Here is a 49775-nt window from a genome sequence, read left to right as displayed (position 1 = left end):
GGCACTTCCTTGGGCGGGCGGGCCGCATTGAAATGCCTCCACCTGACCGTGCGTTCGCTCGACCCCACAGGCAAGGGCCAGGTACGATGGGTGACACGATGGAAGCCCGCGTTGAACGCGTTCGCCATCACCTTCGCCGACCGCTGGCCGGACGGCAAGGAACAGCAACGAAAACCGCCAGTCACACACTTAATGAGATAGACCCCGCTTGTTCTGTACTAGTCCCCGATTCACACATGCTGAACCACGATTGCCGCAGAAAATGGACGATGGGTTGACGAGGATCGGAGATTCGGTCATACAAGTCGACGATTGGGTGACAAGGATCGACGGTTCAGTGGCACAAGTCGACGATTGCCGCACAAGAGTCGCCGATTCACTAAGACAAGTCGGGTGATACAAAAAACGAGGGGCCATATTCCGCGGTTGTTTTTCGCTATCCCCCGACTTGTCTTACGGATACGAGATGCAACGTTCCATTTTCCGACCACGCCCATCATGTCCAACCCCGAACTCCACGAACACCGACCTCACCAACCACACCGACCGGGCAGGGCAAGTCGGTTAGTCCGGTCGGGCCGATTGGTCCGGTTAGTCCGGTTAGTCCAATTGTCCGATCGGTCCGTTTGCCCTATTGGGTCGACCTCAGACTGGACTGACTGGTCCGAGCGGTCCGAGCGGGATGACCGCGGTCCACACCGAGCAGGCCGGCCTCGGTCCACACCGAGCAGGCGGCCACACCGACCACAGGCCTTACCGACCACCAACCGATCAACAACCGACACACCCAAACGACCGGCAACCCACCAACCAACGACCGGCCACACGTCACGACCCGACACACACATCATGACCGTCAACCCGCCACAACCGGTCACCTACCGACTAACAACCAGCCACACGTCACGACCGATCATACGTCACGACCGACATACCCACACCCACGCATACGCATACGCATACGAATACGAATATGCCGTCCGTACCGGATATCGGTATGGACGGCATATCAACAATCACACTCGGCTCATGCATCATACGGTGCACTCACCGAACCACGACCGTGGGGCCCCGCCCCTGCACTAGCTCATGGGAGAAACAGAAACCCGACGACCCGCGGTTATCACGGCGATCACCACGGCGATCACCACGACAACAACATGACAATCATCACGACAATCACCACAGTGATTACGCGACGATCACCACCGCGGTCACCGCAACACAGTGGCTATCAGAAGCCGAACTTCGCGGCGGTTTCCTTGAGGGTCTCGGCGGAACGCTTGAGCGCCGCGAGCTCCTTGTCGGACACCGGCGTGGCCAGACGGGAGTTGACGCCCGAACGGTTGAGCAGGGTCGGCACCGACATGCACACGCCGGAGATGCCGTGGAAGTCCTCGAGGTAGGACGACACCGGCAACACCCTGTTGGTGTCACTCAGGATGGCCTCGACGATGTCCACGCCGGACATGGCGATGGCGTAGTTCGTCGCGCCCTTGCCGTTGATGATGCGGTAGGCGGCGTTCTTGACTTCCTGGTGAATCTCCTCGCGCTTCGCGGCGTCGAGGGGCTCATGACCCGGCAGTTCCTTCCAGTCGCACATGGGGACGCCGCCGATCGTGGCGGAAGCCCACAGCGGGACCTCGGAATCGCCGTGTTCGCCGGCGATGTAGGCGTGCACGTTCTTGACGTTCACACCGGTCTGCTTGCCGATCAGGTAGCGCAGACGGGCGGAATCAAGGTTCGTGCCGGAGCCGAACATCTGGTTGGCCGGCATGCCCGAGATCTGCATCGACACGCGCGTGACGACGTCGACCGGGTTGGTGATGAGCATGTACGTGGCGTTGGGGGCCACCTTGGTGACGTTCGGAATGATCGAGTTGATGATCTTCAGCGTGGCGCCGGCGAGATCCAGACGGGACTGTCCGGGCTTCTGCCGGGCTCCGGCGGTGATGACGACCATATCGGCGTCGCGGCAGATCTCAACATCGTCGGATCCATCGATGGTGACCTCGGGATAGAAGCTGGAGCCGTGCTGCATATCGAGCACCTCGGCCTCCACGCGCTCCTTGGCGATGTCCTGGAGCACGATTTCACGTGCGACGCCGCGCTGGGCAGCCGCGAAAGCAAGGGTCGAACCTACCGCGCCGGCACCAATAATCGCAAGTTTCGTAGGTTTGTTCTTGGAATCCACCATAAAATAGGGCCTCTCTTCTTATGTGCCCGCACACACGGGCACCACTCAGGTGTGCTTTCATTCTAGGCACAGAGCGTGACGTCAGCGAGGCTCCGGGGGCGTCAGCGAGAGTTCAGCGAAGCACCGGTCGTCATCGACAGATCGGTGAAGGATTAGCAAGACACCAGGGCACCGGTATGACGCCGTGATGCCAGCGTGACGTCACCGAGACGACAGGGATGTCGACAAGAGCCGGCGGGAACGTCAGTCGATCGAGTGCTCCACCACCGCCGCCGCGAGACGATCGTCGACCTGCGCGACGATGTGGATGCCGTCCTCGCGGTATTCGATCGACTCGGGACGGCCGTATTCCCTGATTCGCGAGATCAACGAGCCCTGGTCATAGGGCAGCGTCGCCTCCACCTTGACGCGCGGCGCCGGCAGCCGCGCCTCGATGTCTGCACGCAGGGCGTCGATGCCCTCGCCGCTGCGCGAGGAGACGAGCATGGCTTGTGGTTTGAGCGAGGCCAGACGCGCCCGACGGTCGTCATCGATACGGTCGACCTTGTTGAGCACCAGCAGACGCGGTATGTCGTCGGTGCCGTCGATGCCGGCGAGCACCTCATTGACCGCATCGATCTGGGCCAACGGTTCGGCATGCGACGCATCGACGACATGGACGATCAGATCGGCCTCCACGACCTCTTCCAAGGTCGACTTGAACGCCTCGATGAGCTGCGTGGGCAGCCGCCGCACGAAGCCGACGGTGTCGACGTAGGCATAGAGCCTGCCCTGCGAGGTCTTCGCCGAACGCACCGCCGTGTCCAGCGTGGCGAACAGCGCGTTCTCGACCAGTTCGCTCGACCCGGTCAGACGGTTGATCAACGAGGATTTGCCCGCATTCGTGTACCCCACGACGGCGACCGTCGGCAGACCGTACCGATGCCTCGACCCGCGTTTGACCTCGCGTGCCGCAGCCATGCGCGCGATCTGGCGACGCAGGCGGGCGATGCGGGTGCGGATGACGCGCCGGTCCATTTCGATCTTGGTCTCGCCGGGGCCACGGGAGCCGATGCCCGCGTCGGCCCCGGCGGCACGTCCTCCAGCCTGTCGGGACAGGGAGGCTCCCCATCCACGAAGCCTTGGCAGCATGTACTGCAGCTGCGCCAGTTCGACCTGCGCCTTGCCTTCCCGGCTCGTGGCGTGCTGGGCGAAGATGTCGAGGATGACGGCGGTGCGATCCACCACCTTGACCTTGGTCAGGTCCTCGAGGGCACGGCGCTGGCTCGGGGCCAGGTCGTCGTCGACCACGATGGTGTCCGCGCTCTGCTGGGCCACGATGCCCGCGATCTCCCTGGCTTTGCCGGATCCGACATACGTGGCGGCATCAGGCTTGTACCGCTGCTGCAGCACCCCGTCGCACACGTCCGCACCGGCGGTCTGCGCTAGGGCGGCGAGCTCGCGCAACGACTCCTCGGTCTGGGCCAGGCTGCCGGTCGCGCTCGACCAGACGCCGACCAGAACGACGCGTTCAAGCCTGACTTTGCGGTATTCGACCTCGCTGACGTCCTGCATCTCGCCAAGCCCGACGACATGGCGCAACGCGTTGCGCGATTCGCGCTCAGCCCAATCCTCTTGGGAACGCTCTCCCGCGGCCGCGCCTTGGGACTGGTCGAGCAGCACCTCGGATCGGTCGGCGAGCACGCCTTGGTTGGCTTCTTCGTCATGGGAATGATCGGTATCGAACTCTTGGGTCAAGTGCACCTCTTCAGATAGAACTATGGTTATCCATTATCATCGTTTTGTACGACAAGACGCCGCCACTACGCGGCGGGGAGAAGGAATGACCAGATGACGACGAACCAGGACCGCCGAGGGCAGCAGGACGAGCCGAAGCGAGCCGAACAGTATTTCGCCGCCCACCCTTCCTCCCCGGACCGGCGCAGGACCATGCATGTGCGGCTGCGCGGCCACGAGGCCGACGTCGAGGTGTCGAACGGCGTGTTCTCGGGCAACCGCGTCGACCTGGGCACCTCCGTGCTCCTGCGTCATGCCCCCGACCCCAGCTCGCAGGGTGAACTGCTCGACCTCGGCTGCGGCTGGGGCCCGATCGCCCTCGCCATGGGCTTCGCCTCACCGCAAGCCCGCGTCTGGGCGTTGGACACCAATGAGAGAGCCTTGGAGCTGACGCAATCGAACGCCCGGACGAACGGTCTCGGGGGCGTCAAGGCCGTCACCGCCGATCAGATCCCTGACGATCTGCGTTTCGACACCATCTGGTCGAATCCCCCCATCCGCGTAGGCAAGCAGGTACTGCACGACCTGCTGCTCACCTGGCTGCCCCGGCTGCGCACCGGCGGGTCGGCGTATCTGGTCGTCCAACGCAATCTCGGCGCCGACTCCCTGCTCCCCTGGCTCGCCGAGCACTTGGGTGACGCCTTCGCCATCGGCAAATACGCCAGCTCGAAAGGCTACCGCGTGATCGAGGTCCGTCGCACCGCATGAAATTCGATTATCCTTCCCAACTCCCCGTCAGCGCGGCGCGCGACGATATCGCCCACGCCGTGGCCTCAAGCCAGGTCGTCATCGTCTCCGGACAGACCGGCTCGGGCAAGACCACCCAGATCCCCAAGATCCTGCTGCAGATGGGACGCGGCTCGCACGGCCACCAGATCGTGCATACGCAACCCCGGCGGATCGCCGCCCGAACCGTGGCGGAGCGCATCGCCGAGGAGATGGGTGTGCGGCTGGGCGACGAGGTCGGTTTCCAGGTGCGGTTCACCGACACCAGCTCGGCGGCCACCCGTCTGCGCATCGTGACCGACGGCATCCTGCTCGCCCAGATCCAGCGCGACCCGGTGCTCAGCCGCTACGACACCATCATCATCGACGAGGCGCACGAACGCAGCCTCAACATCGACTTCCTGCTCGGCTACCTGACCGCCCTGCTGCCCAAACGCCACGACCTCAAACTCATCGTCACCTCGGCCACCATCGACTCCGAGAAGTTCAGGGATCATTTCCAGCATGCCCTGCACACCCATGTCCCAGTGATCGAGGTCTCGGGCAGGACCTTCCCCGTCCAGGTCGTGTACGAACCGCTGGGCTCGGCACCGGCGCTCATGCGCCACGTCCCCGGCTTCGACGACGGCCGCAGCCCCGAGGACCAGGAGGAGCTCGCGGAACACGCCACCCAGGAGGACGTCGCCACGGCGGTGGCCAGGGCCTGCGCCGAACTGGTGGTCCACGCCAGCCATGAACGCGGGGCGCGGGACATTCTCGTCTTCGCGGCGGGCGAACGCGACATCCACGAGTTCGAGCACGCCCTGCTGCGCCACTTCGGCCCCCGGGCCTCGGACATGCGCCGCCCCGACGCCATCGAGATCCTCCCCCTGTTCGCCCGGCTCTCCTCGAAGGAGCAGCACCGGGTCTTCGAACATCACACCCACCAGCGCATCGTGATCGCCACGAACGTCGCCGAGACCTCCCTGACCGTGCCGGGCATTCGATACGTGGTCGACCCCGGGACGGCGAGGATCTCCCGGTATTCGAAATCGGCCAAGGTCCAACGTCTGCCCATCGAACCGATCTCGCAGGCGAGCGCCGACCAGCGTTCGGGCCGTTGCGGCCGTGTCGCGGACGGCATCGCCATCCGCTTGTACGCCTACGACGACTACGAGACCCGCCCGCGGTTCACGGAACCCGAGATCCTGCGCACCTCACTCGGCGCGGTGGTGCTGCACATGCTGTCCGTCGGCGTGGCCCGCACGAGCGAGGACGTGACCGAGTTCGGGTTCATCGACCCACCGGACATCCGCTCCGTGTCGGACGGCGTCAACGAGCTCATCGAACTCAAGGCAGTGTCGCGTCAGCATGGCGAGATGCGGCTGACGACCGTGGGCCGCCAGCTCTCGAAGATCCCCATTGACATCCGGCTGGGCCGCATGATCATCGAGGCGGCGCGCTCGACCACGCCGGACACGCTCGCCTGCGTCATCGTCGTGGTCGCATTCCTCAGCCTGCAGGACCCGCGCGAACGACCTGACGAGAAGCGCGAGGAGGCCGACCGCATCCACAACCGCTACGCCGACCCGACCAGCGACTTCCTCACCGCCCTGAACATGTGGGACCGCATCTTCCAGGCCTCGGGCCCAGCGGGCAACGCGGCGCTGCGGCGCGTGTGCAAAAGCGAGTACTTCAGCTGGATCAGGCTGCGCCAATGGCGCGATCTGGTCACGCAACTCACCGAGATGTGCCACGGGCTGCACTACACCCCCGGCAAGCCGGAGCCGGTCTCCAGGCCGGGTGACGACGTGACGAACCTGCCGATGAACCAGCAGGCGGCGCACAGCCTGTGCTGCTCGTGGGACGCGCAGGGCATCCACACCTCGATGATGGCCGGACTGCTCTCGATGCTCGGCATGCAGGCGCCGCACGACCCCAAGGCCTCGGCCTTCGCCGGACTCAAGGGTGCCGCGAAGGCGCGCGCCATCAAACGTGCGGCGCGGACCTTGAAGAACGATTACCAGGGCGCCCGCGGCATGCGTTTCGCGATCTTCCCGGCCTCCGGGGTGGCCAAGACGACCCCGCCGTGGGTGATGGCGACCGAATTGGTGGAGACCTCTCGGCTGTGGGCGCGGTACTGCGCGCAGATCGACCCGAGCTGGGCCGAACCGCTCGCGGGCTCGCTCACGCGCACGACCTACGCGGCCCCGCACTGGTCAGGGTCCCGAGGATCGGCCGTCGCCTCGTCGAAGGTCCTGCTATACGGTCTGCCGATCGTGACGGACCGCATGGTCCAGTGGGGTCGGATCAACCCCTTGGAGGCCCGCGACTTCCTCATCCGTCAGGGCCTGGTCGAAGGCGACGTCCAGCAACGCTTCTCCTACGACGATTTCCTGGAGCGCAACCGCGCGATCCTCGAATCCGCCGGCGAGGACGCCAGCCGTACGCGCTTGGTCGCCGAAACCGTGGGCGACGAGGACCTGTACGACTTCTACAACGCCGTCATACCCACCGACGTCACCTCCCTAGCCGGTCTGGCCCAGTGGTGGAAGCACGAGCACGAGAGCAACCCGACGCTGTTGGATTTCGACCCGGACAAGGTCGAACGCCTGCAGAGCTCCCAAAGCGTGAGCCTCGACGACTACCCCGACCACTGGTATGCCCTGGGCACCGACGGCTCGACCCTGCGGCTACGCCTGAGCTACATCTACGACACGCACGACCCGATGGACGGGGTGACCGTGCATATCCCGCTGGAAGCGCTCTCCCGGCTCACCCCGGAGCAGTTCAGCTGGAACGTGCCCGGGCTGCTCGACGAACTCATCATCGCCGTCATCAAATCACTGCCCAAGGCGTTGCGTGTCCAGTTCGTGCCAGCCCCTGACACGGCGCGGGCCATGCTCGAGGATCTGCGGGCGCACGTGCCACGTCTGCCGGGTTCCGCCGACGGCGACCGTGCCGTACTTCCGCCGGTCAATGAAGCCACCGGTGCCGCGGCCTGGCCTTCGTTCGCCCACGTGTTCACCCAAGTGGCGATTCGGGTCGTGGACGCCCAGATCCACCCCGAGGTGTTCACCGACGAGCAGTGGGAGAAGCTCCCGCCGTATCTGCGGATGAACTTCAGTGTGGAACGGGCCGGCAATGGACACCGCGGCCGCGGACGGCACGGCGGATCCAATGCGCGCCACGGCCACGGCCCGGGCAACCATGTCGAAGTGCTGGCCACGGGCAAGTCCCTCACCGCGTTGCAGCGCCAACTGGCCGACGAGGCCCAGGCCTCGGCTCGACGCGTCGTGAACCGCAAGGCCGAACAGGCGAATGCGCGTGGCGACATCGTGCGCCAGACCAATCTGCTGCACAAGGCCGGCGCCACGACCCTGCCCCGGGCCGACATGCTGTGGAAGGGTGCGCTGGAGCGGTTGCGCCTGCCCGACGAACGCATCTCCTCGCGCTGGCTGGGCCCCGAGGCGCTGCGCCTCGCCGCAGCCCCGTATCCGTCGACCAAGGCGCTAACAGCCGATCTGCAGATCGCCGCGGTCAAGCGCCTGCTGCCGCACATCGACACCCTGCCCGACGACGCGGCACTGGCCCAGGCGGTGTCGGACGTGCAGGAGGTCTATGAGGACACGGTGTACGCCGTGAGCCGTGACGTCATCGCCATCCTCACCCGGTACGCGCAGGTCGACAAGGCGATCTCGGGGCCGGCCGACCTGCCGATGCTCTCGGTGCTGCAATCCATCCGCGCCCATATCGACACGCTCGTACACCCCGGTTTCATCGGCGCGGCGCCCCCCGAGGCGCTGCAATCCATGGAACGCTATCTGCACGCCGATCTCATGCGGTTGCACAAGGCCAAGGCCGACAAGGACCGCGACGTGCGCTGGGCATGGCAGGCCGACGAGGCGAAGCAGCTGGTCGATCGTTTCCATGCCAAGGCCGAAGCGGAACCCGCCGGGCCACGTCACGAGCGCGCGCACGGCATCGACGTCCAACTGCGCTGGATGCTCGAGGAGTTCTACGTCTCCCTGTGGGCCCAGGAACTGGGCACGGCCCATCCGGTGAGCCTGCAGCGCATGCGCAAGACGATGGCCGCATGATCAGCACACGGCGCATGTCGCGCGACCGCGAACATAGGTCGATATCGCTAGCATGGGAACGATGAAGCAGACACGACGCCGCCGACGCACGACGGGTATCGTTCGGCGCTGGCAACGATGGTGGCGCCGGGCCAAGACCCCCGCACGCCTCGTCGCCTGCATGACCGGACTCATCGGCGTGATCGCCGTCATGGCTCTGATCATGGGGGCGATACGGTTGGCGCAATGGCAGGTCCGCGTCAACGCGGCCAGGACCGAGCAACAGCAGCTGCAACGCACCTATGACTTCAATCCCGGCAACATCATCGCGGACGGGCAGTTCTTCAACGCCAATGCGATGAGCGCCGCGGAAGTGCAGGCGTTCCTCGACGATCAGGGCGCTTCGTGCTCCGGCTCGCGATGCCTGAAGTCCATGCGTTTCCCGACGGAGCACCGGGACGCCGATCAGTCGTGCCGCGAATATCGTTCGACGGGCGAGGAAAGCGCCGCGGATATCATCGACAAATCCGCCAAGGCGTGCGGGATCAGCCAGAAAGTGCTGCTGACCATGCTGCAGAAGGAGCAGCATCTGGTGAGTGCGGACTGGATATCGGATTTTCAGATCAAGGCGGCCATGGGGCTGAGCTGCCCCGACGACGCCAGCTGCGATCCACGCTACGCCGGCTTCTTCCGCCAGGTGTTCGGCGCGGCGCAACGCTTGCGCTATTACGAGAACCACGAACAGGACTACGCCTACCACGCGGGCACCCTCAACCGCATCGCCTATCACCCGAACGCGGCCTGCTCGGCCTCCGATGTGTATATCGAGAACAAGGCCACGGCCCTGTTGTACATCTACACGCCCTACCAGCCGAATGCGGCGGCGCTGCAGGCCAACGGCGGCGAGGGCGACTCGTGCTCGAGCTACGGCAACCGCAACTTCTCGATCATCTACCAGCAGTGGTTCGGCAGCCCGCGACGGTAATTCCGGGATAGTAAGCCCAAGTACACGAAAGGCCGCCGGATCATGAAATCCGGCGGCCCGCGTGTAACGGCGATCCGTATACCTAGAGACGAGGCAGGAACTTCTCCAACTCATACGCCGTGACCTGACGGCGATAGTCGTCCCACTCCTGACGCTTGTTGCGCAGGAAATACTCGAAGGCGTGCTCGCCGAGCACCCCGGCGACGAAATCGGACTGCTCCATTGCGGTCAGCGCCTCGTCGAGGGATTCCGGCAGGGGCTGGATGCCCATGGCCTGACGCTCCTCATCGGTGAGCTCCCAGACGTCGTCGCTTGTGGGCTCACCCAACGTGAGCTGACGCTCGATGCCGTCGAGTCCCGCGGCGAGCAACACGGAGTAAGCGAGATACGGATTCGCGACGGAATCGAGGGCACGGAACTCCATACGGGCCGAGTTGCCCTTGCCGGGCTTGTACTGCGGGATGCGCAGCAGGGCGGACCGGTTGTTGTGACCCCAGCAGATGTAGCTCGGGGCTTCGTTGCCGCCCCAGAGCCGCTTATAGGAGTTGACGTACTGGTCCGTGACGGCCGAGATCTCCGCGGCATGGTACAGGATGCCGGCGGCGAACTGCCGGGCAATCAGGGACATGTTGAATTCCTGACCGGCCTCGTAGAACGCGTTCTCATCGCCCTCGAACAGGCTCAGATGCGTGTGCATGCCGGAACCGGGCTGGTCGGTCAGGGGCTTGGGCATGAAGCTGGCGTGGACGCCGCGTTCGAGCCCGATCTCCTTGATGACCGTACGGAAGGTCATGATGTTGTCGGCGGTGGTGAGCGCGTCGGCGTACCGCAGGTCGATCTCGTTCTGCCCCGGGCCGCTTTCGTGGTGCGAATACTCGACCGAGATGCCCATCTGTTCGAGCATGTTGACCGCGGCGCGGCGGAAGTCCATGCCCGGGCTGCGCGGGACGTGATCGAAGTAGCCGCCCTCGTCGATCGGCGTGGGGACCTTCGACCAGTCATCCTGCTGCTCGAACAGGTAGAACTCGATCTCGGGGTGGACGTAGAACGTGAAACCCTTCTCCTTGGCCTTCGACAGCGTGTTCTTGAGCACATGCCGAGGGTCGCCCAACGACGGCTCGCCGTCCGGGGTGAGGATGTCACAGAACATGCGGGCCGTCCCGTGGGGGCCGTCCCGCCAAGGAAGGATCTGGAAGGTCGAAGGATCGGGTTGGACGATCATGTCATCCTCGGAGACGCGTGTCATGCCCTCGATGGCAGACCCGTCGAACCCGAGACCCTCTTCGAACGCGGACTCCAATTCCGCCGGCGCGATGGCGACGGATTTGAGCGTCCCCAGCACATCGGTGAACCACAGGCGGATGAAGCGAACGTCTCGTTCTTCGACCGCGCGCAGGGCATACTCTTGCTGTTTATCCATACTGCCCATGCTCCCACGGGAATATTACATGGCGTTAACATAGCGCGGGCGTGTTGCCCTTCGGACGACAAGACGCGGGGCCAGGCTCCGGCCCCGATGCCCGGCGTCAGACCGCGCGGGCGACCTCGAGTGCCTGCTCGAGGGTGAAGGCCTTGGCATACAGCGACTTGCCGAGGATGGCGCTGTCGACCCCCAGGGGCGCCAACTTCGCGATGGCCCGCAGGTCGTCGAGCGAGCTGATGCCGCCCGAGGCCGTGACCTTGGCGTCGGTGCGTTCGGCGACCTCGCGCAGCAGGGCGATGTTGGGTCCGCTCATCATGCCGTCACGGGCCACGTCGGTGACCACGTACCGCGAGCACCCCGCCCGGTCGAGCACCGCCATGGTGTCGAAGAGGTCGCCTCCCTCGCGCACCCATCCGCGGGCGGCGAGCGTGTGGCCGCGCACGTCGAGACCCACCGCGACCCGGTCGCCGTAGCGTGCGATGGCCGCGGCGGTCCATTCGGGGTTCTCGAGCGCCGCGGTGCCGATGTTCACGCGAGCCGCGCCGGCCTGCAGCGCGGCATCGAGGCTGGCGTCATCACGCACTCCCCCACTCATCTCGATATGCACGCGATCGCCGAGCTCCCCGACGATGCGCGTCAGCTCGGCCCGGTTGTTCCCGGTGCCGAAGGCCGCGTCGAGATCCACGAGGTGAATCCACGATGCGCCAGCCTCCACCCAGGTCCGGGCGGCCTCAAGGGGGCTGCCGTAATCGGTTTCGGAGCCCGAGGCCCCCTGACGCAGCCGTACGGCCTTACCGTCTCGCACATCCACGGCGGGAAGCAATGTCAACATGATGTCTCCTCTTTCTCGATGATGTGGGTCGCTCAGACCCGCTCGCCCTTCAGCGTTCCAAAGCCCGCGACCCAGTTGCGCAGCACCGCCACGCCGGCCTGGGCGGATTTTTCGGGATGGAATTGGGTGGCGCTCAACGGACCGTGCTCGTAGGCCGCCACGAACCGCGACCCGCCGTAGGAGCACCAGGTGACACGCTCGGGGCTGGAACCGTAGTCGATGGCAGGAGCACCGGCCCCGGGAGCCGTCGCATTGTGGGCCGCGTAGGAATGCACGAAATAGAACCGCTCCCGCTCCACGCCGGCGAACAAGGAGCTGTCGGCCGGCGCTTCGACGGTGTTCCATCCCATATGGGGCACGACGTCGGCTTCAAGCTTGGTGACCTCGCCGCCTATCAGCCCAAGTCCCGCCGCGGATTCGTCATGCTCGCACCCCCGCTCGAACATGATCTGCTCCCCCACGCACACACCGAGCACCGGCAGTCCGGCGCTGAGGCGGTTGACGATGACCTCGTCACCGCCGACCTGACGCAGGCCTCGCATGCAGGCGGCGAACGCGCCCACACCCGGCACGACCAGTCCGTCGGCCGCCATGGCCTGACGATGGTCGGAGGTCAGCGTGGCGTCCACGCCGATGTTGATCAGTGCGCGCATCATGGACCGCACGTTGCCGAAACCGTAATCGAATACCACCACGGAAGTCATTGTTCGCTCCTCACGGATTGCATGGCCGGCGATTGGTTGCGCCACGCCGGCGTCGGGACGGATGGGTTGTTCGGACTGATTATTGGATGCTGGACTTGCCGCGGCCAAACCGCGTGTGCTTCGCGATCACGGCCATGGCCTGATCGTGATCCATGGCGGCGGTGTCGAAGATGCGAGCACCGTCACCAGCGAGATCGTCGAGACTCACGATACCCAGCATGAGGTCCTCGACGAAGGATGGCGCCGAGGCGAAGAATATCGGCGGGGCGAACTGCTCGCCGGCCTCGCCCTGCAGATACAGCGTCGCTTCGAGTTTGTCCGCGCGATTCACGGCGAGGATCACCGCCATGCCGGAGACCACGGTCGTCAAATCGCGGGCCGCGGCCTCGGGGGCGTCACCGTTCTTCGACTTGAGCACGGCGACGGCTCCGTTGTCGGAACCGATGCACCGCGCGGCGATATCGGAGATCTGACAGAAGGCCGCCAGCAATTCTGCGGAGGCCAGCCTGGTGACCAGCGCCACCGATTTCGCCTTATTGCCGATCAGTTCCTGCAGTTCGTCATCGAAACCCCCCTGTGCCTCGGCCGAGTCCGCGGTTCCATGGGCGTCATCGCCATGCTCATCAGTGTGCTGGTGATCAGCGGTGTGTCCATCGGCGTCGGCCCCGTCGGCTTCCTTCCCGGTGTCACCTGGCGTGGCGGAGCCGTCACCCGACCCCGATCCTTTGCCTTCGAACTCCTTCTCGAAGCCGTCCAACGCGGCCTGAAGTTCGTCGTCGCTGAAATGCAGATCGTCGTCCGCCATCACAGGGCTCCTTTGGTGCTCGGGATGCCGGTGACGCGAGGATCGGGCTCCACCGCGAACCGCAGGGCGCGTGCCAACGCCTTGAACTCGGCCTCGGCAATATGGTGGGGGTCCCGGCCGGCGAGCAACTGCAGGTGCAGGCAGATGTCGGCGTGCAAGGCGATCGACTCCATGACGTGACGCACCAGGGAACCCGTGAAATGCCCGCCGATCATGGCGTACTGGAAGCCCTCCGGTTCACCGGAGCACACGACGTACGGACGACCGGAGATGTCGACGACCGCCTTGGCGAGCGCCTCGTCGAGGGGCACGGTCGCGTCGGCGAAGCGACGGATGCCCCGCTTGTCGCCCAGCGCCTGCTTGAGTGCCTCACCGAAGACGATGGCGACGTCCTCGACGGTGTGGTGGGCGTCGATGTCGGTGTCCCCGCTTGCCTTGATCTTCAGATCGATGAGTGAATGCTTGCCCAACGCGGTCATCATATGGTTATAGAACGGCACCGAAGTGTCGATTTCGGTCTTCCCCGTGCCGTCGAGATCGAGACTGAGCTCGACATGCGATTCGCTGGTGGAACGGACGATCGCCGCTGTACGTGCCATTACTGCTCCTTCATGGGCCGAGTTGATGGGCCCAGGCCCATCCGGCGGCGGGCGCACGGCCGCACCACCTTCCGTGTCTTACTGTAACCGCAACGGGTCACCATGCGGTGTCACCGCGACCCCATCGTGGACGATCTCGCCTGACGGCACCGCCATCCAGACGACACCGCCATCCAGACGACACCGCCGCCATGACAGTATCGTCACGACGGCGGCGTAGACGTTCCGGTCACCGAACCAACGGCAACACTTCGGCGAGGGACCTGCGGAATGTCGCCATCTCCTCTTCGGTGCCCATGCACACGCGCAGCCAGCCTTCCGGGCCCACGACGCGTATCAGCACCCCGCGCTTGAGCAGTTCGTCGAAGATCTGGGTCCGATCGGCGAAACTGCCGCCGAACAACAGGAAATTCGACTGCGACTCGGCCACCTGCAACGGCTTGCCGTGATAGGTCTGCTCGCGCAACCATGCCGCGGTCTCCTGACGGGTGCGGCGCAGGTGACCGACCTGTTCGAGCTGCTCATCGGTGTGTTCGAGGGCGGCGAGCGCCGCCGCCTGGGTGAGGGCCGAGAGGTGGTAGGGCATGCGCACGATGCGCAGGCAGTCGATCACCGAGGGATTGGCGGCGATGTAGCCCACCCGGGCACCGGCGAAGGCGAAGGCCTTGCTCATGGTGCGGCTGACGGCGAGATGCGGGAACCGGTCGATCAGCGACACCGCCGAGGGTGTGCCCGGATCGCGGAACTCCACGTAGGCCTCGTCGACCACCACGATGGGATGGGTGGGACGTGAACTTCCGGCCACTTCGACCCTCTCGGCCTCGGCCAACACCCGTTCGAGGGCGTCCATGGGCAGCACGGTCCCGGTGGGGTTGTTCGGGCTCGTGAGCATCACGATGGCCGGACGCACCTCGTGCATGGCCCGCACCAGATGGTCGACGTCGAGCGTGAAATCGTCGTTGCGCGGGGTCGTGGTCCACGTCGTGAAGGTGTCCCTGGCGTATTCGGGATACATCGAATAGGTGGGATCGGCACCCAGGGCGGTGCGCCCGGGCCCGCCGAAGGCCTGGAACAGCTGGAGCATGATCTCGTTGGAACCGTTTGCGGCCCACAGCTGTCCGACGCTCAGGCTGGTGTGCGACTCGCGTTCGAGATAGTCGCAGAACGCCTGGCGCAGCGTCTCATGGTCACGATCGGGGTAGCGGTTGAGTGTGGGGGCCACCTGAGCGATGCGCCGGGTGATGGCCTGGACCACCGCGTCTGCGAGCGGATAGGGGTTCTCGTTGACGTTGAGGCACACCGGCACGTCGAGCTGCGGGGCGCCGTAAGGCTCCTCCCCGATCAGATCGTCGCGCAGCGGCAGGGAGGGGTCGATGCCCGCCGCACCGGTATCGGAGACGGGGGCATCGTTCGGCGTGGGGATCGCGGTCGCGTTCGACGTGGTCATCACAGACCGGCCTTTCGTTCCTGATCGGCCAGGGTGGCCTTGTCGTAGGGGTCGTCGATGAACCGGCTGAGCACGCATTCGCCGTGGGCGGGCAGGTCCTCGCTGACGGCGAAGGCGTTGATGCGTGCGGCGAGCGTCTTGAGGCCGCGCTTGTCGTATTCGATGACCTCCACGGGCTTCATGAAGGTGTGCACGCCGAGCCCTACGGCGAAGCGGGCCGTGCCTCCGGTGGGCAGGACGTGGTTCGAGCCCGACATGTAGTCGCCGAGCGGAACGGGTGAATACGGACCGCGGAAGATCGCACCGGCGTTCTTGATCCTCGGCACGACCGCATACGGATCGGCCGTCTGGATCTCGAGGTGCTCGGCGGCGTAGGCGTTGGCGGCGGCAACGGACTGATCGAGGTCATCGGTGAGGATGATGCCCGACTGACGACCGGTCACCGACGTGGCGACGCGCTCGGCGTGTTCCGTGCGCGGCACGCGCTTGTCCAGTTCGGCCTGCACCGCGGCGGCGAGTTCCTCGCTGTCTGTGATGAGGACGGAACCGGCGAGCTCATCGTGTTCGGCCTGGCCGATGAGGTCGGCGGCGACCCAGCCCGGCTTGGCGGTCTTGTCGGCCAGGATGGCTATTTCGGTGGGGCCTGCGACGGCGTCGATGCCCACCATGCCCGAGACCATGCTCTTGGCGGTGGCGACGAAGATGTTGCCCGGCCCGGTGATCTTGTCGACCGGGTCGCACAGGACCTCGCCGTCCTGGGGCTCGCTGCCGCGGGCGCCGTAGGCGAACATGGCGATGGCCTGGGCTCCGCCGACGGCGTAGACCTCATCGACGCCGAGGATCGCGCAGGTCGCGAGTATGGTCGCGTCCGGCAGACCCTGGTCGTTCTTACGGCTCGGGGGCGTCGCGATGGCGACGGATTCGACGCCGGCGGTCTGCGCCGGCACGACGTTCATGATCACCGAGCTCGGATAGACGGCCTTGCCGCCGGGCACATAGAGTCCCACGCGTTCGATGGGAATCCACCGCTGGCTGACACGAGCATCCTCGGCCAGGTCGGTGTGGAAGTCCTCGGGGACCTGCGACGAACACACGGCGCGGATGCGGCGTACGGACTCCTCGATCGCCGCCCTCACCCCGTCATCGAGGTTGTTCAGCGCCTCGCGCATCGCCTCCACGGGCACACGCAGGTGCTCGGGACGGATGTGATCGAATTTCTCGCCGAAGTCACGCAGTGCCGCGGCGCCGCGAGACTTGACGTCCTCGAGGATCGGAGCCACGAGGTCATGCGCCTCCCTGGTTCCCATCTCGGCCCGCGGCATGGCCTCCAACATCGCCGCACGAGTAAGGCGCTTTCCGCGCAGATCAATGATTCTCATAGTATTGTTGCCCATATTGACCATGATAACGACGGCGTTCACCGAATCGGCCATAGGCGGTGTAACGCGCCACATCGTGAGACGGCATGGTCGTGCAGCCGGGTGCGTCGCACCTCGTTGCGGGTCGCGGCAACGGAAGGGAACGGGACCATGACCGAGCACCATCGCCATATCGTCATCGCCGGGGGTTCGGGCCTCATCGGTTCCGCCCTGACCGCATCGCTGCTCGCCGACGGCCACCAGGTCACCCAATTGGTACGCGCCACCTGGACATCGCCCCGCACCGATGGCAGGCCGCGACCCGACCGTCGTACTTGGGACACCACCGTTGCACCGCCGCCGAGCCTCCTGGCCCAGGCCGACGCCGCGATCTGCCTCAACGGCGCATCGATCGGCCGATTGCCATGGACCCGTGAGCGCCGCAGGGCGCTGTACGACTCCCGCATCACACCGGCGGGCACACTGGCGCGGGCGCTGTCGCGATTCGGCGCGACCGGGCCGCTGTTCATATGCGCTTCGGCGACGGGCTACTACGGCTCCGCACCCGGCGTCATCATCGACGAATCCGCGCCGGCGGGCGACACGTTCCTCGCAGGACTGTGCGCGGCGTGGGAACAGGCGGCGCGCAGCGGCGGTGAACAGGCCCCGGTGACCAGCATCCGCACCGCGCCCATCATGCACCCGCGGGCGCTGCTCAGGCCGCTCATGCCCATCATGCGCATGGGCCTGGCCGGCCCCATGGGACGCGGCACGCAGATGTGGCCATGGATCGGTCTCTACGACGAGGTACGCGCCATCCGGCATATCATCGAACACCGCATGACGGGTGCCATCAACCTCGTCTCACCGCAGCCGGCCAGCGCCGACGACATCATCCGATCCGCGGCCCATGCCCTGGGGCGCCCGTTCTGGCTGCCCGCACCCGAACCGGTGCTTGCGACGGTCCTGGGGCGCGACGCCGCCGCATCGCTCATCATGGCCGACGCCCACGTCGTGCCCCGGAGGCTCATGGCATCCGGATTCGCCTTCCGCTCCCCCGACCTGGACGATGCGTTGGCGACACTGCATCGGTGACCGTCCTGCGGCGTGACCATGTGTCGAAGCCACGCAGCCACGGTGACCCGATCAGGAGGCCGGCAGACAGCTGGGACCGAAGAGGATCTTGATTTCGGCGAACAACGACGTGTCCCGCTTGACGCGGAAGCCGTCGCCGAACGTGAGAACGCGGGCGTTGCCCTGACCGTCCAGCACGGCGAGCTTGACCTCGCAATACCCGGGATGTTCACCGAGCACCTTGCCCAGATCCGCCATACGTTCGCGGTTCAGGGCCACCAACGGCAGGGCGATGACGACGGGACGCTCGTCCGCGTCCTCCAAGGTGGGCACCTGCAGTTCCGTGGCGCGCAGGCTCACGTCCTCCTCACGCAGCTCGACCTGCCCGCGGATCTGCACGATCTCATCGACGGCCAGATTCTCCGCGGCGGCGGTGTAGACCTTGCCGAAGAACATGCACTGCACCGAGCTCTCCATGTCCTCGATGGTGACGATCGCCCAGGGGTTGCCCTTGCGCGACACCCGTCGGTCCACGTTGGTGATGAGGCCGGCGAGCGTGACCTGCTGTCGGTCGTCCATCGTTTTGGCGCGGTCGAGCAGCTGGGCGATCGACATTTCGCGCAGCCCCGCGAGCACGGAGGTCATGCCGCTGAGCGGGTGGTCGGAGACATAGAGCCCCAGCATCTCCCGTTCGAAGTTCAGTTTGGTTTTCTTGTCCCATTCATCGATGTCGGGCACGCTTACGGAAGCATCCCCCATCTGGTCGTCATCAGGATCCTCAACGTCGGCGAACAGATCGAACTGGCCCTCGGCCTGCTTGCGTTTGAGGCTGACGACCGAATCGATGGCCGCCTCGTGGATCTGGTACAGCGCGCGGCGGTTCGGGTCGATGGAATCGAAGGCGCCCGATTTGATGAGCGACTCGACCAGGCGACGGTTGAGTGCAGTCAGGGGCACGCGCCGGATGAAGTCCATGAAGTTCACGAACTTGCCGTGTTCGCCCGAGCGTTCCTTGACGATATCGGCCACGGCCTTGTCTCCGACGTTGCGCACCGCCCCCAGACCGAAGCGGACGACGTCGCCGACAGCCGAGTATTCCAGCACCGATTCGTTGACGTCGGGCTGCAGGACCTGGATGCCCATGCGCCGCGCCTCGCCGAGGTAGAGCGCGGTCTTGTCCTTGTTGCTGCGCTCGTTCTGCAGCAGGGCGGCCATGAACTCGACCGGGTAATGGGTCTTGAGATAGCCCGTCCAATACGAGATGAGGCCGTAGGCGGCGGAATGCGCCTTGTTGAACGCGTAGCCGGAGAACGGCACGAGGATGTCCCACACCGACTGGGCCGCCTCGTGCGAGTACCCGTGCGCCTTCATGCCCTCGAAGAACGGGACCTGCTCCTTGGCCAGCACCTCGGGCTTCTTCTTGCCCATGGCTCGACGCAGCACGTCGGCCCGGCCGAGCGAGTAGCCGGCCAGGATGCGCGCAGCGGACTGCACCTGCTCCTGGTAGACGATGAGGCCGTAGGTCTCGTTGAGGACGGGGGCCAGGGGCTCGGCGACCTCGGGATGGATCGGCGTCATCTCCTGCAGGCCGTTCTTGCGCTTCGCATAGTTGATATGCGAGTCCATATCCATGGGGCCGGGCCGGTACAGGGCGATGAGCGCCGAGATGTCGTTGAAGTTATCGGGCCTGAGCTGCCGGAGCAGCGAGCGCATGCCATCGGAATCGAGCTGGAAGACGCCCAGGGTGTCGCCGCGCGACAGCATCTGGTAGGTCTCCTTGTCGTCCAGCGGGATCTTCGTGTAGTCGATGGGCTTCTTGCCGTTGCGCTCGATGTTGTGCAGCGTGTCCCGGATCACCGTGAGGTTGGCCAGGCCGAGGAAATCCATCTTGACCAGACCCAGGGTTTCGCAGGTGTGGTACTCGAGGGTGGTGGTGATCGTGCCGTCGGTGCGTTCCAGCAGCGGCGAGGTGTCGGTGATGGGCTCCGAACCCATGATCGTGGCGCAGGCGTGGACACCCGTCTGCCGGATCAGCCCCTCGATGCCCTTGGCCTCCTCGGTGATGCGCTTGGCGTCGGGATCGGAGTCGTACAGCTCGCGGAACTCCCGGGCCTCGGCGTACCGCTTGGAATTGGGGTCGAACATGTCCTTGAGGCTGGCGTCCTTGCCGTTCTTGCTCGGCGGCAGCGCCTTGGTGATCTTCTCGCCCACCGAGAATTCGTAGCCCATGATGCGGGCGGAATCCTTGAGGGCCTGCTTGGTCTTGATGGTGCCGTAGACGACGCATTGCGCGACCTTGTCGTGCCCGTACTTGTCGCCGACGTATTCCAGGACCTTCGCACGGCCCTCCGGATCGAAGTCGACGTCGATATCGGGCAGCGAGACGCGCTCGGGGTTGAGGAAGCGCTCGAAGATGAGCCCGTGCTTGATCGGGTCGAGTTCGGTGATGCCCATGGCGTAGGCGACCATGGAGCCTGCGGCCGAGCCTCGACCCGGTCCGACCATCACGCCGTGGGTCTTGGCCCAGTTGATGTAGTCGGCGACGACGAGGAAGTAGCCGCAGAACTGCATCTGGCAGATCACGCCGCATTCGTAGTCGGCCTGCTTGAGCACATAGTCCGGCACCGTGCCCTCGTAGCGCCGCTCGAGGCCCTCCTCCACCTTCTTGAGGAACAGGGAGGTCTCGTCCCAGCCGTCGGGGCAGGCGAACTGGGGCATGAAGGCGCCGTCCTCGCCGTCGTCGAACATGACGTTGCACCGTCTGGCGATCTCCAGCGTGTTATCGCAGGCTTCCGGATGCTCCTTGAACAGCGCGCGCATCTCCTCGGCGGATTTGATGTAGTATCCCGAGCCGTCGAACCGGAAGCGATCGGGGTCGTCCAGTCTCGAGCCGGAGTTGATGCAGAGCATGGCGTCCTGCGAGCCGCGATCCTCCTCGTGCACGTAGTGCGAGTCGTTGGTGGCCAACAGCGGCGCGTTGAGTTGCTCGGCGATCCGCAGCAGGTCCGCGGTGACGCGCTTCTCGATGGACAGCCCGTGATCCATGAGCTCTACGAAGAAATTGTCTTTGCCGAAGATGTCCTGCAACTGTCCGGCCGCGCGCAGCGCTTCGTCGAACTGGCCGAGCCTGAGCCTGGTCTGGATGATGCCCGAGGGGCATCCGGACGAGCAGATGACGCCCTTCGCATAGGTGGAGAGCACGTCGTAATCCATACGGGGGTATCGGGCCACGCGGCCTTCGAGGTTGGCCACGGACGAGGCCTTCATGAGATTCACCAGGCCGGTGTCGTTCTCGGCCCACATGGTCAGGTGGGTGATGAGGCCACCGCCCGACACGTCGTCGGAACGCTGCGATTCGTTGCCCCAGTGCACGCGGGTCTTGTCCTGACGCGCGGTTTCGGGGGTCACATAGGCTTCGATGCCGATGATCGGTTTGATGTCGGCCTTGACGGCGGCGCTCCACAGCTCGTAGACGCCGTGCATGTTGCCGTGATCCGTGATGGCCACGGCAGGCATGTTGAGTTCATTGACGCGCGCCACGAGTTCGGGGATCTTCGAGGCGCCGTCGAGCAGCGAATAATGCGTGTGGTTATGCAGATGTACGAAGTTTCCCGAAGAAGCCATGGGGACCACGATAGCGCCGGAATCTGACTTCGAGGCGTCATCGCCGCCGCTCATGGGCGGGCCCGGCGTGCCGTTGGCGGACGGTTGCCGACACGCCCGGGCCTATCGCATCACCCCCATGCCTTCGACCACAACGGCCGGAAATGACACCGTGGCGACGACACATCGGCGACGATATCCCCACGGCCAGGGAAGGGAGGTTCGCCATGCCATCACAATCGAGAGAAGACCGACCAGGCAGATCGCACATGTGGCGTGCGCTGCCTGCCGTCTCCCTGGCGATCGCCGTGTGTTCGGCTCTCATCGCCATGGGCGTCTGGTGGGCGGATCTCCATCTGGTGCGTGGGGCATACCATCCGAGTGACGCCCTGGTGCTCATCGCGATGCTCGTGGGATTGCCGATCCAGGCGATTGGTGGCGTGACGGCACTGGTGCTGGGGTCAGTGGGGATCGCCCGGGTCACGAGCGCCGATACGTCTTCGGTGAAGCGCACCGAACATTTGATCAGCCTGGTGACGTCGGTCCTGCTGGCGTTGGCCACGATCGTCGCCCTCATGCTGAGGCTGTGGCCGGGCTGAGCACACGGGTCCGTGCGCGAAAGTTCGGGCTCAGTCGCCGACGCGTCGATCGGCGTGCTGCCGCATGACCGTGAGCGCCGCGGCGAGGTCGGCGGGATAGGAGGATGACACGGTCGTCCAGACGTGTGTGCCGGGATGACGGAATTCAAGGCGCATCGCATGCAGCCATTGCCTGGTCAACCCGCACTGCGCGGTGAGTACGGGATTGGCGCCGTACATGCCGTCGCCGACGAGCGGATGGCCGATGGAGGAGAAATGCACGCGTATCTGGTGGGTGCGCCCGGTCTCGAGGTTCACGGAGACCAGGGTGGCCTCGCCGAACCGCTCAAGCACATCCCAGTGGGTGACCGCGGGCTTGCCGTCGGGGGTGATGGTGAACCGGAAATCGGAGACCTTCGCGCGTCCGATCGGGGCGTCGATCGTGGCCCGGTCCTCATGCAGGTTCCCCTGCACCAACGCGTGATAGGTCTTCACGACCTCGTGCTGGGCGAACTGCCGACGCATCTCGGTATACGCGCGCTCCGACTTGCACACCAGCATGAGACCGCTGGTCCCGACGTCGAGCCGGCTGACGATGCCCTGTCGGCCCGGAGCGCCGTAGGAGGTGATGTGCACACCGCGGTCAAGCAGGCTGCCGAGCACCGTGGGGCCGGTCCATCCCACCGAGGCGTGCGCCGCCACGCCGACCGGTTTGTCGACGACCACGATGTCGTCGTCCTCGTACACCACCGCCATATCCTCGGCGATGGGCTCGGGGACGAGGTGTTGGCGGACCAGATCGAATTCGACCGTGTCCCCGGCGCACAACGTGGATGCTTTATGCGTGGGCCGGCCCAGTATCGATGCCTGCCTGGTCTCGATCAGTTCCGTCGCATGGGCGCGTGAGACGCCAAGCATCTTCGCCACGGCGACATCGAAACGACGACCGACGAGCGCGTCGGGAGCGGGAACGACATGGCTCATGCCTGATCCACGTCCTTCGCCGGGGTATCGCCGTCCACTGACCCATGGCCGGCGGCGGGATGACGCAACGGCTCCCCCGCCATGACGAGCAGCACGATTGCGATGCCCGCGATGGCCAGCCAGATGTCGGCGACATTCCCGATCGACCATCCGTAGTTGAGGAAGTCGACGACGCGACCATCGAGCAGACCATGGGCGTAGATGATCCGATCGATGAGGTTACCCACCGCGCCGGCGAACGCAAGGGCGAAGGCCATCGTCCACCGCATCGAGTCGGTGCGCCAGACCAGGCCGACCAGAACCACGGCGGCGGCGATGGCCAAGACCGATATCAGCCAGGTCATGGACGATCCGAAACCGAGCGATGCTCCCGGATTGTGGATCAGTGTCAGCGACAGCAACCCCGGAATGATCCGGATCGTTCTGGCGTCGGCGAGGGCGCCGAGCGCCCAGATCTTGGTGATGCGGTCGAGTGCCAAGGCCAACGCCGCAAGACATACGAAGACGGCCACGCGAATGCGCGGCCGTCCTGAAATCATGGTGTTCATACGCTGCAGATTCGGTCGTCAGTCCTTCGACTGATGATCCATCTTGCCGTAGTTGTCGGAGTCGGAGACCTGGTTGACCAGCTGACCGAGGAAGTCGGTGAGCTTCGAACGGTACTCGTTCTCGAACTGCTTGAGCCCCTTGATGTTGCCCTCGATCACCTTCGACTGCTTCTCCAGGTTGTCGCGGACCTGCTGTGCATAGGTCTCGGCGGCGGTGCGGGTCTTGGTGTCGTACTCGCTGGCGCGCTTCTGCACCTCGGCCTCGTAGGCATCGCCCTCGGTGTGCTTGGTCTTCAGGTAATCGTCGGCATCCTGATGCGTGTTCACCGAATACTGATCGGCGTCCGCATGCGTCTTCTGCATGTAGGCATCGGCGTCCGAACGGGTCTTGTCGGAGTAGGCGTCGGCCTGGGCGCGCGTCTTGTCGGAATAGGCGTCGGCCTCGCTGCGGGTCTGCTTGGAGTAGTCATCGGATTCGGTGCGGGTGCGCTTGGAATACTCGTTGGCCTGGGAGACGAGCTCCTCGTACTTGTTCTGGCTGGCTTCGGTGATCTCGCGGGCCTTGGCCTTGCCCTTGTCGACATACTGGTCGTGCAGCTGCATGGCCAACGTGAGCATCGCCGTGGCGCGCTCGGGTTCGCTGTTACCGCTCGCCGCTGCTCCGGCGATCTTCTGCAAGCTGCCGGTCTCGGTGTTCGGCTCGACCTTGGCCACCTGGGCGCGCAGCTGCTCTTCGCGCTGCTGCGACTCCTTGAGCTGACGGGTCGTCTCCTGCAACTGCTGCGACGCCTGCTGGGCATTGCCGACCTGCTGCTGGAGGGAAGCCACCTGCTGCTGCGTGGCGGCGATCTGCTGCTTGGACTTGGCCAGCTGATCCTTGTAGGCGGCGACCTCACGGTTCAGCGCATCGTTGTTGCTGCGGAATTCATCACGCTCATGCTGCGCGGCGGTGAGCTTCTGGCCCAGCTCCTCGCTACCTGCCGCGGAAGCGGCCTGTGCGGTGAGCTCGTCGATCTGCTTGGACAGGCGATCGATCTGATCCTTGAGCTGCTGGTTCTGCGAGGAGAGCGCACGGTTGCTTTCCTCGGCCTCGCTGAGCTTGGAGGCGGCGACCTGCGCGGCCTGGCCTTCCTTGGTGGAGGCGGCGGAACGCAACGTCTCGTTCTCACCCTGCAGCGTCTGGACCTGCTTGCTCAAATCCGAAATCTTGGTGTTGAGGTTGGCGACATCGGGCCCGAGGGACTGGGTGGCCTGGCCACCGCCCTGCACGGCCTGCTTGCCGAGAGCTTCGACGGTTTCGGTTACCTGGTCGAGGAAATCGTCGACCTCATCGACGTCATACCCCTCTTTGAAACGGACCGTCTGGAAGGTATGCTCCCTGATATCCTTAGGCGTCAACAGAGCCATAAATCTTACACCTCGCTTTGGGCATCAAGCCACAATGTGTACATATCAGCTTCGATGCTAGCACGGACCCGCCGCATTCATGCATCAGGGAACGCCTGAGACACATGTCAAGTCCGCGGCGGAGCGGATTTCAGATGATGACCTGGAGCATGATCAGGGCGAAATACAGCACGATGAAACTCAGGTCGAAGGCGACCGGCCCCATGCGCAGCGGGGGGATGAACCGTCGCAGCCAACGCAGCGGCGGATCGGTGATCCGGTAGACGACGTTGATCAGGGCGACGACGATGCCGCGGGGATACCAACGCGGAGCCAGCACGGCGACCCAATCCAGAATCATACGGATGAACAGCACGGTGATATAGACGTTGATCGCCCAATCGAGGACGCGCATGAGAATCAGAAGCAGCATGGGACCAGAGTATCAGCCGTGCGGGCGATGGGCTTTAGGAGAACAAGTCGCGGGCGCTGTCGGCGGCCGGCGGCTCCTCGATCTTGATGTTGACCTGTGCGGGGCTCAGGAGGAACACCCGGGGCGTGACGCGCTCGATCGACCCACGTACGCCGAAGACCACGCCGGCGGAGAAGTCGACGATTCGATAGGCGACGGCCTCCGAGACCCCGGTGAGGTTCAGCACGACGGGAACGCCGTCACGTATCGCCCGCCCGACGAGTTGGGCGTCCTCATAGGACTTGGGATGAATGGTGGTGATCCGGCTGATGCGATTCGGGAACGGCGTCGATTCCCGAGGCGCGCTCGACGACGGGGTGCTGCCCGAAGCGGCGGCCATCGGGGTGACCGTGTGGTCGGAGTCGAACGAGGTCGACGTCTCGCCCGCCTCATCGCCCATCTCCGCGTCCTCGTCGACGACATCGGACATGCCCAGATAGGACATCGCGTTCTTCATAAACCCTGCCATAGGAGTTCCTTTCGCTCAGCGACGCATCAACGCAGGAAATCGGGAATGTCGAGATCCCCTGGATCGTTGGGCGGCAGCACTTCGTGCTCGCCGGTCTCATCGAGCGACTGCGAGGCCGCATCATCGGCGCCCGGCGTGAAGTCGGGGGCCGGCTGGACCAACGGGGCCACCTCGGGGGCGTCCTCCTTGGCTTCGGGGGCAGCCGTCGCAGGAGCGGCATCGGCGACGGGGGCGTCCGCAGCACCGGTCTTCTTCGAATTGGCGTCGAATCCTGCCGCGATGACGGTGACCCGCACTTCGTCGCCGTAGGCATCGTCGAGAGCCAGACCCCAAATGATCTGGGCTTCGGGATGGATGGCCTTGCGCACCAGCTCGGTGGCCGCCGAAGCCTCCTGCAATTTGAGGTCGGTCGGTCCGGCGATGTTGATCAGCGCGCCATGGGCCCCCTCGATGCTCTCCTCGAGCAACGGCGAGCTGATGGCGATCTCGGCGGCCTGGGTCGCACGATCCTCGCCCCGGGCGGAGCCGATGCCGAACAGCGCGGTGCCCGCGCCGCGCAACACGGCGGTGATGTCCTGGAAGTCGACGTGGATATACGAGTTCATCGTGATGAGGTCGGTGATGCCCTGCACGCCGGCGAGCAATGCGGTGTCGGCGGTCTTGAAGGCATCGACGATGCCGATCGTGCGATCGGAGAGCTCAAGCAGGCGATCGTTCGGAATGACGATGAGCGCATCGACTTCCTTGCGCAGGTTCTCGATGCCGAGCTTCGCCGACGAGGCACGCTGGGGCCCCTCGAAGGAGAACGGCCGGGTGACCACGGCGATGGTCAGGGCGCCCTGCTGATGAGCGGCCCGAGCCACGATGGGGCTCGCACCCGTTCCGGTGCCGCCACCCTGGCCGCAGGTGACGAACACCATGTCCGCGCCCTTGACGGCCTCCTCGATGTCGGACTGATGGTCCTGCGCCGCCTTGGCGCCCTTTTCGGGGTCGGCTCCGGCGCCCAGACCACGGCTCGACTGGTCGTTGAGGGAGATCTTGACGTCCGCATCGGATCTCAGCAAATCCTTCGCATCGGTATTGACCGCTACGAATTCAACGTTCTGCAGACCTTCGGCAATCATGCGATTGACGGCATTGCCGCCGGCTCCACCGACACCGACTACCTTGATATTGGTCTTGTCGTTGAAATTGTCAGTCTGGGCAATCTCGCTCACCATAGTCTCCTGTCATTTCACGGTTACGGCTTACTCTATCGCAGAATTACGGCCTGATGGTCGTTTTCGTCCGGCGTGTATCACGCCTTCGTCGTGTTTTCCCGACATCACGGTCCCGTACCGACACGATCAGTACCCGGCATCCATCGGGTCATCGCCGAACAACGTCTCACGCTGTTCGTGCGTCGTGGAACGCGAATCGAGCCATCCGTAAGGCAGATGAACTTTTTTCGCATAGCGAACACGACCACGCGGCGCATCGTGCAGTCGTTCGGGCAAACGCAGTTCGGGATCGAGCCGGTTGAGCTCGCGCTGCATGTCATCGAGCCCCTCGCATTCCATGAAGGCCTTGCGGGTCGACCCGCCGACCGGGAATCCCTTGAGATACCAGGCGATGTGCTTGCGCATGTCATGCACGGCCATCCGCTCGTCGCCGTCGAAGAACTCGACCAGCATCCTCGCATGCCGCATGATGATCTGAGAGACCTGTCCCAAATCGGGGTCCAGCCTCGTGTCGTCCCCGGCGAAGGCGTGCTTGATGTCGGAGAAGAGCCACGGACGACCCTGGCACCCGCGGCCGATGGCGACGCCGGCGCAATGCGTCTCGCGCACCATCTCCAGGGCATCCTGCGCCCCCCAGATGTCGCCGTTGCCGATCACGGGGATATCGAGTTCGTCCACCAGTTGCGCGATGCGTTCCCAGTCGGAATGCCCACCGTAATACTCCGCGGTGGTCCTGGCGTGCAGCGTCACCGCCGCGCAGCCTGCATCCTGCGCAATGCGGCCCGCATCGAGGAAGGTCTCATGGTCGTGGTCGATGCCCACGCGGATCTTAGCGGTCACCGGTATGCCCGCCGGGCGGCACACACCAACCACGCGGGAGACGAGATCGCGGAAAAGATCGAGTTTCCACGGCATGGCCGATCCACCGCCGCGGCGGGTCACCTTGGGCACCGGGCAACCGAAGTTCAGATCGACGTGATCGGCCATATGACCGTCGACGACCATCTGCGCGGCCTGCTCGACGATGGCGGGGTTCACCCCGTACAACTGCAGGGAACGCACCCGCTCCCCCGGCGCGAACCGACACAGACGGAACGCCTTGGGATTGCGGCCGACCAAGGCGCGTGCGGTGATCATCTCGGCCACGTACAGCCCGTCGGGACCGTACGATTCGCACAGCACGCGGAACGGCCAGTTCGTGACGCCCGCCATCGGCGAGAGCACGACCGGCGTGGCCACATGCACGGGACCCAGATCGATCGGCGCGATCGCGGGAACAGGTCGAACCGCACCCGGCTCCTCGCGCCGTACCTCCGCGGCCTGCGACCGGGGATCCAAGCCCCGCCCCTCGGGCACCGCGGCGTCCGGCCTATCCACCGACCGAATCGTCTGCGTCTGCATGGTGGTCATCGTAAAACTCCTCGGCGTCCCTCAGTACAGTCCGCCGGCCTGGGCGACCTTGACCGGGGCGCTCTCGTCCACGCCGGACTCCTTCGCCACATCGACGCCGCCATCGGCCGCCGCGGTGCCGACCAGTTCGATCGGCCCCTCCGGGTAGCGCACACGACGCTCCTGGATGCGTTCGGCCACATAGTCCGCGACCTTGTCGAGCGCCACGCGCTCCTGCTGCATGGTGTCGCGCGAACGGATGGTCACCGCATGGTCGTCGATGGTGTCGAAATCGACGGTCACGCACAGTGGCGTGCCGATCTCATCCTCACGACGGTAGCGACGTCCGATGGCGCCGGACTCGTCGTAGTCGATCATCCAGTCGTGCTGACGCAGCTCGGCGGCCAGATCATGGGCGATGCCCTGCAGCGCGGGCTTCTTGCTCAGCGGCAGGACGGCGGCCTTGACGGGGGCCAGGCGCGGATCGAGACGCAGGACGGTGCGCTTGTCGACGCCGCCCTTCGTGTTCGGAGCCTCGTCGACGTCGTACGCGTCCACGAGGAAGGCCATGAGCGACCTGGTCAGACCAGCGGCCGGCTCGATGACGTAGGGAACATACTTCTCGCCGGTTCCCTGGTTGAAGTAGCTCAAATCCTCGCCGGAATGCTCGGCGTGGGCCGACAGATCGTAATCCGTACGGTTCGCGACGCCCTCGAGCTCGCCCCAATCGGAGCCCTGGAAGCCGAATTTGTACTCGATGTCGACCGTGCGCTTGGAATAGTGCGAGAGCTTCTCCTTGGGATGCTCGTAGTGGCGCAGGTTCTGCGGATCGATGCCCAGATCGGTGTACCAGCGGGTGCGCGTGTCGATCCAGTACTGATGCCAGGCCTCGTCGGTGCCGGGCGTGACGAAGAACTCCATCTCCATCTGCTCGAACTCTCGGGTGCGGAAGATGAAGTTGCCGGGCGTGATCTCATTGCGGAAGGACTTGCCCATGTTCGCGATGCCGAACGGCGGCTTGGACCGCGAGGAGGTCATGACGTTCTTGAAGTCCACGAAGATGCCCTGGGCGGTCTCCGGGCGCAGGTAGTGCAGCGAATGCTCGTCCTCGACCGGGCCGAGCGAGGTCTTGAGCATCATGTTGAAGTCGCGGGGCTCGGTCCAGTTGCCGCGCGTGCCACAGAACGGGCAGACGATGTCCTTGAGCCCGTTCGCGGGCATGACGTCGCCGTGCTTCTCGGCGTAGGACTCCTCGAGTTTGTCCGAGCGCTGGCGCTTATGGCAGTTGAGGCATTCGATCAGAGGATCGTTGAAGACGTTGACATGACCGGAGGCCACCCACACTTCGGACGGCAGGATGATGGAGGTGTCCACCCCCACGACGTCGCCGCGGGTGACGACCATGGAGCGCCACCATTCGCGCTTGATGTTGTCCTTCAGCGCGACACCCAGCGGACCGTAGTCCCATGCGGAACGGGTTCCTCCGTAAATCTCGCCGGCGGGGAACACGAATCCGCGGCGTTTGGCGAGAGAGACGACTTCATCAAGTTTGGACACAGCCACAATGCACCTTCTGGTTTGACGGTTTTGGGGACTTCAATAACCCGTGCGAGTCTAGTGCCACACGGTGACAGCGCCAACCCCGTTGCCATGGGCCCCGGCGTGCGCAGCAGCTTGCGTCCCATCATGCATCCCGCCGTGTGCCGCAGCGTGCGTGGCACCACGATCATCGTCATGCGCCCGGACCCCTGAGCAGGGCCGGCCGTCGAACGCGATGCACGGTCTTGGCCGTGGTTGTCCATGGCCGTTTTTATCGTGTGTCGCGTAAGTGCAGGGGTGCTCCGCCGGAGCTGAGATAGGCAATTCGCCTGACCCTTCGAACCTGTTGGCCAACACCAGCGTAGGGAGCGCATCATGGACGATCCATCGATACACGGTCACCACATCACCAGGCCCGCGTCGCGGCGGGCGAATCCGCATGATTCGTATGCCGGTTCCCATGATCCCGCGCCGGGAGGCGCATTGCGAGCCCGGATCGGCCAGGCGGTAGACGACACACGCCACGACAAACCACTCGCCCCGTCCCTAACCAATTACGTCACCATCAATCTGGTGGCCAACGCGCAGCTCGCCGTGGGCGGCAGCGCGGCCATGAGTTACATCCCCGAAGAACTGCGCACGATGATGACGCTCTCGCACGCCGGCTATGTGAACATGGGCACCCTGCAGCGTCATTCCCCCGGGGACATCGCCGAGGTCGCCAAGGACTTCCACGACGCCTCATACCGCTGGGTGCTCGACCCGGTGGCTGCCGGCATCGGCGAGACGCGGAACACCACCCTGCGCTCATTGCGCGCCACACCGCCGACGGTGGTGCGGGCCAACGCCTCGGAGGTACTGGCACTGTGCGACCTGTGGGAGCTGGGAGCCGGAATCACCGGCACCCCGGACGGCGTCGAGTCGAACGACGATGTGGATTCGGCCGCAGGGGCCGCGACGCTGTTGGCGCGTTTCCTCTCGCAGGCCTCCCCCGACGGCCGGGCCGCCGTCGCCGTGTCGGGCGAGGTTGACCTCGTGACCGACGGAACGCACACCTACCGCCTGGCCGGCGGCAGCCCCATGATGACGAGAATCACCGGCGCCGGTTGCTCACTGGGCGGCGTGCTGGCCTGTTATCTGGCGGTCAGCGACCCGTTGACGGCCGCCCTCACGGCCAGCCTGATCTACAACCGGGCATCCGAACGCGCCGAAGCGATATGCCACGGGCCCGGAACATTCCAGAGCGCCTTCCTCGACGCCCTGTGGTCGATCGACACCGACGCGGTCGCCTCCTCGCCCATCACCCTCATCTGATCGAACCTCACCCCCGCGGTGCGGTTCGATATGCGCAGCCACCGCTCGATTCGACTCGGCAGATATACGCCCGAGGCACACCAGACCGCAGCGCACCCAGAGCGGCACGGCAACACCGGCGCATCATCGCACACCGCCGCCCACCAGCGCCACCCACACGCCCATCTGTTGTTAGAACACCATTGTCAAGGAGTCATCATGACCACCACCTATCCGTACGCTTCCATGCGCGACTCGTTCGATCTGAGCGCCTACTGCGTCGTCGGCACGGCCGACACGAAATCACGGCCGGTCACCGAAGTCGTGGACGCCGCCCTGCGCGGGGGCGTGACCTTCGTCCAGCTGCGCGACAAAACCGCGGACGCGGAACAGCTGACGGCCATGGCCGCCGACATCGCGCAGATCATCGAGGACAACCACCGCTCCGACAGCGTCGCCTTCGTCATCGACGACAGGGTCGACGTCGTCTGGCAATGCCGTCGCAAGGGCATTAAGGTCGACGGGGTCCACATCGGCCAGACCGACATGGAGCCCACGCAGGCCCGTGCGATGCTCGGCGACGACGCCATCGTCGGCCTGTCGGCGCAGACCGAGGACCTGGTCGGACTCATCAACGAGCTGCCCGCCGGCTGCATCGATTACATCGGCGCCGGCCCGTTGCACCATTCCATCAGCAAACCCGAGGCCGTGGCCGTCGAGGCGGACGGCAGCCGGCACATGCTCACCACCGCACTCGTCGACACGATCTGCCGGGCCAGCGACTACCCGGTGGTCGTCGGCGGCGGGGTCGGTCTAGCCGACATCGCGCCGTTGGCGGCGACCGGAGCGGCGGGATGGTTCGTCATCTCGGCCATAGCCGGTGCGGACGATCCGCAGGCCGCCGCGCAGCACATGATCGAGGCGTGGCGCGCGGTGCGTGGCGACGCCCGGCACGGCCACGCCCCGAGGCCCGCGTCACGGCCCGCAGCCAAGGACGACGCCTCGACGCCCCAAGAGCACCACCAGCAGCAGTTCCTCAACGCCTCGGAAGCCAAGGAGGCCACCAGGCTAGCCAAGCAGCAGCGCGTCGACATCGCCGCACGCGGCTCGGTCCAGCGCGACAAGGCCCACGTGCGCAAGACGAAGCCCGTGCATTTCGAGAACCGCCACGGCTCCTACGATCTCGAAGTGCCCTACACCGAGATCGCGTTGGAGGATACGCCGGGACAGGGGCCGAACGCCCCCTTCCACGACTACAACACCGCCGGCCCCGAATGCGACCCGAAGGTCGGACTCGACCCGCTGTGCCTCGACTGGATTCGGGACCGCGACGACGTCAAGGAATACGACGGCCGCCACCGCAACCTCGCCGACGACGGCACGCGCGCGATTAAACGCGGCAAGGCGACCAAGGAATGGCGCGGCCGCCACCACCGCCCGCTCAAGGCGACCGGACACCCGGTGACCCAACGGTGGTACGCCCGGCACGGCATCGTGACGCCCGAGATGCGCTTCGTGGCCGAACGCGAACGGTGCGACGTCGAGCTCGTGCGCTCCGAGCTGGCCTGTGGGCGGGCGGTCATGCCGTGCAACATCAACCATCCCGAAGCCGAGCCGATGATCATCGGCGAGCGCTTCCTCGTCAAACTCAACGCCAACATGGGCAATTCGGCGGTGACCTCCTCGATCGACGACGAGGTGGAGAAGCTCACATGGGCGACCAAGTGGGGCGCCGACACCGTGATGGACCTGTCGACGGGCAACGACATCCACACGACGCGCGAATGGATCGTGCGCAACTCCCCCGTGCCGATCGGCACCGTGCCCATGTACCAGGCGCTGGAGAAGGTCAACGACGACGCCACGAAGCTATCGTGGGAGCTGTTCCGCGACACGGTCATCGAACAGTGCGAGCAGGGCGTGGACTACATGACGATCCACGCCGGCGTGCTGCTGCGCTACGTGCCGCTGACCGCCGACTGCGTCACCGGCATCGTGTCGCGCGGCGGCTCAATCATGGCCCAATGGTGCCTGCAGCATCACGAGGAAAGCTTCCTCTACACGCACTTCGATGAGCTGTGCGACATCTTCGCCCGCTACGACGTGGCCTTCTCCCTGGGCGATGGCCTGCGGCCCGGGTGCCTGGCCGACGCCAACGACGCCGCCCAGTTCGCCGAACTCATGACCCTGGGCGAGCTCACGCAACGCGCCTGGGCCAAGGACGTGCAGGTGATCATCGAAGGGCCGGGGCACATCCCCTTCGACACCGTGCAGATGAACATCGAGATGGAGAAGGCCATCTGCAAGAACGCGCCGTTCTACACCCTCGGACCGCTGACGACGGACACCGCGCCGGGCTACGACCACATCACCTCCTCCATCGGCGGCGTCGAGATCGCGCGGCACGGCACAGCCATGCTCTGCTACGTCACCCCGAAGGAGCATCTGGGACTGCCGAACAAGGACGACGTGAAACAGGGCGTGATCGCCTACAAGATCGCCTGCCACGCGGCCGACATCGCCAAGCATCACCCGCACGCCCAGGACCGCGATCTCGCGATATCCAAGGCACGCTTCGAATTCCGCTGGCTCGACCAGTTCAACCTCTCGTACGATCCCGACACGGCGATCGCGTTCCACGACGAGACCCTGCCCGCCGAGCCGGCGAAGATGGCGCACTTCTGCTCGATGTGCGGACCGAAGTTCTGCTCTATGGCCATCTCGCAGAACATCCGTAAACAGTTCGGGAGCGCGTCGCAGCAGGAGCATGTCGTCGCCCAGGCCGAGCGGATCGCCGCGGACATGCATGCGACGCACGCCGCTACCGCGTGATGCCGGGGCCCTGTTGAGTTCATGCCCCGCTGAACCGTCGAAGACCACACGTTGAAAGGAGCCCTATGCACACCCTCGAACCGGTCGCATCCACATCCACGCCCACGCGACGACCGCGGCCATCACGCGGACCCGCGGGGGAAGGCATGTGCGCACCGGTGCATGCGCATCGCGCTGCCAACGGCATGCCACCCGCGGTGCTGTCGATCGCCGGCAGCGACTGCTCCGGCGGCGCCGGCATCCAGGCGGACATCAAGACCATGATGGCCTGCGGCGCCTATGCGATGACCGCCATCACGGCGATCACTGCCCAGAACACCACGGGGGTCGCGGCGGTGCAGCCCACATCACCCGACATGATGGGCCGGCAGATCGACGCCGTCTTCGAGGACATCGAACCCCGAGCCACGAAGATCGGCATGATCCCAAACCGCGACCTCATCGCCGTCATCGCCGAGCGCCTGCACCGTCACCATGCCGCCTGCGTGGTCCTCGACACCGTCATGGTCTCCTCGAGCGGCACAAGACTTATCGACGCCTCTGCCGTGACGGCCATGGCCGAGGAGCTGTTCCCCCTGGCGACGCTCATCACCCCCAATATTCCCGAAACCGAAGTGCTCCTGGGCCGCGACCCCGGTGCCATACGCACCCACGAGGATATGCAGGACGCGGGAACCGCATTGGCCCGGCGCTACGGCTGTGCGGTCCTCGTCAAGGGCGGCCACCACGCGGGGACCGCGGACGACGCCCTTGTGCGCGGCGAGATCTGCACCTGGATGCGTGGGGCGCGCGTGAACACCACCAATACCCACGGCACCGGCTGCACCCTGTCGAGCGCGATCGCCTCGCATCTGGCGCTCGGCGAGACGCTGTACGACGCGGTGCTCCACGCGAAGAACTACCTCACCGGATGTCTGAGCACCGGACTCGACCTGGGCCACGGCTCGGGTCCGCTCGACCACGCCTGGCCATGGATCGGCGAGCGCCCGTATCACACCGCGGGATAGCGGGTGCCGGTGCCGGACATGCACGTCAACCGCATGCCCGGCACCAGTCCCAGCACCACAGAACCAGCACCACCCAACGTAAGGAATCAATCCATGTCAACACCAACACCGTCAACCGCATCATCCACAGCATCCGCATCGTCCCCGTCCCCGTCCCCGACCACACCCTGCGATATGAACGGCGGCGACACCGACCCCGCGGCGGAGCTCGAACGGATACAGGAGCGCTACGAAGCCGCCGGACCGGCACCCTCGCGGCTTCGGGTGCTGTCCATCGAGGGCACCGATCCCATCGGCGGCGCCGGAACCATGGCCGACATGAAGGCCTTCACCGCGCACGGGGTCTACGGGTATGCGGCGGTCACGAGCGTGCTCGCGCAGAACACCCAAGGGGTCAGCGCCATCGTGAATCTCGAACCAGCGTTCCTGCTTGCCCAGCTCAAGGCCGTGAGTGAGGATGCGCTCATCGACGCCATCAAGATCGGCATGCTGGGCACCCCGGAACTCGTCGACGCCGTGCGCGGCTGGCTGGGCGACCTGCTGGAACGCTACCGGCGCGAGGGACGCCGGGCTCCGACGGTGGTGCTCGACCCGGTGATGTACGCCAAGTCGGGCGACCGGTTGTTGACCGACGAGGCGGAGACGGCACTGATCTCGCTGTTCGGGCTGTCCGATATCGTCACGCCGAACACCCGGGAACTCGCCGCTCTGGCCGGGCATCCGGGATCGACCCCCGATTCCTACGAGGAGATCGAGCACATGGCCCAAACGCTCGCCGCCCGCCACGGGGTCGCCGTGGTGGCCAAGGGCGGCGGCATGGCGCTGCGGGGCGACCCCTCGTGCACCGACATCCTCGCCGAACCGGGGCTCGGCACCGACGGCGGAGTGCGCATCACACGGCTCGAGGGACGCAGCATCAGGACGGACAACGTCCATGGCGCGGGCGACACGCTGTCAAGCACTCTCGCGGCCCTTCGCCCCCAATATGACACCCTGGCCGAGGCGGCACGCGCCGCCCGCACGTGGATGAACGGCGCCATAGCGGCCGCGGACGGGCTCGAGGTGGGTACCGGCCATGGCCCGATCGACGTCACCTGGCGACACAGCCCCACGGGCCTGCGCTTCACCGAGGACTACTGGCATCGCACGGCGGCCATCAGGCAACGCATCGAATCCATGGACTTCATCGCCCGCATGCTGGACGGCACCCTGCCGCTTGAGGACTTCTCGTACTACCTACATCAGGACGACCTGTATCTGCAGGACTACACATCGCTGCTGGCCCAGGCCAGCGCACGGGCCCGGACGATCGACGACCGCGTGTTCTTCGCCAAGGCCGCCTCGTTCGGTGTGCGTGAAGGGCTCGATCTGCACCGCACGTGGTTCGCGGCGCATGGCTTCGACGCCGCGCATATCCCCATGTCGCAGGCGACGGCGGCCTACATCGGTCACGAACACCGCATCGCGGACATGCTCAGCTACCCCGCGCTGGTGAGCGTGGTGATGCCCTGCTACTGGGTGTATTCGATGGTCGGATCGATACTGCGCCGACGGGCCGAGGACGACCACATGGATCTGGACACGCACCCGTACGGCCCGTGGATCCGAATGTACGCGGACACCGAATTCTCGGCCAAGACGCTGCAGGAGCTGCGCATCTGCGACCGTCTCGCCCGCGAATCGGGGCACGACGAGTATGAACTCATGATGGAGGCAGCGCTGGGTTCGACGGAACACGAGTACCGGTTCTTCGACCAGGCCCTGCGCCGGGCACGCTGAGTAGCATGGAATCGGTATGAATCGAATACGGGTCCGCACCGGACCTCAAAGAGCAGTAAGGAAGCAACCATGATAGACCGCAACAAGGAACGTCAGGGAGTCCCCACGGATCCGAAGACCGGCAAACCCTACATCAACACGGTCGCTGCCGTGGCCATCGCCCCCAGCGGAGTGAGCGCGGAACTCAGCGGCTATGTGGCCCAGGCCGTCGGCGTGATACGCGACTCGGGACTGCCCAATGAGACGAACGCCATGTTCACCAACATCGAGGGCGACCTTGACGAGGTGCTCCGTGTCGTCCGCGATGCGACCATGGCCCTCGCCGGGAAGGGATACCGCACCGGGGTAAGCCTCAAACTCGATATCCGCCCCGGCTTCAGCGGGCAGATCCACGCGAAGGCCAAACTCGTCGACCATCTGCTCAACGACGGCGACGCCGGCGACGCGGCTGACGCTGGTATCCACGGCAACGACGCTGCCCCCGACACCGCAGCCAGGGCATAATACCGACTATGGGCGGCGGCCGGCAGCAGCTCCCAACGAGTGAATCGAGGCGGTGCTGCCGGCCGGCAGATTCGCCTCGAACGCCGCAGGACGAGAGGCGAGACGCTCGTCGACCAACAGCGTGCCTGCATCCTCCCCATCATTGAGGAACACCTCGACCACATCGCCGTCATCGAAGATCTCCACACGATGTACCCGCGTCACATGCGAGAGGAACTCCACGGAGTCCGTCCCCATGCCTTCGGTGCGCAGACGCGTCACACCGGAGCGACGCTCGAGCCGCACCGCCAATCCGTGGCCGGCATCGGCGGCGATCGTCACATCGAAATCGGGGACGTCGTCCGTACCGGTCCCGGCGGTGTTCCCTGAGACGGCCCCTGCGGCGGTGTCGACGTCGCCATCATCATCACCGACGGAGAACTGAAGATCGGCATAATAGCTCGTGCCACCCACCGGTACGGTGACATACCCGGATTCGACGAGGTCGGCGGATGCGATGGCGTCGCCCACCAGAACGTCGTACACCTCCCGGACCGGGTGCGACCACAACACCCCATCATGCAGCGACAGCTCGCGGGGCAGCGACATCGCGCCATTGGCGGCGAAGGGATGCTCGCGACGCACACCGAACCAGTCGACGAGCCAGCCGAACGCGATCCGACGGCCACGGTGGTCGGCGAAGGACTGGGCCGCGTAATAGCACGATCCGAAATCGCAAAGGTCGGAGGACGTCACGGACAATGCCGCCCCGGCGTCAGTCCCAGCACCGTCACCCACAGCACCGTCACCGTCACCGCGACCGCGACCGCCATCACCCAGGTCGCCCACATACCAGCGCACGGGCTGGAACCGACCCTGCGCATCGCGGTACTTCATGAGACCGCCGACCGCACACCAGCGATCGCCGACCGGGAACAGGTCGGGGCATTCGAAGGTGAACGCATCGCCGCGCGCCACATCCTGGAGCACAGGTCCGGCATAGCGCCACACGGCGCCGCCGAGATCATCCCGGTCGGCGTCGAACGCCACGATCGCCGGGGCGCGGTCCGTATCGGGATGCTGGCTCAGCGCCGCATGGGCTCGATCGAGGGAGGCATCGTCGGTGAACCAGCCGGGGCGCTCCCCCGGCGTGGCCGAAGGGTCGACGGCATACGCCGCGTGCGGCGCAACCGGCAGATTCGTCGCGACCACCATGCGGGCGACGCTTGCCCCACCACGTCGAACGATCTCCACCTTGGGATCCCTGAAATCCGGCGCGATATCGTTGTTCGGCCGGGTCACCACCACGCGCTCGTCCTCCACCGTCATCCCGTCACGGCACAGCGCGGTGACCTGCACCTCGTCGAGGCTGTCCTCGCCCCCTTCGTGGTACATATGCCTGGTCAGGAACAGACGAATGGCCGCGGCTTCGTCACCGTCGGCGCAGGGCCTGCCCTGGTCGTCCACGGCCACGGCGGATCCGGAGAAGGCCCCGCCGGACCAGTCGCGGTCGCGTTGCAAGAGTTCCTGCGGGAACAAAGCGACCGGCAGATGCCTCCAGAAGACCAGGTCATCGCTGACCGCATGCCCCCAATGCATGTCATCCCACGACCACCCATAGGGATTGAACTGATAGAACATGTGGTACAGCCCACGGAAGCGGCACAGGCCGTTGGGGTCGTTCATCCAGCGTGCCACCGGCCGCAACCGCACGCCGCTCTCCCGCACGCGATCGCCGTCGGGAACCACGTATCGCACGCCACGGTCGATGAGCCCATCACCACCGGCGAGATAAGCCAACGCGATGCCGCAGCCATGCGCGTCGATGCGCGAGTCGGCCGTCGCTCGGATCGGCACCACCACATGTTCGCGATACATACCGGCCGTCATGCGGCGCTCCACCGATCCCCCACCGTCGGCCGCGGTCAGCGTGACGGTCGCGTCATCGGCGCCGTCCTCACGTTCAAGGAACAGTTCGATCGACGTGTAGCCGTCTCCGGCGAAGGACACGGTCGTCGTGGTGTTGGATGGGGTTGACATGACTTTCCTCGTGATTCTTGGTGATAACCGGATTGTAGTGAGATGACCGCTGAGCGTCCTGATGACGTCCGGTTGCGCGATGGCGTGGGTTATGGTGCGACGACTACGTGTCGAGTAGGTCACGGATTCGCCTCCGTGGGCGTGTGCTTCAGCATCGGGCACATACGGATTCCTTGTCGACAAGCGTGCAGGGGATCTCCGCCGCACGCTCGTCCAGACTGGGCAGCGGCGCACGCATGGTGGGGATACGCGCATCGTCGAGGCGGCGACCCTCGACGATCTCGACGAGTTTGAGAATCCCCCAATACCCCATCTCGTAATGGGGCAGTTCGATGGTGCTCAACTTCGGGGACAGCATCTCGGCCAGCATCTGGTGGTTGTCGACGCCGACCACGGAGATGTCCGTGCCCACGTTGAGCCCGCGACGCGCCGCCTCCTCATAGACGTACCAGGCCCTCGCGTCATTGAAACAGAAGAAGCCGTCGGGGTGTTCGCGTTCCACCAGGTCGTGGACCTTGTCGACGCCGTCCCGTCCCATCTCGACGTTGACGACGAGGTCCGGGTTGAATGCCACGGCATGGTCGTGCAGCTCATGCCGATAACCGGCCAGCCTCCCCCGCTGGGCCTCCATGGGCCCGTGCGAGCCGATGAAGGCGATGCGTCGGCACCCGGCGTCGAGCAGTCGTGCCGTCGCGGTCCGGCCGATGGCCTCTTCGTCGGGCCGTATCGACGGGGCGGCGCCGTCGCGTTCCGCCGCATCGACGATCACGGTGGACGACTCCTTCAATCCCTCGGGCAGATGCGTGAATCGGTTGTACATGCAGGCGAACAGGAAGCCATCGACGCCGTACTGCTTCAATCCGTCGATCTCCGAGGCCCTGGACTCCTCGCTCCCGTTCGAATTGACGGTGAGCAGCATGTAGCCCAACGCCCCGGCGGCGTCCTGGGCTCCGAGGATCAGCCGTCCAGCATACGGGGTCGTCGCGATGTCGTCGCTGATGAACCCCAACATCCGGGTGCGGTTCGTCCGAAGGCTGCTGGCGAGGTTGTTGAACACATACCCCATCTCGGCGGCCCTGCTACGCACCCGTGCCGACAGCTCCGGGCTGACCCGCTTGGCGTCCTTGCCCGCAAGGACAAGGGACACCGTGGATTTCGAGATGCCGAGGCTATCGGCTATCTCCTTCATGGTGACCATGATGAGTCTCCTCATGTACGACGTTGGACAGGATTCATCCTAACCTTTGACGGCACCGATCATGACACCTTTGTTGAAATAGCGCTGCAGGAAGGGATACATGACCAGCAGCGGCAGCGTGGACACGATGATGACGCCGTACTTGATCTGTTCGGCGATCTCCTTGGCTTCCTGTGCGCCGGAAGCGGCGGTCGACGTTTGCGTCTGGTTGGCCAGCAGGATCTGTTGCAAGACGTTCTGCAACGGCCATTTCTGGGTGTCCGTCACATAGATGAGGCCCGTGAAGTAGTCGTTCCAGTGACCGACGAAGTAGTACAGCGCAATCACCGCGATGATGGCGGAGCTCAGCGGAAGCTCGATCCGCACGAAGTACCCGAGATAGCTCATGCCGTCGAGCTGTGCGGCGTCGAAGAGCTCCTCAGGCAGCGAGGTGTCGAAGAACGAACGTGCGATGATGACGTTATACACGCTCACGGCGCCGGGCAGGATGAACACCCACGCGGAGTTGAGGATACCGAGCTGGCGGTACAGCAGGTAGCTAGGGATGAGACCGCCGCCGAAGAACATGGTGAAGGTGAAGAGGAACATGATGAGATGCCTGGCCCGGAACTCACGTCGTGACAGCGCGAACGCCACGGGGATCGTGACGACCATGTTGAGCAGCGTACCGGCAAATGTATAGAGCAGGGTGTTCTCGTAGCCGCGCCAGATACGCGCGTCGTGGAAGATGGTCGCATACCCCTTGAGTGTGATGCCGCGTGGGATAAAGGTGATTTGGCCGGAAGCGACGAGCTTGGGGTCGGAGAACGACGCGATGACGATAAACCACAGCGGATACAGGATCGCGGCGACTGCCAGGGCGACGATGGTCCAGATGGCGATGTCGACCACCCAATCCGAGAAGGAGCGGTGCATCCGCACCTTCGGGTTCATGGGGATTCCTGAAACACCGTGCACGGCGGCGGACACCTCGCCTTCGGTGAGCGCTCCACCGTGGCCCAGCGGGATCGCGGTCTGCGAGGATTCAAGTGATGCTGACATGGCAGTCCCCTTTCAGAAAATGCTGGTGTTGGAGATCCGCTTCGAAATGAAGTTGGCCAGCACCAGGAAGACGAAATTGATCAGTGTATTGAACAGTCAGTGTATTGAACAGTCCGATGGCAGTGGAGTATTCGAACTGGCTACCCAGGATGCCGATCTTGTAGGTATACGTCGAAATCACCTCGGAGGCACCGGCATTAAGCGCATTCTGCATGAGATACACCTTCTCGAAGCCTACGGAAAGCACGGAACCCATGTTCATGATGAGCAGGATGCCACAGGTGGGCAGGATGGTGGGCACGTCGACGTAGCGGATGAGCTGCAAGCGACCGGCCCCATCTATCTTCGCGGCTTCGTACAAGGCGGTGTTCACCGAACTCAGCGCGGCCAGATAGATGATGCAGTTCCAGCCGGTGTGCTGCCACACCTCGGTGATCCAGTAAATCGGCGCGAACCACGCGGGATTGCCCAGAAGGCTCGTGTCTCCAAGAAACCTTCCCAGCAGACCGTTGCCGGGATTGAGGAAGATGCTGATCATCGCGACGATGACGACCGTCGAGATGAAGTGAGGCATATAGGTGATCATCTGCACGAATCCCTTGACCCTGCTGCTGCCCAGCTGGTTGATAAGCAGGGCCAGAACGATCGGGGAAATGAACCCCATGACCAGTGTGGACAGGCTGATGGTGAACGTGTTCTTCATGATGTCGGCAAACATGGGCGATGAGAAGAACTGCCGGAAGTAGTGCAGGCCCATCCACCGCCCCCCGGTGATGCCCTTGCTGGGCTCGAACCTACGGAATGCCAGTTGGATGCCCCACATGGGCACATAGGCGAACAGCCCGACGAAGAACAGGGCCGGAATTGACAGCAGCCACAGCTGCCAGTAGCGGCTCACGGACGGCAACGTCGCCTTGAGACCGCGCGGTTTGGCCGGCGCGACGGCGGGAATGCTCCCTGACATGATGATGTCCTTTCCTGGAAGTGGGGCGGGGTGCCGCCCCACTTCCCTCATGGCAAGTGGGGCGGCACCGGGCTCGATGGCCATCGGGCCTTACTTGGCGTCCTTGGTGTACTCGTCGTAGTACTTCTGCCAGATGCCGATGTTCTTATTCAGGCCGAGCGACGGGTCCTCAAGCTTCTTGAGATAATCCTGCCAATCCTTGTCGTTTACCCCGTTCTGGATCCACTTCGCGGTCTGCCCCAGGGCATAGCTCAGGATCGCGGTGTTGTTGTTGCTCATCGTCGTCTGGTCGGCCTCGCTGTCGATGCGCACGTAGGAGGGCATGACGTCCTTGATGGGATCGACGTTGGCCAGATTCTGCGTGTAGGCGACGTCGGCCTCATGCAGCGCCTCGGCGGCCTGATCGTTCTCGACGTTGGCATGGTCGGGAATCCAACCGGCGAACCGGTCGGCGATCGCGGTGCAGTTGGTCTTGGGATCGTTGTCGTAGCAGGTGTCCGACACCCGGTACTTCCCGTTGCCGTTGTCGGCGACGTCCTTGGGGATGGTGCCGTAGTACTGCTGCACGGAGACCTTCTCGCTGTACATCGCGTTGATGGCCTTGTACAGGGCGTCCTTGTTCTTGGCGTTCTTGGATACCGCGATGGCGTGGTTGCTCAACTCGGTGAGATCCTGCGTGTAATCCCAGGTGACGTCCGAATCGGACATCGAAGCCGTGGCCTTGGGTACGGGCATGGGCACGTATTCGTCCTTGAGCTTCTCGAAGTCCGTCTTGGACCAACCGACAATCATGCCGGATTTCGCGGTCTTGCCGTCACCGGTCTTGGCCGCCGTGATCGCGGCGTCATCACGCGTCATGGCGTCCTTGGGGATAAGGCCCTTGACCATGAGCGAGTGCAGGTAGTCGATGACCTGGCGGTATTCGGGTGCGACAAGGAAGCTGCCGACTTTGCCGTGCTTCACGTAATAGCCCTGCGCTGCAGGCGAGGTACCGGCGAAACTCGTGGTGATACCGGTTGAGTTGAGGAAGACGAAGGGGTTCCAGAGGGTGAAACCACCGGTGTCGAGCCGGTTCATGTTGAACGGGATCTCGTCGGCCTTGCCGTTGCCGTTGGGGTCGCGCGTCTTGAAGGCCTCGAGGACGTTGGTCAGGTCGTCCCACGTCTTGGGCATCGACAGGCCAAGCTTATCCATCCACTTCTTATTGATGAGGATGTGGTTGGTGGAGACCCGGTAGTTCTTGCTGCGGTCGGAGGGCAGTACGAAGACCGAACCATCCTTGTTCGCCACCATCTTCTTGGCCGACTGGTTGGTGTCCAGGAATTTCTTGACGTTCGGCATCGCCTTCATATGCGGCGTCAGATTCTCGAAGTAGTCGTAGCGCAGCGCGTCACCCGGGTCGAAGGCGAAGATCGAGGCATCGGCGAGCTCCCCCGCCGCAAGCTTCGCACTCTTCTGCTGGCCCCAGGCGGAGTCGGCGAGATCCTCCCACTGCACGGTGCAGTCACAGGCCGCTTCAATGTCCTTGGTCCAAGCCATGTCTTTCATGGGGATGTCCGTCGACCACCGGGTGATCATGATCTTGACGATGGGCTTGCCGTTGGCATCGGTGGTGGCCTCGCCGCCGTTCGAACCGCATGCCCCGGCAGATGCCAGCAACCCCGCCGTCATCGCCAGAGCCAGCAACGCCTTCCAAGCACTTCTGTGTACCATGTGTTCCTCCTTGAGCTCTTCATCGGTTCAGGTCGTGTCGCCGTCGTTGCGATCGTCGTCGTGAATCGACGGCTTCACTCTCAGTAGTCAACCGGTTGATGTCAATTGGAACAGGAGGTCCACAGGGCCGTAATGGCTTGAATCCGCGGAAAATCAACCGATTGACCACGACACGCCGAACTCACTTGACCGCCTACGACGATGCCCCGCGCCACCTCGATCAATACGAGGAGACGCGGGGCTGGATAGGCGAAGTCACGTCAGCTGAAGGATACGCGTCACTGAAACCGAGACCCGTCGACGCAATACACAGCACTGAGTCGGCACCGAGGCCCAGCAGGCTGGTTGCGCCCAATAGCGGCCCGCCGGACCCTACTTCTTCACGCCTCCGAACCGACGATCGCGATGCACGTAATCGTCGATCGAGCGCCATAACACCGTGCGACCACAGTCCGGGAACAGCTCGGGAACGAAGTCGAGTTCGGCGTAGGCCGCCTCCCAGGACAGGAAGTTCGAGACGCGGCGCTCCCCCGAGGTCCGGATCACGAGGTCGCAGTTGGGAATGTCGGGGTTGTAGAGATGGTCGGCGATCATCTTCTCGGTCACGCGGTCGCCGCTGACCTTGCCGTCACGTACTTCGTTGGCGATGGCAGCCGCGGCGTCGGCCAGTTCGGCGCGTCCGCCGTAGTTGATGCAGAACACCACGTCGATGACGGTGTTGTGCTTGGTGCGCTCCATGGCGGACTCGAGCTCGTCGATGACCGACTTCCAGAGCTTCGGTCTGCGCCCGGCCCATCGCACCCGCACGCCCCACGCATCCATCTGGGCCACACGGCGCCGGATGATATCGCGCGAAAAGCCCATGAGGAACCTCACCTCGGAGGGGCTGCGGCGCCAGTTCTCGGTCGAGAAGGTGTACAAGCTCAGGTACCGCACCCCGGCCTCGATGGCGCCTGCGATGATGTCGAAGACGACCGGCTCGGCCGCCTGATGCCCCTGGGTGCGCACCAACCCGCGCTGTTGGGCCCAACGCCCGTTGCCGTCCATGATCACACCGATGTGCCGCGGCACCTTGCCCTTGGGGAACTGCGGGATGATGGAGGGATCGGAGAAGGGCGCGGCGGGAATCTCCAACGATGTGGAATCGACATGTTCGAAAGTCATACCTACGAATCTAACAATCGCAGCGAACGAATCGGCCGCTCGAGGTAAAACTCCCCCCATTCCTCGACAAACCGTCTCACCGCCTGCCCCACATCGCCCTGGTCGAGCACCGTCCAGTCCCCGTCGACGAGGGCGGCGAGCGTCTCCAAGTCACCGTCGCCAAGCCGCATCGCATCCGGAGTGCGATCCGCGTCGCACATGGCCCCGCCGCTGCGCACCGAACAATAACCGAGTCCTTGGGTCCGTCCGCACACCACGCAGCTGCGCAACCACGGAGTCCATCCCGCGATCGCGAGCGCACGTACGACGTACGAGTCGGCGATCGCGGCGGGCGCATGCAATCGTTCGGACAGGGCGTTGAGGGCGCCGATGGTGAGCTGATACTGGCCGTCGGCGCGTTCATGTTCGGTCGATACGAGCCGGTCGGCTGTCTCGACGATGACGCCGGCGGCGGTGTAGGACTCGTAATCGGCGCATATCCTGGAGGCGTAGGCGGAGATGGACGCCGCCTGGGACACCACGTCGAGGGAACGGCCTTCGGCGATGAGCAGATCGGCGCGCATGAACGGCTCCAGCCTGCCACCGAACCGGGATTTGACGCGACGCACCCCTTTGGCGACCGCACGCACCTTGCCGTGGCCGCGGGTGAGCAACGTGATGATGCGATCGGCCTCGCCGAGCTTCACGGTGCGCAGCACCACACCCTCATCGCGATATACGGGCATATCCCCCATCCTGACATTCACGGCATCTCGTTTCGAGCAGCCCTGGACCGCCCATACCGATGCCTCGTATCACTATGCCCTGCGCCCGCGCCATCCGTCAAGGACATCAGCCCGGCGAGAACGGACCGCGCGGACACCGACCAAACACCGACCGAACGCCCAGCCGCTCAGTAGATGAACAGCCCCCAGAATGCGAAGAACAGCAGCACATGCATGAGCGCCAGCGTCGTGACCCAGAAGAGCACGCGCCCCAGCCTCGTCGAGGCGACGACCGGCTCGCGCCCGGTGAACGCATCCCTGATAGCGCCCTTGCGCGGGGGCAGTCTCGTGATGCCGCGGGCCGACGCCTCCTCGATCACCCCGGTGAGCACGCGCGACCACGCCCAGACGACCAAAGTGGAGACGACCTGCACCATCGGCCAGCTCCAGTACATCATGCCCGGGTCCTCGGCCGGCGCACCTCCCCACCCGAGTTTGACGACCGCGTAACAGACCTGGCCCAACCCTGCGGCGAACAGAATGAGGGTCGCCATCGTGGTCGTGGCCAGCGCGAGGAGAGAACCACCGAACCCGTGACGCATCGCGAGCACCGGTCCCTCATGCCGGATGAGATGCCGGATCTTGACCCCGAGAGCGATCAGGGCGATAATCGCCGCCGCCAGCAACAGCGCGAGCATGGCACCGTGCAGGATCACGCCATACAGGCTTAGGAAGCGGTTGGATTGGAGTTCGACCGGCACCGCGATGGACTGGTAGATCTGAGATCCCGCCACCCGTTCGCTCGTCTGAGTGCGCCCCTGGACGGTGCCCACGGCCCAATCGATGACGTCACCGACGTAGTTGTCGGACAGTTCGGTGCCGGCATCGGCCTCGTCGCCGAGACGCAGTACATGGTTGGCCACCGGATAGCTGCGCACCGTGACGTCGCGGTTGCCGCTCGCCCTCGCCATGTCGACGATCTTGCGGATGCCCTCGACCTGCGCCGTCATGACGTCCTTGGATCCGTAGGCCACGAAGGTGGGTATTGAGTAGGCGGCCTTGAGCTGAACGGGGATGTCGAGGTTGGCCAGGCCGAACATGCTCGAATCGATGTGGAACACGCGGCGCACGATGGACTGGTAACCGTTGTTCGCGCCCACCAGCGTAAAGTTCTGCGCGACGAAAAAGCCCAGCGCCTGCCGAGGCGTATAGACCATGGTGCTCAAGAGGACCTGGAAGGCGATGTCGGGGTCGAGGGTGAGCAGATACGGCGAGATCCAGGTGCTTTCGGATGTGGCGTAGATGCCGACACCGTGGGCGTCGACGTCGTCCATCGCACGCACCAGCCGGATCAGCTGATCGTAGGCTACGGCGGAACCGGGGTAATCGCGGGTAATGTCGTTGGTCGACCACACCGGCTTGTCGGGAACGGCCGTCACGAAGCCGGCCGACGTGATGTCGTGCGCGACGTCTGCGAAGGAATTGTCGGATGTGCCGTACCCCGCACCGTGCATGAACACCACGGCAGGCGTTTGCCCGAAGCGCCGACGGGTTCACGGATGTTCACCCTCATGGACTGGACCTCACCCGTGGCCGGCCTCACGGCCTTGATGGTCACGTGATGGGACGCGACCTGATAGCGGCCCTGGTTGTCGGCACTTGCGGAGGCGCTGTCGGCTGCGTTGCCAGCTGTGGAACCGGAAGCATGCCGGTCGCCGGATCCGGAGAAGGTGACCACCGTGTCGGGCGAGAGCGTCTCGATGCTCTGGCCGGTCGGTTCGGTGTTCCAAGGTACCGCCGTGATGTTGGAGATCGTGACCAGGATGCCGATGAGGATAATGAAGATCGGGAGGCTGACCTTCAGACGTCTGCCCCGACCCCACCGTTCGGGCTGGACGGCGGTCTGTGCCACCTCGCCACCCTGCGGTTCCCGATTCGGCACTCGATTCACCCTATTCACCATGCGCGTACCCTGTCGATACACGGTTGCCTACGCGCCATCACCGACGCCCCGTCGATATAATCGTCGTCCGCATACACATCCCCACCATGCTCGTTACCGGTGCGCACGGCGACCACACCCGGGGACTATCTGTTCGAAGCCTCGTCGGCATCGGGCTGCCCGTCATGGGACTCGTCCTCATTCGACTTGCTCTCGTCAGGCGCGGCATCGGCCGAGGCATCGGCGTGGGTATCAGAGAACGTGGGGAAGGAAAGATCCGGAATGTTCAGGTCGAAATCGTCATCCGACCTCGAGAACATCGCGGGGAAGGACACCGGTGCCGTGGACGTGCCGGCGGACGTATCCCGGTCCCCCGATTCGTCCTGCGTCATGGTGGCGACTTCCGTCTCGCGGCCGTTATGCGTCTCCTCGGACGCATCGGTCCCGTGATGGGATGCCGGCTGGGACGGTGCCCCCTGCTCGGCGTGGCCATCGAACTCCGACATCGAAAAACTCGGCAGCGACGGCACATGCGGATTGGCCGGCGTCGCCTCAACCACGGGCTGGTCATGGGAGGTCTCCGCCATATGGGCCAACGCGGACAGCGAGGAACGCCCCTCGTCCTCGCGTTCCGCGGAGTCGTCATCCATCGCATCGGGTATCGGCATGATCTCATGCTCCCGCGGCACGCGCCGCGGACGCGCGGCAGGTACACGCTGGTCAGCGGCACCACGATGAACACCGTCATGATCACCGTTATGGTCGGTGCCGTCATCGGTGCCTTCATCCGCACCATCAGCCGTCTTGATCGCAGCCTGTGATTGCGAGGCAGACGAGACACCCGACTCACCAGCGACGACGGCGGATGCGGCCGCTGCCGACATTGTATTACGAAGCACATCGGCAGACTCAGCCGGTCCACTCGGCTCGGCAGGCTCAGTCGCGGAAGCAGCAGACGCGACATGTGCGGGCTGATCCTGGGGCTCGGCAGTCGCGGTCGGCGACGCGACCGGTGCGAAGACCTCCTGCTCAGCCTTGTGCAGCTCATCGAACGATGTGGCACGTTGCGGTGATTCGGTCGGCGCATAGGCCGGAGGCATCCGCCGTTCGGCGGCATCGTCGGGGATCAACGGCGACGATCCCAATATCTCGGTACGCTGCCCGAACTCGGAATCCTGCTCGGGCATCAACGAGGACTCGGTCGAGGCGACCGGCGCACCGGCACCTGTGGCCCGTGCCAACGCAGACGAAACGGCGGACTCGTCGTATCCCGAGACCCGCGCGAAGGATTCGAGCCTCGTAAGCAGATGCGTACATACGCTGAGGTAGTAATCGACCTGGCGCTCGTCGTAACCCTTCTTGCCCTTGCGTTGAGTGAAGACCTCGTGCGACAYAGAGGCGGCACTCACGCCCTGTCATCGGTGTCATGATGCTGAGGCTCTC

General features: G+C 64.7%; 35 protein-coding genes, 3 pseudogenes and 1 riboswitch. Of the genes and pseudogenes, 11 read left to right on the top strand and 27 right to left on the bottom strand.

What is annotated here, in order from left to right:
- Positions 1 to 201 (top strand): annotated as a pseudogene (locus BMON_RS09715) (hypothetical protein); the annotation flags it as partial.
- A 1033-nt stretch (positions 202 to 1234) separates the two neighbouring features.
- Here BMON_RS09715 and BMON_RS07595 read toward each other — a convergent pair.
- Positions 1235 to 2197 (bottom strand): L-lactate dehydrogenase, encoded by a 963-nt coding sequence (locus BMON_RS07595; protein ID WP_033513142.1) that lies wholly within the window; start codon positions 2195 to 2197, stop codon positions 1235 to 1237.
- A 243-nt stretch (positions 2198 to 2440) separates the two neighbouring features.
- Positions 2441 to 3934: a GTPase HflX gene (gene hflX, locus BMON_RS07590; protein ID WP_033513144.1), complete on the bottom strand. Its 1494-nt coding sequence runs from the start codon at positions 3932 to 3934 to the stop codon at positions 2441 to 2443.
- Between the two features lie 93 nt (positions 3935 to 4027).
- Here hflX and BMON_RS07585 point away from each other — a divergent pair, with 93 nt between their 5' ends.
- The 3 genes from BMON_RS07585 (at position 4028) to BMON_RS07575 (ending at position 9742) form a co-directional block, all read left to right on the top strand.
- Complete coding sequence (locus BMON_RS07585; protein ID WP_033513146.1) at positions 4028 to 4681, top strand: class I SAM-dependent methyltransferase; 654 nt, start codon at positions 4028 to 4030, stop codon at positions 4679 to 4681.
- Entirely contained in the window at positions 4678 to 8778 is a 4101-nt protein-coding gene (gene hrpA, locus BMON_RS07580) for an ATP-dependent RNA helicase HrpA (protein WP_033513148.1), read from the top strand. The genes BMON_RS07585 and hrpA overlap by 4 nt, the downstream gene beginning before the upstream one ends.
- A gap of 61 nt (positions 8779 to 8839) precedes the next feature.
- Positions 8840 to 9742 carry a hemagglutinin gene (locus BMON_RS07575; protein WP_237745381.1) on the top strand — a complete coding sequence of 301 codons (903 nt, stop codon included), beginning with the start codon at positions 8840 to 8842 and terminating at the stop codon, positions 9740 to 9742.
- Between the two features lie 82 nt (positions 9743 to 9824).
- Here the strand turns inward: BMON_RS07575 and BMON_RS07570 are convergent, their stop codons facing one another.
- The 7 genes from BMON_RS07570 to hisD form a co-directional block, all read right to left on the bottom strand.
- Positions 9825 to 11162 carry a glutamine synthetase family protein gene (locus BMON_RS07570; protein WP_033513149.1) on the bottom strand — a complete coding sequence of 446 codons (1338 nt, stop codon included), beginning with the start codon at positions 11160 to 11162 and terminating at the stop codon, positions 9825 to 9827.
- 106 nt (positions 11163 to 11268) lie between these two features.
- Entirely contained in the window at positions 11269 to 12000 is a 732-nt protein-coding gene (gene priA / locus BMON_RS07565; protein WP_033513247.1) for a bifunctional 1-(5-phosphoribosyl)-5-((5-phosphoribosylamino)methylideneamino)imidazole-4-carboxamide isomerase/phosphoribosylanthranilate isomerase PriA, read from the bottom strand.
- 29 nt (positions 12001 to 12029) lie between these two features.
- Positions 12030 to 12701 (bottom strand): imidazole glycerol phosphate synthase subunit HisH, encoded by a 672-nt coding sequence (gene hisH / locus BMON_RS07560; RefSeq protein WP_033513151.1) that lies wholly within the window; start codon positions 12699 to 12701, stop codon positions 12030 to 12032.
- 79 nt (positions 12702 to 12780) lie between these two features.
- Positions 12781 to 13506: a hypothetical protein gene (locus BMON_RS07555; protein ID WP_033513153.1), complete on the bottom strand. Its 726-nt coding sequence runs from the start codon at positions 13504 to 13506 to the stop codon at positions 12781 to 12783.
- Positions 13506 to 14105 (bottom strand): imidazoleglycerol-phosphate dehydratase HisB, encoded by a 600-nt coding sequence (gene hisB / locus BMON_RS07550; RefSeq protein ID WP_033513154.1) that lies wholly within the window; start codon positions 14103 to 14105, stop codon positions 13506 to 13508. Before hisB ends, BMON_RS07555 begins: the two co-directional genes overlap by 1 nt.
- A gap of 229 nt (positions 14106 to 14334) precedes the next feature.
- Positions 14335 to 15552: a histidinol-phosphate transaminase gene (locus tag BMON_RS07545; RefSeq protein ID WP_051918012.1), complete on the bottom strand. Its 1218-nt coding sequence runs from the start codon at positions 15550 to 15552 to the stop codon at positions 14335 to 14337.
- On the bottom strand, positions 15552 to 16931 hold the full coding sequence (gene hisD, locus BMON_RS07540; RefSeq protein WP_033513250.1) for a histidinol dehydrogenase: 1380 nt from the start codon (positions 16929 to 16931) through the stop codon (positions 15552 to 15554). The genes BMON_RS07545 and hisD overlap by 1 nt, the downstream gene beginning before the upstream one ends.
- A 150-nt stretch (positions 16932 to 17081) precedes the next feature.
- Between hisD and BMON_RS07535 the strand changes: the two genes are divergently transcribed.
- Entirely contained in the window at positions 17082 to 18005 is a 924-nt protein-coding gene (locus BMON_RS07535) for a TIGR01777 family oxidoreductase (protein ID WP_033513155.1), read from the top strand.
- 51 nt (positions 18006 to 18056) lie between these two features.
- Here the strand turns inward: BMON_RS07535 and dnaE are convergent, their stop codons facing one another.
- Positions 18057 to 21608 carry a DNA polymerase III subunit alpha gene (gene dnaE / locus BMON_RS07530; RefSeq protein WP_033513252.1) on the bottom strand — a complete coding sequence of 1184 codons (3552 nt, stop codon included), beginning with the start codon at positions 21606 to 21608 and terminating at the stop codon, positions 18057 to 18059.
- A gap of 248 nt (positions 21609 to 21856) precedes the next feature.
- Between dnaE and BMON_RS07525 the strand changes: the two genes are divergently transcribed.
- The gene (locus BMON_RS07525; RefSeq protein WP_033513157.1) at positions 21857 to 22186 is read left to right on the top strand and encodes a hypothetical protein; all 330 of its coding nucleotides are present in this window, start codon (positions 21857 to 21859) and stop codon (positions 22184 to 22186) included.
- 30 nt (positions 22187 to 22216) lie between these two features.
- Here the strand turns inward: BMON_RS07525 and BMON_RS07520 are convergent, their stop codons facing one another.
- The 8 genes from BMON_RS07520 to BMON_RS07485 all read right to left on the bottom strand — a co-directional run bounded on the left by BMON_RS07520 (position 22217) and on the right by BMON_RS07485 (position 30196).
- Entirely contained in the window at positions 22217 to 23149 is a 933-nt protein-coding gene (locus BMON_RS07520) for an RluA family pseudouridine synthase (RefSeq protein WP_033513158.1), read from the bottom strand.
- Positions 23146 to 23688 carry a signal peptidase II gene (locus tag BMON_RS07515; RefSeq protein ID WP_081882998.1) on the bottom strand — a complete coding sequence of 181 codons (543 nt, stop codon included), beginning with the start codon at positions 23686 to 23688 and terminating at the stop codon, positions 23146 to 23148. The genes BMON_RS07520 and BMON_RS07515 overlap by 4 nt, the downstream gene beginning before the upstream one ends.
- Before the next feature lie 27 nt (positions 23689 to 23715).
- Positions 23716 to 25104 carry a DivIVA domain-containing protein gene (locus BMON_RS07510; RefSeq protein ID WP_033513160.1) on the bottom strand — a complete coding sequence of 463 codons (1389 nt, stop codon included), beginning with the start codon at positions 25102 to 25104 and terminating at the stop codon, positions 23716 to 23718.
- A gap of 130 nt (positions 25105 to 25234) precedes the next feature.
- Complete coding sequence (locus tag BMON_RS07505) at positions 25235 to 25516, bottom strand: YggT family protein (protein ID WP_033513162.1); 282 nt, start codon at positions 25514 to 25516, stop codon at positions 25235 to 25237.
- A 34-nt stretch (positions 25517 to 25550) separates the two neighbouring features.
- On the bottom strand, positions 25551 to 26024 hold the full coding sequence (locus BMON_RS07500) for a cell division protein SepF (protein ID WP_033513164.1): 474 nt from the start codon (positions 26022 to 26024) through the stop codon (positions 25551 to 25553).
- A 26-nt stretch (positions 26025 to 26050) separates the two neighbouring features.
- Positions 26051 to 27241: a cell division protein FtsZ gene (ftsZ, locus tag BMON_RS07495; protein WP_123645149.1), complete on the bottom strand. Its 1191-nt coding sequence runs from the start codon at positions 27239 to 27241 to the stop codon at positions 26051 to 26053.
- A 129-nt stretch (positions 27242 to 27370) separates the two neighbouring features.
- Positions 27371 to 28645, bottom strand: a complete 1275-nt coding sequence (gene dusB, locus BMON_RS07490; protein ID WP_152595798.1) for a tRNA dihydrouridine synthase DusB — start codon at positions 28643 to 28645, stop codon at positions 27371 to 27373.
- A gap of 30 nt (positions 28646 to 28675) precedes the next feature.
- Positions 28676 to 30196, bottom strand: coding sequence for a glycine--tRNA ligase (locus BMON_RS07485; RefSeq protein ID WP_033513168.1), 1521 nt, complete (start codon positions 30194 to 30196; stop codon positions 28676 to 28678).
- A gap of 259 nt (positions 30197 to 30455) precedes the next feature.
- A riboswitch (TPP riboswitch) is annotated at positions 30456 to 30557 on the top strand.
- Between BMON_RS07485 and thiM the strand changes: the two genes are divergently transcribed.
- The 5 genes from thiM to BMON_RS07460 all read left to right on the top strand — a co-directional run bounded on the left by thiM (position 30548) and on the right by BMON_RS07460 (position 37587).
- Entirely contained in the window at positions 30548 to 31486 is a 939-nt protein-coding gene (gene thiM, locus BMON_RS07480; protein WP_081882996.1) for a hydroxyethylthiazole kinase, read from the top strand. (Overlaps the previous riboswitch by 10 nt.)
- 198 nt (positions 31487 to 31684) lie before the next feature.
- Complete coding sequence (thiC, locus tag BMON_RS07475) at positions 31685 to 34297, top strand: phosphomethylpyrimidine synthase ThiC (protein ID WP_051918011.1); 2613 nt, start codon at positions 31685 to 31687, stop codon at positions 34295 to 34297.
- 146 nt (positions 34298 to 34443) lie between these two features.
- Positions 34444 to 35304, top strand: coding sequence for a bifunctional hydroxymethylpyrimidine kinase/phosphomethylpyrimidine kinase (gene thiD, locus BMON_RS07470; protein WP_033513259.1), 861 nt, complete (start codon positions 34444 to 34446; stop codon positions 35302 to 35304).
- A 93-nt stretch (positions 35305 to 35397) separates the two neighbouring features.
- The gene (locus BMON_RS07465; RefSeq protein WP_161786342.1) at positions 35398 to 37083 is read left to right on the top strand and encodes a bifunctional hydroxymethylpyrimidine kinase/phosphomethylpyrimidine kinase; all 1686 of its coding nucleotides are present in this window, start codon (positions 35398 to 35400) and stop codon (positions 37081 to 37083) included.
- 69 nt (positions 37084 to 37152) lie between these two features.
- On the top strand, positions 37153 to 37587 hold the full coding sequence (locus BMON_RS07460) for a thiamine-binding protein (RefSeq protein WP_081882994.1): 435 nt from the start codon (positions 37153 to 37155) through the stop codon (positions 37585 to 37587).
- A 6-nt stretch (positions 37588 to 37593) separates the two neighbouring features.
- On the opposite strand, the gene BMON_RS07455 is transcribed toward BMON_RS07460, so the two are convergent.
- The 9 genes and pseudogenes from BMON_RS07455 to BMON_RS07415 all read right to left on the bottom strand — a co-directional run bounded on the left by BMON_RS07455 (position 37594) and on the right by BMON_RS07415 (position 49741).
- Positions 37594 to 39606, bottom strand: a complete 2013-nt coding sequence (locus BMON_RS07455; RefSeq protein ID WP_051918009.1) for a glycoside hydrolase family protein — start codon at positions 39604 to 39606, stop codon at positions 37594 to 37596.
- Between the two features lie 148 nt (positions 39607 to 39754).
- Positions 39755 to 40804: a LacI family DNA-binding transcriptional regulator gene (locus tag BMON_RS07450; RefSeq protein WP_033513170.1), complete on the bottom strand. Its 1050-nt coding sequence runs from the start codon at positions 40802 to 40804 to the stop codon at positions 39755 to 39757.
- Between the two features lie 39 nt (positions 40805 to 40843).
- The gene (locus BMON_RS07445; protein WP_152595799.1) at positions 40844 to 41737 is read right to left on the bottom strand and encodes a carbohydrate ABC transporter permease; all 894 of its coding nucleotides are present in this window, start codon (positions 41735 to 41737) and stop codon (positions 40844 to 40846) included.
- 120 nt (positions 41738 to 41857) lie between these two features.
- Positions 41858 to 42809: pseudogene (locus tag BMON_RS07440) on the bottom strand (ABC transporter permease).
- A 90-nt stretch (positions 42810 to 42899) separates the two neighbouring features.
- On the bottom strand, positions 42900 to 44522 hold the full coding sequence (locus BMON_RS07435) for an extracellular solute-binding protein (protein WP_033513173.1): 1623 nt from the start codon (positions 44520 to 44522) through the stop codon (positions 42900 to 42902).
- A gap of 372 nt (positions 44523 to 44894) precedes the next feature.
- On the bottom strand, positions 44895 to 45686 hold the full coding sequence (locus BMON_RS07430; RefSeq protein ID WP_033513174.1) for an isoprenyl transferase: 792 nt from the start codon (positions 45684 to 45686) through the stop codon (positions 44895 to 44897).
- 2 nt (positions 45687 to 45688) lie between these two features.
- Entirely contained in the window at positions 45689 to 46411 is a 723-nt protein-coding gene (recO, locus tag BMON_RS07425) for a DNA repair protein RecO (RefSeq protein WP_033513266.1), read from the bottom strand.
- 167 nt (positions 46412 to 46578) lie between these two features.
- Positions 46579 to 48353, bottom strand: a pseudogene (locus tag BMON_RS07420) (alpha/beta hydrolase family protein).
- Between the two features lie 125 nt (positions 48354 to 48478).
- On the bottom strand, positions 48479 to 49741 hold the full coding sequence (locus tag BMON_RS07415) for a hypothetical protein (protein WP_034885406.1): 1263 nt from the start codon (positions 49739 to 49741) through the stop codon (positions 48479 to 48481).
- Positions 49742 to 49775: the final 34 nt, after the last annotated feature.

The organism is Bifidobacterium mongoliense DSM 21395, from assembly GCF_000741285.1.
GTDB lineage: Bacteria > Actinomycetota > Actinomycetes > Actinomycetales > Bifidobacteriaceae > Bifidobacterium > Bifidobacterium mongoliense.
This window is presented reverse-complemented; position numbering and strand designations above follow the sequence as displayed.

Coding starts and splice junctions, on each gene's coding strand:
- BMON_RS07570 (WP_033513149.1), bottom strand. CDS start 11,162: ATGGATAAACAGCAAGAGTATGCCCTGCGCGCGGTCGAAGAACGAGAC.
- BMON_RS07430 (WP_033513174.1), bottom strand. CDS start 45,686: ATGACTTTCGAACATGTCGATTCCACATCGTTGGAGATTCCCGCCGCG.
- BMON_RS07445 (WP_152595799.1), bottom strand. CDS start 41,737: ATGAACCCGAAGGTGCGGATGCACCGCTCCTTCTCGGATTGGGTGGTC.
- hisH (WP_033513151.1), bottom strand. CDS start 12,701: ATGACTTCCGTGGTGGTATTCGATTACGGTTTCGGCAACGTGCGGTCC.
- BMON_RS07455 (WP_051918009.1), bottom strand. CDS start 39,606: ATGTCAACCCCATCCAACACCACGACGACCGTGTCCTTCGCCGGAGAC.
- BMON_RS07505 (WP_033513162.1), bottom strand. CDS start 25,516: ATGCTGCTTCTGATTCTCATGCGCGTCCTCGATTGGGCGATCAACGTC.
- thiC (WP_051918011.1), top strand. CDS start 31,685: ATGACCACCACCTATCCGTACGCTTCCATGCGCGACTCGTTCGATCTG.
- recO (WP_033513266.1), bottom strand. CDS start 46,411: ATGCCCGTATATCGCGATGAGGGTGTGGTGCTGCGCACCGTGAAGCTC.
- BMON_RS07435 (WP_033513173.1), bottom strand. CDS start 44,522: ATGGTACACAGAAGTGCTTGGAAGGCGTTGCTGGCTCTGGCGATGACG.
- BMON_RS07555 (WP_033513153.1), bottom strand. CDS start 13,506: ATGGCGGACGACGATCTGCATTTCAGCGACGACGAACTTCAGGCCGCG.
- BMON_RS07535 (WP_033513155.1), top strand. CDS start 17,082: ATGACCGAGCACCATCGCCATATCGTCATCGCCGGGGGTTCGGGCCTC.
- BMON_RS07510 (WP_033513160.1), bottom strand. CDS start 25,104: ATGGCTCTGTTGACGCCTAAGGATATCAGGGAGCATACCTTCCAGACG.
- hrpA (WP_033513148.1), top strand. CDS start 4,678: ATGAAATTCGATTATCCTTCCCAACTCCCCGTCAGCGCGGCGCGCGAC.
- BMON_RS07500 (WP_033513164.1), bottom strand. CDS start 26,024: ATGGCAGGGTTTATGAAGAACGCGATGTCCTATCTGGGCATGTCCGAT.
- BMON_RS07450 (WP_033513170.1), bottom strand. CDS start 40,804: ATGGTCACCATGAAGGAGATAGCCGATAGCCTCGGCATCTCGAAATCC.
- BMON_RS07460 (WP_081882994.1), top strand. CDS start 37,153: ATGATAGACCGCAACAAGGAACGTCAGGGAGTCCCCACGGATCCGAAG.
- BMON_RS07595 (WP_033513142.1), bottom strand. CDS start 2,197: ATGGTGGATTCCAAGAACAAACCTACGAAACTTGCGATTATTGGTGCC.
- dusB (WP_152595798.1), bottom strand. CDS start 28,645: ATGCAGACGCAGACGATTCGGTCGGTGGATAGGCCGGACGCCGCGGTG.
- hisB (WP_033513154.1), bottom strand. CDS start 14,105: ATGGCACGTACAGCGGCGATCGTCCGTTCCACCAGCGAATCGCATGTC.
- BMON_RS07520 (WP_033513158.1), bottom strand. CDS start 23,149: ATGAGCCATGTCGTTCCCGCTCCCGACGCGCTCGTCGGTCGTCGTTTC.
- thiD (WP_033513259.1), top strand. CDS start 34,444: ATGTGCGCACCGGTGCATGCGCATCGCGCTGCCAACGGCATGCCACCC.
- BMON_RS07465 (WP_161786342.1), top strand. CDS start 35,398: ATGTCAACACCAACACCGTCAACCGCATCATCCACAGCATCCGCATCG.
- BMON_RS07545 (WP_051918012.1), bottom strand. CDS start 15,552: ATGACCACGTCGAACGCGACCGCGATCCCCACGCCGAACGATGCCCCC.
- BMON_RS07525 (WP_033513157.1), top strand. CDS start 21,857: ATGTGGCGTGCGCTGCCTGCCGTCTCCCTGGCGATCGCCGTGTGTTCG.
- hisD (WP_033513250.1), bottom strand. CDS start 16,931: ATGAGAATCATTGATCTGCGCGGAAAGCGCCTTACTCGTGCGGCGATG.
- thiM (WP_081882996.1), top strand. CDS start 30,548: ATGGACGATCCATCGATACACGGTCACCACATCACCAGGCCCGCGTCG.
- BMON_RS07515 (WP_081882998.1), bottom strand. CDS start 23,688: ATGATTTCAGGACGGCCGCGCATTCGCGTGGCCGTCTTCGTATGTCTT.
- BMON_RS07585 (WP_033513146.1), top strand. CDS start 4,028: ATGACGACGAACCAGGACCGCCGAGGGCAGCAGGACGAGCCGAAGCGA.
- BMON_RS07575 (WP_237745381.1), top strand. CDS start 8,840: ATGAAGCAGACACGACGCCGCCGACGCACGACGGGTATCGTTCGGCGC.
- dnaE (WP_033513252.1), bottom strand. CDS start 21,608: ATGGCTTCTTCGGGAAACTTCGTACATCTGCATAACCACACGCATTAT.